The sequence below is a fragment of the Streptomyces umbrinus genome (assembly GCF_030817415.1).
GTDB lineage: Bacteria > Actinomycetota > Actinomycetes > Streptomycetales > Streptomycetaceae > Streptomyces > Streptomyces umbrinus_A.
The window spans coordinates 11766876-11822105 of record NZ_JAUSZI010000002.1 but is presented as its reverse complement, the minus strand read 5'-3'; the positions used below and the strand labels follow the sequence as shown (position 1 = coordinate 11822105).

At 68.6% G+C, this 55230-nt stretch carries 52 protein-coding genes and 12 pseudogenes (2 of these 64 running past the window's edge); 36 read left to right on the top strand and 28 right to left on the bottom strand.

Features of this window, described 5'->3' with window-relative positions; genetic code table 11:
* A protein-coding gene (locus QF035_RS52705; protein WP_307530098.1) for a hypothetical protein crosses the window boundary here: on the bottom strand, positions 1 to 53 show its 5' end (the start). Its footprint begins 466 nt before the window's first position; 53 of the gene's 519 nt are visible here — the first part of the coding sequence; its start codon is at positions 51 to 53; its stop codon lies off the left edge, out of view.
* A 518-nt stretch (positions 54 to 571) separates the two neighbouring features.
* Between QF035_RS52705 and QF035_RS52700 the strand changes: the two genes are divergently transcribed.
* Positions 572 to 2416 carry a thiamine pyrophosphate-requiring protein gene (locus QF035_RS52700; protein WP_307530096.1) on the top strand — a complete coding sequence of 615 codons (1845 nt, stop codon included), beginning with the start codon at positions 572 to 574 and terminating at the stop codon, positions 2414 to 2416.
* A gap of 23 nt (positions 2417 to 2439) precedes the next feature.
* A pseudogene (locus QF035_RS52695) lies at positions 2440 to 3548 on the top strand (enolase C-terminal domain-like protein).
* Positions 3549 to 3799: 251 nt separating this feature from the next.
* Here the strand turns inward: QF035_RS52695 and QF035_RS52690 are convergent.
* Complete coding sequence (locus QF035_RS52690; RefSeq protein ID WP_307530094.1) at positions 3800 to 3925, bottom strand: hypothetical protein; 126 nt, start codon at positions 3923 to 3925, stop codon at positions 3800 to 3802.
* Between the two features lie 13 nt (positions 3926 to 3938).
* Here QF035_RS52690 and QF035_RS52685 point away from each other — a divergent pair, with 13 nt between their 5' ends.
* Positions 3939 to 4250 carry a glycoside hydrolase family 15 protein gene (locus QF035_RS52685; RefSeq protein ID WP_307530092.1) on the top strand — a complete coding sequence of 104 codons (312 nt, stop codon included), beginning with the start codon at positions 3939 to 3941 and terminating at the stop codon, positions 4248 to 4250.
* A gap of 83 nt (positions 4251 to 4333) precedes the next feature.
* On the opposite strand, the pseudogene QF035_RS52680 reads toward QF035_RS52685, so the two are convergent.
* The 4 genes and pseudogenes from QF035_RS52680 to QF035_RS52665 form a co-directional block, all read right to left on the bottom strand.
* A pseudogene (locus tag QF035_RS52680) lies at positions 4334 to 5281 on the bottom strand ((Fe-S)-binding protein); the annotation flags it as partial.
* Between the two features lie 59 nt (positions 5282 to 5340).
* Positions 5341 to 5745, bottom strand: a pseudogene (locus QF035_RS52675) (FAD-binding oxidoreductase); the annotation flags it as partial.
* 69 nt (positions 5746 to 5814) lie between these two features.
* A complete protein-coding gene (locus tag QF035_RS52670; RefSeq protein WP_307530089.1) occupies positions 5815 to 6375 on the bottom strand; it encodes a hemerythrin domain-containing protein in 561 nt (186 codons plus the stop codon).
* Positions 6376 to 6565: 190 nt separating this feature from the next.
* Positions 6566 to 7506, bottom strand: a pseudogene (locus tag QF035_RS52665) (SDR family oxidoreductase).
* 301 nt (positions 7507 to 7807) lie between these two features.
* Here QF035_RS52665 and QF035_RS52660 point away from each other — a divergent pair.
* A complete protein-coding gene (locus QF035_RS52660) occupies positions 7808 to 8254 on the top strand; it encodes an SsgA family sporulation/cell division regulator (RefSeq protein WP_307530087.1) in 447 nt (148 codons plus the stop codon).
* A gap of 253 nt (positions 8255 to 8507) precedes the next feature.
* On the opposite strand, the gene QF035_RS52655 is transcribed toward QF035_RS52660, so the two are convergent.
* Positions 8508 to 8873 carry a DUF6479 family protein gene (locus tag QF035_RS52655; RefSeq protein WP_307530085.1) on the bottom strand — a complete coding sequence of 122 codons (366 nt, stop codon included), beginning with the start codon at positions 8871 to 8873 and terminating at the stop codon, positions 8508 to 8510.
* A gap of 267 nt (positions 8874 to 9140) precedes the next feature.
* Here QF035_RS52655 and ctaD point away from each other — a divergent pair, with 267 nt between their 5' ends.
* Positions 9141 to 10814 (top strand): aa3-type cytochrome oxidase subunit I, encoded by a 1674-nt coding sequence (gene ctaD / locus QF035_RS52650; RefSeq protein WP_307530083.1) that lies wholly within the window; start codon positions 9141 to 9143, stop codon positions 10812 to 10814.
* Positions 10811 to 11200 carry an aa3-type cytochrome oxidase subunit IV gene (gene ctaF / locus QF035_RS52645; protein WP_307530081.1) on the top strand — a complete coding sequence of 130 codons (390 nt, stop codon included), beginning with the start codon at positions 10811 to 10813 and terminating at the stop codon, positions 11198 to 11200. Before ctaD ends, ctaF begins: the two co-directional genes overlap by 4 nt.
* Here ctaF and qcrB read toward each other — a convergent pair.
* Positions 11130 to 12677 carry a cytochrome bc1 complex cytochrome b subunit gene (gene qcrB, locus QF035_RS52640; RefSeq protein ID WP_444968444.1) on the bottom strand — a complete coding sequence of 516 codons (1548 nt, stop codon included), beginning with the start codon at positions 12675 to 12677 and terminating at the stop codon, positions 11130 to 11132. The two genes, ctaF and qcrB, sit on opposite strands and share 71 nt — an antisense overlap.
* 350 nt (positions 12678 to 13027) lie before the next feature.
* Between qcrB and QF035_RS52635 the strand changes: the two genes are divergently transcribed.
* A complete protein-coding gene (locus QF035_RS52635; protein WP_307530079.1) occupies positions 13028 to 13345 on the top strand; it encodes an ANTAR domain-containing response regulator in 318 nt (105 codons plus the stop codon).
* 169 nt (positions 13346 to 13514) lie between these two features.
* Positions 13515 to 13645, top strand: a pseudogene (locus QF035_RS52630) (Ppx/GppA family phosphatase); the annotation flags it as partial.
* A gap of 544 nt (positions 13646 to 14189) precedes the next feature.
* Here the strand turns inward: QF035_RS52630 and QF035_RS52625 are convergent.
* Positions 14190 to 14297 (bottom strand): DUF5133 domain-containing protein, encoded by a 108-nt coding sequence (locus tag QF035_RS52625; RefSeq protein WP_307531994.1) that lies wholly within the window; start codon positions 14295 to 14297, stop codon positions 14190 to 14192.
* A 674-nt stretch (positions 14298 to 14971) separates the two neighbouring features.
* Between QF035_RS52625 and QF035_RS52620 the strand changes: the two genes are divergently transcribed.
* Positions 14972 to 16078 (top strand): baeRF2 domain-containing protein, encoded by a 1107-nt coding sequence (locus tag QF035_RS52620; RefSeq protein WP_307530077.1) that lies wholly within the window; start codon positions 14972 to 14974, stop codon positions 16076 to 16078.
* Positions 16079 to 16741: 663 nt separating this feature from the next.
* Here QF035_RS52620 and QF035_RS52615 read toward each other — a convergent pair.
* The 3 genes and pseudogenes from QF035_RS52615 to QF035_RS52605 form a co-directional block, all read right to left on the bottom strand.
* A pseudogene (locus tag QF035_RS52615) lies at positions 16742 to 16969 on the bottom strand (thioredoxin family protein); the annotation flags it as partial.
* 790 nt (positions 16970 to 17759) lie between these two features.
* A complete protein-coding gene (locus QF035_RS52610; RefSeq protein WP_307530075.1) occupies positions 17760 to 18872 on the bottom strand; it encodes an alkene reductase in 1113 nt (370 codons plus the stop codon).
* 503 nt (positions 18873 to 19375) lie between these two features.
* Positions 19376 to 20722, bottom strand: coding sequence for an aldehyde dehydrogenase family protein (locus QF035_RS52605; RefSeq protein ID WP_307530073.1), 1347 nt, complete (start codon positions 20720 to 20722; stop codon positions 19376 to 19378).
* A gap of 170 nt (positions 20723 to 20892) precedes the next feature.
* Here QF035_RS52605 and QF035_RS52600 point away from each other — a divergent pair, with 170 nt between their 5' ends.
* Positions 20893 to 21246, top strand: a complete 354-nt coding sequence (locus tag QF035_RS52600) for an ArsR/SmtB family transcription factor (RefSeq protein WP_060895109.1) — start codon at positions 20893 to 20895, stop codon at positions 21244 to 21246.
* A gap of 230 nt (positions 21247 to 21476) precedes the next feature.
* Here QF035_RS52600 and QF035_RS52595 read toward each other — a convergent pair whose 3' ends face one another.
* The gene (locus tag QF035_RS52595) at positions 21477 to 21644 is read right to left on the bottom strand and encodes a hypothetical protein (RefSeq protein ID WP_307530070.1); all 168 of its coding nucleotides are present in this window, start codon (positions 21642 to 21644) and stop codon (positions 21477 to 21479) included.
* 73 nt (positions 21645 to 21717) lie between these two features.
* On the opposite strand from QF035_RS52595, the pseudogene QF035_RS56100 reads away from it, so the two are divergent.
* From QF035_RS56100 to QF035_RS52570, 5 genes and pseudogenes are all read left to right on the top strand, one after another.
* Positions 21718 to 21903 (top strand): annotated as a pseudogene (locus QF035_RS56100) (NAD-dependent malic enzyme); the annotation flags it as partial.
* A 241-nt stretch (positions 21904 to 22144) separates the two neighbouring features.
* Entirely contained in the window at positions 22145 to 23038 is an 894-nt protein-coding gene (locus QF035_RS52585; RefSeq protein ID WP_307530068.1) for an alpha/beta hydrolase, read from the top strand.
* A 61-nt stretch (positions 23039 to 23099) separates the two neighbouring features.
* Positions 23100 to 23888 carry an enoyl-CoA hydratase/isomerase family protein gene (locus QF035_RS52580; RefSeq protein WP_307530066.1) on the top strand — a complete coding sequence of 263 codons (789 nt, stop codon included), beginning with the start codon at positions 23100 to 23102 and terminating at the stop codon, positions 23886 to 23888.
* A 130-nt stretch (positions 23889 to 24018) separates the two neighbouring features.
* Positions 24019 to 24534, top strand: a complete 516-nt coding sequence (locus QF035_RS52575) for a hypothetical protein (RefSeq protein WP_373466891.1) — start codon at positions 24019 to 24021, stop codon at positions 24532 to 24534.
* Positions 24495 to 24698: a hypothetical protein gene (locus tag QF035_RS52570; protein WP_307530063.1), complete on the top strand. Its 204-nt coding sequence runs from the start codon at positions 24495 to 24497 to the stop codon at positions 24696 to 24698. The genes QF035_RS52575 and QF035_RS52570 overlap by 40 nt, the downstream gene beginning before the upstream one ends.
* A 181-nt stretch (positions 24699 to 24879) precedes the next feature.
* Here QF035_RS52570 and QF035_RS52565 read toward each other — a convergent pair whose 3' ends face one another.
* Positions 24880 to 25488 carry a TetR/AcrR family transcriptional regulator gene (locus tag QF035_RS52565; RefSeq protein WP_307530061.1) on the bottom strand — a complete coding sequence of 203 codons (609 nt, stop codon included), beginning with the start codon at positions 25486 to 25488 and terminating at the stop codon, positions 24880 to 24882.
* Between the two features lie 88 nt (positions 25489 to 25576).
* Here QF035_RS52565 and QF035_RS52560 point away from each other — a divergent pair, with 88 nt between their 5' ends.
* A complete protein-coding gene (locus QF035_RS52560) occupies positions 25577 to 26299 on the top strand; it encodes an SDR family NAD(P)-dependent oxidoreductase (protein WP_307530059.1) in 723 nt (240 codons plus the stop codon).
* Between the two features lie 144 nt (positions 26300 to 26443).
* Here QF035_RS52560 and QF035_RS52555 read toward each other — a convergent pair whose 3' ends face one another.
* Both QF035_RS52555 and QF035_RS56095 read right to left on the bottom strand, forming a co-directional pair.
* Positions 26444 to 27715 (bottom strand): IS110 family transposase, encoded by a 1272-nt coding sequence (locus QF035_RS52555; protein WP_307519984.1) that lies wholly within the window; start codon positions 27713 to 27715, stop codon positions 26444 to 26446.
* Between the two features lie 355 nt (positions 27716 to 28070).
* Positions 28071 to 28193: pseudogene (locus tag QF035_RS56095) on the bottom strand (transposase); the annotation flags it as partial.
* 70 nt (positions 28194 to 28263) lie between these two features.
* Here QF035_RS56095 and QF035_RS52550 point away from each other — a divergent pair.
* Together QF035_RS52550 and QF035_RS52545 are read left to right on the top strand one after the other, a co-directional pair.
* A complete protein-coding gene (locus QF035_RS52550; RefSeq protein ID WP_307530057.1) occupies positions 28264 to 30900 on the top strand; it encodes an aminotransferase class I/II-fold pyridoxal phosphate-dependent enzyme in 2637 nt (878 codons plus the stop codon).
* A 119-nt stretch (positions 30901 to 31019) separates the two neighbouring features.
* Positions 31020 to 31469, top strand: coding sequence for a hypothetical protein (locus QF035_RS52545; protein WP_307530055.1), 450 nt, complete (start codon positions 31020 to 31022; stop codon positions 31467 to 31469).
* 188 nt (positions 31470 to 31657) lie between these two features.
* Here QF035_RS52545 and QF035_RS52540 read toward each other — a convergent pair.
* Positions 31658 to 32021 (bottom strand): annotated as a pseudogene (locus QF035_RS52540) (MFS transporter); the annotation flags it as partial.
* Here QF035_RS52540 and QF035_RS52535 point away from each other — a divergent pair.
* Both QF035_RS52535 and QF035_RS56090 read left to right on the top strand, forming a co-directional pair.
* Entirely contained in the window at positions 31961 to 32380 is a 420-nt protein-coding gene (locus tag QF035_RS52535; protein ID WP_307531992.1) for a DUF1801 domain-containing protein, read from the top strand. The pseudogene QF035_RS52540 and the gene QF035_RS52535 sit on opposite strands and share 61 nt — an antisense overlap.
* 290 nt (positions 32381 to 32670) lie before the next feature.
* Positions 32671 to 32796 (top strand): ATP-binding cassette domain-containing protein, encoded by a 126-nt coding sequence (locus QF035_RS56090; protein WP_373466889.1) that lies wholly within the window; start codon positions 32671 to 32673, stop codon positions 32794 to 32796.
* 207 nt (positions 32797 to 33003) lie between these two features.
* Here the strand turns inward: QF035_RS56090 and QF035_RS52530 are convergent, their stop codons facing one another.
* Positions 33004 to 34551, bottom strand: coding sequence for a glycoside hydrolase family 32 protein (locus QF035_RS52530; protein WP_307530053.1), 1548 nt, complete (start codon positions 34549 to 34551; stop codon positions 33004 to 33006).
* Between the two features lie 177 nt (positions 34552 to 34728).
* On the opposite strand from QF035_RS52530, the gene QF035_RS52525 reads away from it, so the two are divergent.
* The 4 genes from QF035_RS52525 to QF035_RS52510 are packed head-to-tail and all read left to right on the top strand — an operon-like array spanning position 34729 to position 39335.
* Positions 34729 to 36138, top strand: a complete 1410-nt coding sequence (locus QF035_RS52525) for an extracellular solute-binding protein (RefSeq protein ID WP_307530051.1) — start codon at positions 34729 to 34731, stop codon at positions 36136 to 36138.
* Entirely contained in the window at positions 36135 to 37085 is a 951-nt protein-coding gene (locus QF035_RS52520; protein ID WP_307530049.1) for a carbohydrate ABC transporter permease, read from the top strand. The genes QF035_RS52525 and QF035_RS52520 overlap by 4 nt, the downstream gene beginning before the upstream one ends.
* 16 nt (positions 37086 to 37101) lie before the next feature.
* On the top strand, positions 37102 to 37956 hold the full coding sequence (locus QF035_RS52515) for a carbohydrate ABC transporter permease (protein ID WP_307530047.1): 855 nt from the start codon (positions 37102 to 37104) through the stop codon (positions 37954 to 37956).
* Positions 37953 to 39335, top strand: coding sequence for a glycoside hydrolase family 32 protein (locus tag QF035_RS52510; protein WP_307530045.1), 1383 nt, complete (start codon positions 37953 to 37955; stop codon positions 39333 to 39335). Before QF035_RS52515 ends, QF035_RS52510 begins: the two co-directional genes overlap by 4 nt.
* On the opposite strand, the gene QF035_RS52505 is transcribed toward QF035_RS52510, so the two are convergent.
* On the bottom strand, positions 39298 to 40362 hold the full coding sequence (locus tag QF035_RS52505; RefSeq protein WP_307531990.1) for a LacI family DNA-binding transcriptional regulator: 1065 nt from the start codon (positions 40360 to 40362) through the stop codon (positions 39298 to 39300). The genes QF035_RS52510 and QF035_RS52505 overlap by 38 nt on opposite strands.
* A 108-nt stretch (positions 40363 to 40470) precedes the next feature.
* Here QF035_RS52505 and QF035_RS52500 point away from each other — a divergent pair, with 108 nt between their 5' ends.
* From QF035_RS52500 to QF035_RS56085, 3 genes and pseudogenes are all read left to right on the top strand, one after another.
* Positions 40471 to 41301, top strand: coding sequence for an aldo/keto reductase (locus QF035_RS52500; RefSeq protein ID WP_307530043.1), 831 nt, complete (start codon positions 40471 to 40473; stop codon positions 41299 to 41301).
* A gap of 367 nt (positions 41302 to 41668) precedes the next feature.
* Entirely contained in the window at positions 41669 to 42151 is a 483-nt protein-coding gene (locus QF035_RS52495) for a transposase (protein ID WP_307530042.1), read from the top strand.
* Positions 42152 to 42186: 35 nt separating this feature from the next.
* A pseudogene (locus QF035_RS56085) lies at positions 42187 to 42932 on the top strand (IS701 family transposase).
* Here QF035_RS56085 and QF035_RS52480 read toward each other — a convergent pair.
* Together QF035_RS52480 and QF035_RS52475 are read right to left on the bottom strand one after the other, a co-directional pair.
* Complete coding sequence (locus QF035_RS52480) at positions 42866 to 43756, bottom strand: IS3 family transposase (protein WP_307531055.1); 891 nt, start codon at positions 43754 to 43756, stop codon at positions 42866 to 42868. The pseudogene QF035_RS56085 and the gene QF035_RS52480 overlap by 67 nt on opposite strands.
* Before the next feature lie 23 nt (positions 43757 to 43779).
* Positions 43780 to 44067 carry a transposase gene (locus QF035_RS52475; RefSeq protein ID WP_307530036.1) on the bottom strand — a complete coding sequence of 96 codons (288 nt, stop codon included), beginning with the start codon at positions 44065 to 44067 and terminating at the stop codon, positions 43780 to 43782.
* 110 nt (positions 44068 to 44177) lie between these two features.
* On the opposite strand from QF035_RS52475, the pseudogene QF035_RS52470 reads away from it, so the two are divergent.
* Positions 44178 to 44918 (top strand): annotated as a pseudogene (locus QF035_RS52470) (IS701 family transposase); the annotation flags it as partial.
* 464 nt (positions 44919 to 45382) lie between these two features.
* Here QF035_RS52470 and QF035_RS52465 read toward each other — a convergent pair.
* Together QF035_RS52465 and QF035_RS56335 are read right to left on the bottom strand one after the other, a co-directional pair.
* Complete coding sequence (locus QF035_RS52465; protein ID WP_307075448.1) at positions 45383 to 45793, bottom strand: hypothetical protein; 411 nt, start codon at positions 45791 to 45793, stop codon at positions 45383 to 45385.
* A gap of 636 nt (positions 45794 to 46429) precedes the next feature.
* Positions 46430 to 47482, bottom strand: a pseudogene (locus QF035_RS56335) (IS630 family transposase); the annotation flags it as partial.
* 85 nt (positions 47483 to 47567) lie between these two features.
* Between QF035_RS56335 and QF035_RS52450 the strand changes: the two are divergent.
* Positions 47568 to 48050: an Imm26 family immunity protein gene (locus QF035_RS52450; protein ID WP_307530030.1), complete on the top strand. Its 483-nt coding sequence runs from the start codon at positions 47568 to 47570 to the stop codon at positions 48048 to 48050.
* Between the two features lie 180 nt (positions 48051 to 48230).
* Here the strand turns inward: QF035_RS52450 and QF035_RS52445 are convergent, their stop codons facing one another.
* The gene (locus tag QF035_RS52445) at positions 48231 to 48434 is read right to left on the bottom strand and encodes a cold-shock protein (RefSeq protein ID WP_189838565.1); all 204 of its coding nucleotides are present in this window, start codon (positions 48432 to 48434) and stop codon (positions 48231 to 48233) included.
* Positions 48435 to 48739: 305 nt separating this feature from the next.
* On the opposite strand from QF035_RS52445, the gene QF035_RS52440 reads away from it, so the two are divergent.
* The 5 genes from QF035_RS52440 (at position 48740) to QF035_RS52420 (ending at position 51687) form a co-directional block, all read left to right on the top strand.
* Positions 48740 to 49102, top strand: coding sequence for a hypothetical protein (locus QF035_RS52440; RefSeq protein ID WP_307530027.1), 363 nt, complete (start codon positions 48740 to 48742; stop codon positions 49100 to 49102).
* A gap of 216 nt (positions 49103 to 49318) precedes the next feature.
* Positions 49319 to 49768 carry a hypothetical protein gene (locus QF035_RS52435; protein ID WP_307530025.1) on the top strand — a complete coding sequence of 150 codons (450 nt, stop codon included), beginning with the start codon at positions 49319 to 49321 and terminating at the stop codon, positions 49766 to 49768.
* A gap of 76 nt (positions 49769 to 49844) precedes the next feature.
* Entirely contained in the window at positions 49845 to 50828 is a 984-nt protein-coding gene (locus QF035_RS52430; RefSeq protein ID WP_307530023.1) for a hypothetical protein, read from the top strand.
* A gap of 205 nt (positions 50829 to 51033) precedes the next feature.
* Positions 51034 to 51204: a hypothetical protein gene (locus QF035_RS52425; protein ID WP_307530022.1), complete on the top strand. Its 171-nt coding sequence runs from the start codon at positions 51034 to 51036 to the stop codon at positions 51202 to 51204.
* Positions 51205 to 51279: 75 nt separating this feature from the next.
* Positions 51280 to 51687 (top strand): hypothetical protein, encoded by a 408-nt coding sequence (locus QF035_RS52420; protein WP_307530020.1) that lies wholly within the window; start codon positions 51280 to 51282, stop codon positions 51685 to 51687.
* Between the two features lie 105 nt (positions 51688 to 51792).
* Here the strand turns inward: QF035_RS52420 and QF035_RS52415 are convergent, their stop codons facing one another.
* Both QF035_RS52415 and QF035_RS52410 read right to left on the bottom strand, forming a co-directional pair.
* Positions 51793 to 52203, bottom strand: a complete 411-nt coding sequence (locus tag QF035_RS52415; protein WP_307530018.1) for a (4Fe-4S)-binding protein — start codon at positions 52201 to 52203, stop codon at positions 51793 to 51795.
* A gap of 30 nt (positions 52204 to 52233) precedes the next feature.
* Positions 52234 to 52542: a GNAT family N-acetyltransferase gene (locus QF035_RS52410; protein WP_307530016.1), complete on the bottom strand. Its 309-nt coding sequence runs from the start codon at positions 52540 to 52542 to the stop codon at positions 52234 to 52236.
* 436 nt (positions 52543 to 52978) lie between these two features.
* On the opposite strand from QF035_RS52410, the gene QF035_RS52405 reads away from it, so the two are divergent.
* Positions 52979 to 53446 (top strand): MarR family winged helix-turn-helix transcriptional regulator, encoded by a 468-nt coding sequence (locus tag QF035_RS52405; protein ID WP_307530014.1) that lies wholly within the window; start codon positions 52979 to 52981, stop codon positions 53444 to 53446.
* A 263-nt stretch (positions 53447 to 53709) separates the two neighbouring features.
* Here the strand turns inward: QF035_RS52405 and QF035_RS52400 are convergent, their stop codons facing one another.
* Entirely contained in the window at positions 53710 to 54108 is a 399-nt protein-coding gene (locus tag QF035_RS52400) for a nuclear transport factor 2 family protein (protein WP_307530013.1), read from the bottom strand.
* Between the two features lie 136 nt (positions 54109 to 54244).
* Positions 54245 to 55018 carry an SDR family NAD(P)-dependent oxidoreductase gene (locus QF035_RS52395; RefSeq protein ID WP_307530011.1) on the bottom strand — a complete coding sequence of 258 codons (774 nt, stop codon included), beginning with the start codon at positions 55016 to 55018 and terminating at the stop codon, positions 54245 to 54247.
* 125 nt (positions 55019 to 55143) lie between these two features.
* Between QF035_RS52395 and QF035_RS52390 the strand changes: the two genes are divergently transcribed.
* Positions 55144 to 55230 carry the beginning of an AraC family transcriptional regulator gene (locus QF035_RS52390; protein ID WP_307530010.1) on the top strand. Its footprint extends 858 nt past the window's final position, so only the first 87 of its 945 coding nucleotides appear in the window; the start codon lies at positions 55144 to 55146; its stop codon lies beyond the right edge, outside the window.

Below are 55230 nucleotides of genomic sequence, written 5' to 3'. Positions count from 1 at the left end.
TAGCGTCGAAAGTTGATGAAGGCGCTTTCCTCGTGAGCGAGCCCGTTCTCCATGGCGTCAGCCTAGAAGGCAGGCAAGGTGACCCTGCCGACTCACCGGACAGACCCTAGGCATGCCGCCGCTGCGAGCAGGCGTACAACGATCTGCTCGTCTGCCTGGGCTGACGGCCACGTCGTCGGCTCAGCCTCGCGCACAGCGCACAGCGCACAGCGCACAGCGCACAGCGCGCAGCGGCACCGGCGAGGTTCTTCGAAGGGGCCCGGTCCCACCCCGCTGTCCCCTGGCCAGGCGCGGACGCCTCAGAGGACCCTGAGCCGTGCGCGGCGGAGCAGGCTGGTCCTGGTGCGCACTGGTGCCCGGCCACCGACGCGCGGAGTTCGGGTGACCCGGAGTACGGCGACCCGGCCGTCGACGGATGGTTGTGTTCCAGAGAGCGTCCGCGGTGCGACGTTTCTCTCGTACGTGCACGGCTACCCGTGGAATATCCGGCCGCCCGGCGCCCCATGCGATCGGTCTGGGCAAGGGGTGTCGAGGGCATTTACACAGTACGCAGGACCGGAACGGAGTTTTCATGGCCAGCACGAAGGTGTCCGACTACATCCTCCAGCGGCTGCGCGACTGGGACGTGGATCACGTCTTCGCCTACGCCGGGGACGGCATCAACGGCCTGCTGGCGGCGTGGGGGCGAGCCGACAACAAGCCGAAGTTCGTCCAGGCGCGGCACGAGGAGATGTCTGCCTTCCAGGCGGTGGGGTACGCCAAGTTCTCCGGGAAAGTGGGGGTGTGCGCGGCCACGTCCGGGCCGGGAGCAATCCACCTGCTGAACGGGCTCTACGACGCCAAGCTGGACCACGTGCCCGTCGTGGCGCTGGTCGGGCAGACCAATCGCAGCGCGATGGGCGGTTCGTACCAGCAGGAAGTGGATCTGCAGAGTCTGTACAAGGACGTCGCCTCGGAGTTCTGCGAGACGGCGATGGTGCCGGAGCAGTTGCCGAACCTCATCGACCGGGCGATGCGCACCGCGTACGCCAAGCAGACCGTCACCGCGATCATCCTGCCCGCCGACGTGCAGGAGCTGGACTACAGTCCGCCGACCCACGCCTTCAAGATGGTGCCCTCCAGCCTTGGCCTGGGACGTTACGCGCCGGTGCCGGCCGACGAGGACATCGAGCGTGCCGCCGAGGTGCTGAACACCGGCGAGAAGGTCGCCGTGCTGATCGGGCAGGGTGCGCGCGGGGCGCGCGCCGAGGTGGAGCAGCTGGCGGACGTGCTCGGGGCCGGGGTGGCCAAGGCACTGCTGGGCAAGGACGTTCTGCCGGACGACCTGCCCTATGTGACCGGCTCCATCGGGCTGCTGGGGACCCGCCCGTCCTATGAACTGATGCAGGAGTGCGACACCCTGCTGATGATCGGTTCCAGCTTCCCGTACACGCAGTTCATGCCGGGACTGGACCAGGCGCGAGCGGTGCAGATCGACATCGACCCGCACATGATCGGGCTGCGGTATCCCTTCGAGGTGAACCTGGTGGGCGACGCGCGGGAAACGCTGCAGCGTCTGCTGCCGCGCCTGCACCACAAGGAAAAGCGCGCCTGGCGGGAGAAGGTCGAGAAGAACGTCTCCCGTTGGTGGGAGGTCATGCAGCGGCGGGCCGCCGTGGACGCCGATCCGATCAATCCCGAGTACGTCGTGCACGCCCTGGACGGCAAGCTGCCCGAGGATGTCATCCTCGCCGCCGACTCGGGCTCCGCCGCCAACTGGTATGCCCGTCATCTGCGGCTGCGGGGCCGGATGCGCGGCTCGCTGTCCGGGACGCTGGCGACGATGGGGCCCGGTGTGCCATACGCGATCGGCGCGAAGTTCGCCCATCCCGACCGTCCGGCCATCGCGCTGGTCGGTGACGGCGCCATGCAGATGAACGGCATGATGGAGATGGTCACCGCCGCGAAATACTGGCGTGAGTGGTCCGATCCGCGGCTGATCGTCGCCGTACTGAACAACGGCGATCTCAACCAGGTCACCTGGGAGATGCGGGCCATGTCCGGTGCCCCGCAGTTCGAGGAGTCGCAGCACATCCCGGATCTGCCCTACGCCGAGATCGCCCAGCGCATCGGCCTGGAGGGCGTGCGGGTGGAGAAGCCGGAGGATGTCGAGGCCGCCTGGGACCGGGCCCTCGCCGCGGACCAGCCCTTCGTCATCGACTTCCGCACCGATCCGGCCGTCCCGCCGATCCCGCCGCACGCGTCCCTGGACCAGATCGAGGCCGCGGCCTCCGCCATCCTGCACGGCGACAGCGACCGCGCTTCCATGGTCAGGCAAGGACTGAAGGCCAAGGTGCAGGAAATGCTGCCGGGCAGGCGGCATCGCGAGGACCGCCCCGGGGCCGGGCCCCACGACAGCGCCGAAGAGAACAAGTGACCCAACCGGCACCACAGGCTCAGGTGCTTCACAACGGCCCTGCCGTGGAGCACCTGTCCGTCTCTGTGTACCGCGCCCCCACCGATCTTCCGGGCGGGGATGCCACGCTCACCTGGAACTCCACGACCCTCGTCCTGGTCGAGCTCGCCGCGGCGGGCGAGAGGGGCATCGGCTGGACGTACGGGTCGGCCGCCACAGTCCCGGTCGTCGAGCACGAGCTCGCGGACCTCGTCGTCGGGCAGGACGCCTTCGGAGTCCCTGCGGCCAACGACCGCATGAGCCGTCCGTGCTCAACACCGGCAGGCCCGGCATCGAGGCCGGCGCCGTCTCCGCCGTCGACACCGCCCTGTGGGACCTCAAGGCGCGCCTGCTCGGACTGCCCCTGGTGCGACTGCTGGGCTCGGCGCGCGACAAGGTCGCGGTGTACGGCAGCGGCGGCCTCACCACGTACGACGACACCCAGCTCGAACAGCAACTGCGCGGCTGGACCAAGCAGGGCATCGACCGCGTGAAAATCAAGATCGCCGAATCCTGCGGCCGGCAGGAGGCCTGCGATCTGCACCGCATCCGACTGGCCCGCCGCACCGTGGGCGACGCGGCGGAGCTGTATGTCGACGCGAACGGTGGCTACACCCGCAAACAGGCCGTGCGCATAGCCGCGGTCATGGCTGATCTCGGCGTCATCTGGCTCGAGGAACCCGTCTCTTCCGACGACCTCGCCGGGCTGCGCGAGGTGCGCGATGCCGTCACCGCGGACGTCGTGGCCGGTGAGTACGGCTACGACCTGCCGTACTTCGCCCGGATGGCGGCCTCCGGAGCCGTCGACTGCCTTCAGGCCGACGTGACCCGCTGCGGTGGCGTCACCGTGTGGTTGCGCGCGGCGGCCGTCGCCGAGGGGCTCGGGCTGCACATCTCGGGTCACTGCGCCCCACATCTGCACGCCCACGTCGCCGCGGCCGTGCCCAACACCCGTCATCTGGAGTGGTTCCACGACCACGTCCGCATCGAGACCATGCTGTTCCACGGCCCGCTCGATCCACAGGGCGGGACCGTCACGCCGGGGGCGTCCGGGGAACCGGGCCACGGTCTCACCCTGAACCGGGCGGCCGCGGACTGCCACCGCACGGCATGAGCAGCCACCCCGTGAACGACACCGACAGCCCCTTCGTGCTGCGGGACTACGCCCTGATCGCCGAGGGGGAGCGCGGCGCGCTCATCGACCCGCGCGGACAGATCGCCTGGCTGTGGGAGCTGGAGAGCCGCTGGTGGACACACTCCCGGCTCTCCTGCGTCGTGGGCCTGCGCGACCTGGCGCTTGAAGTGCGCACCTCAGCGTCCGAGGACCGGTCCCGGCTGGCGGAGCGCATCCTGGACGCCACCCGGTCACGCTGTCTGCATCCCGACGGCCACTGGCAGCGCGCCGCCGACGATGCCGGCCCGGAGGCGGCCCTTCTGCTGCCGCTGGCCCGCGGAGCCGTGCCGCCCGCCGGCCCCAAGCTTCGCGCTCACCGGCGCGGAAGTGATGCACCGGCTGGCAGAGGACGGCTACGTCTACCGGTTTCGACACGGCGACGAACAGCTGGGCGACGCGGAAGGCGCCTTTTTGCTGTGCGGTTTCACGATGGCGCTGGCCGCTCACGCGCAGGGTCTGGAAACCGAGGCCGTGCGGTGGTTCGAACGCACCCGCTCGGCATGCGGGCCCACGGGACTGTTCGCCGAGGAGTACGACGTCTCGCAGCGCCAACTGCGCGGGAACCTCCCGCAGGGATTCGTCCATGCCCTGCTGCTGGAGTGCTCGGCACGCTTCCGCAGCGACACTTCCGCCGGGCAGTAAACAGCAGCGGCTCTGCCGCGACCCTGTCGTGGTTCCGGCGTGCGCGTCGCCGATGCCTGCCGTTCACCGGTTGTCGAAGCGGCTCAAGGGAAGGGCCAGCGACGGAAGTGCCGCGCTCTGACGAGTGCGGCCAGCGTCGCGGTGGCCGCAGCGACCGCGCCCAGGGGCAGCAGTGCGCGCAGTCCGGGGGGCGAGGGGCGGTCCGGCCGGGTGTCCCGTCCGCGGAGGGCCGCCGCCAGGACTTCCGCCAGGTGCAAGGGGGTGCGTCCGATGTCGGCCTGGTCGACCTGCGTGCGGCAGCTGAAGCCGTCCGCGAGGACCAGTGTCGCGTCGTCCGCCTCCCGCACGGCGGGCAGCAGTCCGGCCTCGGCGCAGGCCATGGACACCTCGTAGTGGTCCTTCTCGAAGCCGAAGTTTCCGGCCAGTCCGCAGCAGCCGGCGTCCAGTACGTCGGCGTCGACCCCGGCGCGTTCGAGGATCTTCCCCTCGGCGTCGAAGCCCATGACGGCGTACTGGTGGCAGTGCCGCTGGACCACCGCACGGGCGTCGACACGCGGCGGCTGCCAGTCGTCGGCGCGTTCGACGAGGAGTTCGGCCAGGGTGCGGGTCTGCTCACGCAGGCGCGCCACGTCCGGGTCCTTGGGCAGCAGTTCGGCCGCGTCGGCGCGGAAGACGGCCGTGCAGCTCGGTTCGAGGCCGACCACGGGCGTGCCCCGGCGCAGGTCTTCGCGCAGGACGTCGATCGTGTGGCCGAGGACCCGCCTGGCGATGCCCAGTTGCCCGGTGGAGATCCAGGTCAGTCCGCAGCACACCGCCGCGTCGGGCACTTTGACCGTGAAGCCGGCCGCTTCCAGGACCTCCACGGCGGCCTTGCCGATCGCGGGGTGAAAGTGGTCGGTGAAGGTGTCGGGCCACACGACGACCTCGCCCCGGTGCCCTTCGCCGCGCGGTCCGCCCCGCTCGCGCCACCAGTCGGTGAACCGCTGCTCGGCGAAGAGGGGCACGCCCCGCTCGGGCGCGACACCGCCGAGCGTCTCGGGTGGGTGGCCGGCTTCGGCCCGTACTGCAGGCCGTACTCGGCCAGCTGCCGGTTCAGGTCGTCCAGGACGATGCCCGGCTCGACCACGCACCGCCGGTGGTGAGGGTCCACGGACAGCAGCCGGTCGCAGTACTTGCTCCAGTCCAGGACCACCGCTGTGTTGCAGCATTCGCCGGCCAGGCTGGTGCCTCCGCCCCGGGACAGCAGCGGTGCCCCGTGCTCGCGGCACACCGTCACTGCTTCAACGGTTGCCTCCGCCGTCCGCGGGACGACGACCCCGATCGGCACCTGCCGGTAGTTGGAGCCGTCCGTCGAGTACGCCGCACGCGTACCCGGGTCGAACCGGACCTCCCCGTCGACCCGGGCACGCAGCTCCCGTTGAAGGGCGTCGATGTCGACGTCGTTAGAAGTCGACGGGCGGCGGACGACGGGCAGGGGCAGATCGACCGGGTCCATGAACAACCTTCCGCTGTGGAGTCACTGATGCGCGTCGGCGTCCGGGCCCGGCTCGGGCGCCTTGCTGCGTCAGTCCTTGCCGCGTCCCGTCAGGGCGTCTCTGAGGCGGTCCACCATGCCCGCGCCGGGGGCCAGCAGCTTGTTGGCGGGCGGGGTGTCCGGAGCAGACGGGTGCGGGCGGGTCGGAGCGGTCTTCTTGGCCTGGCGGATCTCGTCGCCCAGCTTCATCAGCTCGTCCTCGGAGGCCACGGACCGCAGCTTCGGGAAGAGGTTGTCCTCCTCGTCGCGGATGTGCGAGCGGATCTCGGTCATCAGCTTGGCGATGAGCCGGTCGAATTCCGGCTCGTCGGCGTCGACGTCCTCAAGGTCCTTCATGGTCCGCTCGGCCTCGGCGTGGTCCTCGATCTCCTTGTCGGCGATCGTGTCGCCGTCCGGCAGGACCTGGCGTACGGCCGGATAGAGGTACATCTCCTCGGCGACCGAGTGCCGCACCAGCTCGATCACTGCCTGTTCGGCGTACACCTGGCGTTGCTTGTCCCCCGGGGGCAGCGCGTCGATCCGCCCGAAGAGTTCCTCGACCTCGTGGTGATCGGTGGTCAGTTCCGCGATGACATCTCCACCGTGGCCCATGGTTCTTTCCTCTCTCCTGCAGCGACCGGGATGCTCCGACCGTGTATCCCTGGCCTCACCCACGCAAACCGGGCAGAGCATTCGGTACACACGCGAAGCTGCGCGGGCCGCATGCGCATCCCGGGAGGTGAGCGGTACGCCTGCCCCCTCGCCCGCTGTCCCCGCCTGCCGGCTGAGGGTCAGCCGACGGTCAGGACCTGAGACATCGGCGCAGTACGGCGTAACCTGCCCCGGCGAATCCTGCGGCGGCTACGGCCTGTCCGACGTAGTGACGGCTGGCCCACAGCTGCGGGCTGGAGGCGTGAGCCCGGTCGTCGAAGACGCCATGAGTGCCGTAGTCCCCCTTCTCGTCCGCCGGCTCGAAGAGATTGCCGTGCCCGGTGGTCGGCGGAAAGGCGTCGGTCTGCTGCGCCTCGAATCCACCGCGTGCGAGGTAGCGGTCCAGCAGTCCCGGTACGACGGAGTTCGCCAGCAACGTCGCCACTGTCGAGGCACCGACCCAGTACTCGCGCCGCTGCGGATGGTCGGCGGCGCGCAGCACAGCGCGGGCAGCGGCCTCCAGCTGGTAGATCGGGGGCACCGACTGAGCGTGCCGGGGCAGATGCGTGCGCAGCCAGGTGAACTGGGGGGTGTTGACGGCCGGCATCTGGACCATCGTGACCCGGACCCCGGACTTCTCGTGCAGCAGCTCGCAGCGCACCGATTCGATGAAGCCCTGGATCGCGTGCTTGGCGCCGCTGTACGCGCTCTGCAGCGGGACACCCCGGTAGGCGAGGGCAGATCCGACCTGCACGATCGTGCCCCGTCCCGGGGCAGCATCCGGGCGAGGGCGGCACGGCTGCCATTCACATAGCCCAGATAGGTCGACCTCGTCGCCTGGAGGAACTCCTCCGGCGACACGTCCATGAAGGTGCCGAAGGCGGCGGTGAAGGCGTTGTTCACCCAAACGTCGATGGGGCCCAGCTCCTCCTCGACGCGGCGGGCCGCCTCCTCGACCTGGTCGGGTTCGGCCATGTCGGCCACGATGGGCAACGCGTGACCACCCGCGTCCTGCACGTCGGCCGCAGCCGCGTCGAGCCCCGTCCTCCCACGAGCGAGCAGTGCCACCCGGGCTCCGCGGGCGCCGAACATCCTGGCCGTCGCCCGTCCGATTCCGGCGCTGTCGTTTCGTCCCGCTCATAGGTCCTCCCGACTCATGACGAGTTCCTCTCAGGTATCGCGTTCTCCGTACCGGGAAACGAAATCCCAGATGTCCGTCTCGAGCACTCCGGCAGCGATCAGGAAGAGAGGGGCGGGCCTGCGCCTTGGGCTCCAGGAGCCGTTGCAACACCACAATCGGGGGTACCTGTCCTACCCCGTGCTTGAGACGGCAGGTACGAGGAGGGCGGGCGGCCGTCGGCCTGTCGCATTCACGCTTCGGAAGTGATCACTCGTGTCAAAGCCAGTCACGCTGACGGAATTTCACCCCCACCGCACCACCACACTGCACCACCGTACGCACCTGGTCCGCGACGGCCGCCCTGCCGTACCCCTCGACCTGGAGTTGCACTACACGTCCCTGGACCCGTTCGCCGTCCGCATCGGCCTGAAAACCGACGGCGCCTCGATCCACTGGTCCCTGTCACGAGAGGCACTCCTGCTCGGGCTGCGCCGCCATGAGGGGATCGGCGACGTGGCCATATGGCCCGTCCATCAGACGGACGGATGTGGATGGCTGCGTATCCGGCTCGGGCCGCTCAGGAGCTGCGCCGTCTTCCAGATGGAACGGGACGTGATCTCCAACTGGCTGGACGTCACCCTGCAGCTCGTTCCCCGGGACACGGAGAGCGATCACCTGGACTGGGAAGGCTTCCTCGCGCCTCTGCTCGACCAGGACTGAGCTTGTGACGATCTCGGTGTCGAACTCGCGCCGCACCCGCCGATCCTGGTGGTCCAGTGGGTGCACCGGTCGTCAAGCTGCCTGGCCTCCTCGACTTGTGCGAGGCACCGAGTAGCCGGGAGAGCCGTACGAAGACTCCAGCCCGGCCGTCGGAAGGCGTCGGTCGGCTCTCGTGGGGAACTCGTCCGGTCATCGGCACACAGGACTCCCGCGCCGACCAGGGCGGACACGTGGTACACCCAGTGGGTCGTCGTCAGGTCTTGCCTGGGCCGCCGCCGCCGAACGAGCCGCTGGAGCCGCGATTCCAGCGTCGGCGTTTCTGATTCTCGCTGCGTCTGCTGCCGGAGGACCGAAGATCGTGCGGCGTGAGCCTTTCGCTCTCGTCCGCCGCGCGGGGGACCTCGTTCGGTTCCCTCATCTCCCGGGTCTCGTGGACCGGTCCGGATTCGGGGAGCGTGGGCTGTTCGTGTCGTCTCGGCGGCCCTGGTTCGCGGCTCCGCACCTTGATACCGAGCCGTACGGCCCACACCAGGGCACCGGCGATGAGGAGACCGCCGATGAGGAGGGCGATCACTCCGGCCGGATTCGTCGCGGCTGCCTGATAGGCGATGACGTTCATCTTGGCCGGGTACCCAGGTCCGGGCAGCGGATACCGCCTGCCCGGGAGGCGTCACACGTTCGGATGTGCGCGGCCGGGGCGAACTCCTCCGAGGACGGACAGCGGGCGTGGCGCAAGCGGTTTTCCGTTGGCTCGCCGATAGCGTCGCCGACGCCGGTGTCCGGCCCGGTTTCCCACCGTGCTGCCAGGGCACTCGCATGCCGCTTCCCCGTGCGTCATGGCTCTCGGGGTGCCTCCTGGGCCGGAGGTACCCCGCTGAGGAGGACGATGACCGAGCTCTCTGAACGCGCCGACAAAGCCGAGTCTCCGTCGGCCTCGAGAAAGTCGCTGGGTCATACGCTGCTGCGCTGGGCCACGACGACGGATCACAAGGAGATCGGCCGTCTCTACATGGTCACGGCCTTCGGCTTCTTCCTGTTCGCCGGCCTGCTGGCGCTGGCGATGCGGGCCGAACTCGCCCGCCCCGGACTGCAGTTCGTGAACGAGCACACCTACAACCAGCTCTTCACGATCCATGGCACGATCATGATGCTGCTCTTCGCCACCCCGATGTTCGCGGGCTTCGCCAACGCGGTGATGCCCCTGCAGATCGGTGCCCCGGATGTCGCCTTCCCACGCCTGAACGCCTTGTCCTACTGGATGTACCTGTTCGGCGGGCTGATGGTCGTGGCCGGCTTCCTGGTGCCGGGCGGCGCCGCGGCGTTCGGCTGGTTCGCATACGCGCCGCTGAACAGTTCCTACCACTCCCCCGGCGCCGGCGGTGACCTGTGGGTGATGGGGCTGGTCGTCACGGGAGTGTCGACGACGCTCGGTGCGGTCAACTTCATCACGACGATCCTGTGTCTGCGCGCGCCCGGCATGACGATGTTCCGGATGCCGATCTTCACGTGGAACATCCTGTTCACCTCGATCCTGGTACTGCCGGCGTTCCCGGTCCTGACCGCCGCGCTGCTCGCCCTGGAAGCGGACCGCAAGTTCGGCGGGCACATCTTCGACCCGGCGAACGGGGGCGCCCTGCTCTGGCAGCACCTCTTCTGGTTCTTCGGTCACCCGGAGGTCTACATCGTCGCGCTGCCGTTCTTCGGGATCATCTCGGAGATCCTGCCGGTGTTCTCGCGCAAGCCGCTGTTCGGGTACCTGCCGCTCATCGGGGCGACGATCGCGATCACCATGCTGTCGGCGGTCGTGTGGGCGCACCACATGTTCGCCACCGGTGCGGTGCTGCTGCCGTTCTTCTCCCTGATGTCGTTCCTGATCGCGGTACCCACCGGGATCAAGTTCTTCGCGTGGATCGGCACCATGCTCAAGGGGTCGATCTCGTTCGAAACGCCGATGCTGTGGGCGCTCGGCTTCCTGGTGTCGTTCCTGCTCGGCGGCCTGAGCGGGGTGCTCATCGCCTCCCCGCCCCTCGACTTCCACCTCACCGACTCGTACTTCATCGTGGCCCACCTGCACTACGTGCTGTTCGGCACCGTGGTCTTCGCGATGTTCGCCGGTTTCTACTTCTGGTGGCCCAAGTTCACGGGCAAGATGCTCGACGAGCGGCTCGGCAAGCTGCACTTCTGGCTGCTGTTCCCCGCCTTCCACCTGACCTTCCTGGTGCAGCACTGGCTCGGCGAGGCGGGGATGCCGCGCAGGTACGCCGACTACCTGGCTGCCGACGGCTTCACACTGCTCAACACCCTGTCGTCCGTGGGCGCCTTCCTGCTCGGCATCTCCACGCTGCCGTTCCTCTTCAACGTCTGGCACACCGCCCGCTACGGCACGCGCGTGGACGAGGACGATCCCTGGGGCTACGGACGCGGGCTGGAATGGGCGACGTCCTGTCCGCCGCCCCGCCACAACTTCGTGGCCCTTCCCCAGGTGCGCTCCGAGTCACCCGCCTTCGACCTGCACCATCCCGACATCGTCAAACAGGCGAAGAAGGAAGGACTGCGATGAAGGTCGAGGCATTCCTCTTCGGTGGCGTGGCCGCGTTCTTCGCCGGTGCCGCCGCGCTGTACGGCTGGTGGTCACACGACCCGGCCGGAACGGCTGCCCTGGTGGTCGCCTTCCTGATGGGCGCCCTGGTGAGCTTCTTCTGCGCCATGCAGTACCGGCGCAAGGGCCGACGCCCCCAGGACCGTACCGACGCGGAAGTCGCCGACTCCAGCGGGCCGTTGGAGTTCTTCCCGCCGCAGAGCCCCTGGCCGGTCGTCACCGCTCTCGGCTTCGCGATCACGTCCACGGGTGTGGTCTACGGGCTGTGGCTGTTCCTCATCGGTTTCGGGGTGCTCGCTCGGGGGGTTCTGGGGATGGTGTTCCAGTACGCCCGTCGGCAGGGCTGACCGGGATCCGGGGAGCCCCGGGCCTGAACCGGTCGACAGGCCGGTGGCTGCTCTCGTACCCGCCTGCCACGGTCTGCCGCACCTCTCCTGTCTCCTCCCCGTCCTCAAGACGCCCACGTTCGGTATCCAGGAGGGCGTGGCAGAGCCGACGGGTGACAAGGAAGGCGAGGACGGGCCCCGCCACGAGGGCGACGCGCAGCACCCAGGTGAGGGTGTTGAGGGAGACCCGGAAGGTCTGCGCCACGATGTCGTTGCCACCGGCCAGCAGCAGGACGCCGAAGAAGGTGACTCCGGCAGCACCCAGACCGGTACGCACAGGGCGCTCCCGCGGCCGGTCGCACAAGTGCTGCTCGTGACGCCACTCCCCGGTCAGCCGCTGCTCGACAAAGGGATACAGATACAGGACGAGGAACAGCAGCGCGGGCAGGACGACCGCCGGGAGCAGCACGTTCCACATCAAGGTGTGACCGGCGAGGGTCGTCTCCCACGGTGGTACGAGCCGCAGCGCCCCCTCCAGGAAACCGACGTACCAGTCCGGCTGGGAACCGGTGGACACCTGGTCCGGCCGGTAGGGCCCGTACACCCACACCGGGTTGATCTGGGCGAGACCGCCGAGCAGCGCCAGAACGCCGAAGACCATGAAGAACAGCCCCCCGGAAGAGGCCACGAACTGCGGGAAAAACGGCTTGCCGACGGCGTTTTGCCGCGACCTCCCGGGACCGCGCCACTGAGTGTGCTTCAGATAGAAGACCAGGACCAGATGCACGGTGACCAGGGCGATCAGCGCCCCGGGCAACAACAGGATGTGCATGCTGTAGAGCCGCGTGACGATGTCCTCGCCGGGGAACTGGGCACCGAACACGAACATGCTCACGTAGGTGCCCACGACCGGGATCGACAGCATGATGCCCTGCGCGATACGCAGCCCCGTGCCGGACAGCAGGTCGTCGGGGAGCGAGTAGCCCGCGAAGCCCTCGGCGAGAGCGAGCACGAACAGCGTGACGCCGATGACCCAGTTCACTTCCCGGGGCCTGCGGAAGGCCCCGGTGAAGAAGATCCGCAGCAGGTGCACGCCGATCGCGGCGACGAAGACGAGCGCCGCCCAGTGGTGTGTCTGTCGCACCAGGAGTCCGCCGCGTACGTCGAAGCTGATGTGCAGGGTGGAATCGAACGCTGCCGACATCCGCACACCTCGCAGCGGCTCGTACTGCCCCTGATACACCACCTCACTCATCTCCGGCTTGAAGAACAGCGTCAGCCAGACCCCGGTGACCAGTAGGACAACGAGGCTGTAGAGCGCGATCTCGCCCAGGAGGAAGGACCAGTGGTCGGGAAACGCCTTACGCAGCATCCGACCGCCGCCGTCGAGCACGGGCAGCCGCCCGTCCGCGGCGTCCGCGAGGCGTTCCCCGTGCCGGCGGGGTCGGCCGCCCCCCGTCGGTGGGGGCGGTGCGGACTGCCGGCGCGCCGCCCTCACTTGTCCTCCGGGCCAGGCCCGCCGTGACGTTTGTAGTCCACCAAACCCTCCTCATGCCGGGCGTGGCCCGGTCCCCGTGAGCCGCCCTGCCCTCTGTCCCGAGCTATCCCCGACTGAACAGCCGGCAAGTACCCACAGACGGCCGAACACTCCTCCGTGGCCGCACAGCACCCGATCGGAGGCGGCAGGCAGCCGTCTGTGTGGCCGTACGTGTAGTGGATGCGTGCGCCGGGCAGGCGATTGTCATGCGACAGAGTTCGACTTCTCAGCGAAGCTGCGGGGGCGAAAGGCCGCGTGTACATCTGCGGAGCACGCAGGCTGCGTCCCAGAGTCATTCCGAGTCCGATGCCGTGCAGGCGCTCCGGCAGGAGATCGATCAGCTGCGCCAAGCCCTGGACACCCGGCCGGTCATCGACATGGCAAGGGGAATCCTGATGTCGGGGTTCGGCTGCTCCGCGGAGGCGGCATGGGAGATCCTGGTAAAGGTCTCCCAGCACAGCAACACCAAACTGCGCGAGGTAGCCGACTACCTGGTCGAAGCGGCACGACCTGGCGGCGAAATGCCGCAGCATCTCCAACAACACCTGTCGGCAGCCCTTCAAACCACGCAGAACCACCCGACCGCTCCCGCCCAGCCAGGTGCTGAGGGTTTCCGGCACTCGCAGTAGCAGGCGGCAGTCGCGGGTGGACCTTCGGGCCGCGCCATCGAGCCTGCAAACATGACGCGCAAACCATGCACTCCCTCCCACCTTCGGCGTCTGCTTCCGGGAACGAACCGGGGTTGGTGGGGGCTGTCCTCGGGCGATTCGCCTCTGGCGGGTCGGGTACTCGCGGCTCATGCGAGTCAGCGTGGTGGATGCGGGGTCGAACACGGTCCGTCTGGCCACCGCGGACACCGACGCAGGTGTACCGCTACCGGTGCACACCGGTCAAGTGGAAGCTACGGCTGTCCGAGCACGTCCAGCCCGACGGAGCCATCGGCGATGAGGCATTGGAAGTGCAGGGAGCTTCCGTGGCGCCCAGGTGCAGGTCCCGCAGATCATGCAGGAGCAGCAGACCCAGCTCGGGCCGACTGCCCACCGCCTGGGCGGCTTTCTCCCGGAACATCGACGACACGCCCGCCGTCGGTACCCCCGCCCGATCGCCCAGGTGGAGGTCGTGCTCTAGGGAAGTTTCGGCCCGGTGCAGAAGGTGTTCTCGGAACCAGTGGGGGTGGCTGATGGCGATGTGGTGGACCTCGTGCTCAGCGCGGTGGCCCTCGCCACCGCCATCAGCCGGTCGACCCGGTGCTTCCCAGCGTGGTGGAGGGCGTGCAGGAGAACGGGGATGCCGTTCACTCGGCGTCCTCTCTGCCGCCGTGCTGTGCGGCGCGACTCCGTGACGAGGACGCGCCTGCCGCCCGTGGTGGCCGAGACGACGCCGGGCTCGGCCCTGCACAGGGCACGCCAGCCCGGCGGCCCGCGGGAGTCGCGCTTGTCCGGTCGGCAGGTTCGCCCGTTGCGGCGGCACGTGTCAGGTGGCGGCTCTGAAGGAGTCGCTTTCGGGCCGGGTGCTCAGAAGCTGATGGCGGGCGGCTTTGAGCGCGGCACCGATGTCACGGGTGCCAGTGGCGACGCACAGGGTCTAGGAGACATCGTTCAGGCGCTGACGTACCTGTCCTGTGCTCATCGAGTCTGTTCTCCTCCCGTCGCGCTGCGTCAGACAGTCGCGAGAGCATCTGGGAGCGGCAGGCACCGAAGACAGCCGACTGTCGGCCGCTCTCGCGAGTGGGCCTGTCATCCCAAGCACCTGCCGGACTGTGTGCCCCACGTCGCAAAGGCTCAAACCGGCCCGTGACCAAGCCCCGTCACCAAGCGGTCGCGCGCTGGTGTGGTGAGCGCGTCTCGCTCCTCATGGGACCCGATGCGCGGCTTCGCCCGCCAGCGTGGAACTCCTGGCCTTTCGCTTGCCCCAGACTCCTGGCAGCGCATACAACCGCGCCCCGGCGCCCTACCACTCTCCCGGGGTCGCTCGCCAGATCCCTGGCCCGAACTGGGCTGACCGCCGTCGGCACGCCACCCGACTCATCCGAAGGGCTGCGAGCTGATCAACGCCGAGCGACGATACGACGTCTCGCCCCCCGTGCCCAGCGTTCTCGACAGTGGACAGTCATGCGACGGGCACGCGCGCCACAGCCCAAGCGGCGCAGCACACTGCACCCAGAGCCCAGTGGTACCACGATCTTCGTGTTCTTTCGGTGCGGTTCGGGTACCCGCCCGCTCAGCAATTTCCCGAGCGGCATCCGGGAGGAACCAATGGATCTCGCCTTTCTCCACCCGCTGTACGAACATCCTGGGCCGTGGGCCTCCGTGTACGCCGACACTTCTCGGCATACGGAGGGCACCCCGCACGAGAGGTCACTGATGGCCCGGGCGGCGGCCACGGAACTCGCCGGGCAAGGCGCCGACGAGGCCACCTGCCAGGCAGTCCGAGGAGCGCTGGAGGAGCTGCGGCACTCCCCCGAGCCACACGGCCGGGCCCTGTTCGCCACCGCCGGCGAGGTGGTGCTCGACCCTGCCCTGGCCGCATCCCCCGGGAGCCTGTCCGCTCAGTGGTCGGCCCTGCCGCGCACCGCCCCACTACTCGACCTGGTCGGCGAGGACCCGCTCTGTGTGGTCGCCTACATCGACCGCCGGGGCGCCGACTTCGAACTGCGGGGCGCACGGGGCAGCAAGGACGCGGGCTCGGTGACCGGGCGGCAGTGGCCCGTGCACCGGACCAGCACCTCCGACTGGTCCGAGCGGCACTTCCAGCTCAAGGTCGAGAACACCTGGGAGCACAACGCGGCCGAGATCGCGGAGGCACTCGCGGTGTGCCAGGAGGAAACCCGCGCCGACCTGCTGATACTCGTCGGAGACGACCGAGAGCGGCGGGCCGTGCGCGAACGGCTGCCGCAGAGGCTGCACGATCTCGTGGTCGAGGCCCCTCACGGGCCCGGCAGCAAGCTGCTGGACAAGGACGTGGAGCGGGCCCGCGCGGAGCATGTCCACCGCAGGGCGGCCGATGAACTTGAGCGGTTCGTGGCAGCCCGGTCGCCGGACGCGGAAGGCCATGTCGGCGCCGTGGAGGACGTTCCCGCGCTGGTCGAGGCGGCCCGGGAGCACCGGATCAGCGAACTCCTGATCCGCCCGGCCGGCCCCGACGCACACCGCGAGGTGTGGATAGGCGAGGCCCCAGACCAGTTGGCGGTACGTCGCACGGACACCAAGGTGCTCGGCCAGCCGAACCCCTGGCCCGCCCGTGCGGACGACGCGCTCCTGCGCTCCGCGGTGGCCACGGGCGCACCCGCCCTGTCGGTAACAGTGGCCGGCCCCCAGGACACTCCGGTGGGCGGGCTCGGAGCGCTGCTCCGCTGGGCCTAGACCGACCGCGGAGACACACGCCCCGGCACACAAGTCCGTGTGCCGGGGCGCCGGCGCGACCGCTTCCGATTTCGGCCTGCCCTCCCTGCGCATCGCCCGGCACCGTGTATTTCCGGAGCCGCTTCGCCCTTCCCTGCCTCGTGCCACCTTCACCTTCTCCAGCGCCCGGCGGTCACTGCGGGATGTCAGGCAGCGGGGGAACGAGTAGTCGTGGACGACGGCGAGCACCGTGCCCTCATACGCCGGGGAACTCCAACTGCCGCACCTCGGCTGGGGAGACAGATGGCCGAGACGCCGTGCCGGCCGGGGCGGCCGGGGCGGCCCGCCGAGCTGCGGCTCAACGACGGCCAGGCCAGTACCTCTCGGCTGCAGGAGAACCGCGGACCCGGTCACACCGGGTCCGCGGCCCTCCCCCATGGCCGCTCAGCCACGCCCTGAGTGCCCCTGCCGTCTCCGTTCAAACAGGTGCTCGTAGCTGAACTGAGCGTCTGCGGGCGGCTCCGGAGAGCAGTGACGCTGCGTCGCATACCTGGGCTGCCCGACGACACGGCGGTCGACGGTGTTATGTGACCTGTGGGGTGTCTCAGCCCCAAGGTGTCTCAGGCGGCGCAGCTCTCACAGACGAGACGTGACGGCGTCGCGGCCACGTGCCGCAGCGGCCGCTCAGAGGTGGCCGTCCAGGAACTTGCGTACCTCGGCGGTGGTCATGGGCCCCGTGCCGTGCGCCACCGCCTCTCCCCCCTTCAGCAGGACGCAGGACGGGGCTCCGGTGATCCCGTATCGCTCGGTTGCGGCCGGACAGCGCGTGATGTCGGTGCGGACGGCCGTCAGGCGGCCCGTGTAGTCGTCGGCGATGCCCCCCACGACGAGGTCCATCACCCGGCAGGGCTCGCGCCATGGAAGCTCCTGACCTCACGTTCCGTCATTCCATCCCCATCATCCCTCGCGCGGCGTGCCAGGCCGGGACGGCCCTGCGCTGCTGCCGGGGTGGGCGGGTGAGCCAAAGTCATGGATGGGGTTTCGTTCTGTCCGTTGTCCACTGCGGGCATGGCTCAGGGCCCTCCGGCGTGAAGGGCCCTGGACCAGTGGTGGCGTCGGTCGGGGAGCCGTTAACGAGCGGCGAATCAGGTGCCGAGTAACTCGTGAACCGCCTCCGAGGTCGCCGTCGCAAAATTTCAGATGGACGGCGAAGCCCAGCCTGGTGGCGCCGCTTTTGTTCCGTAACCAGCCCGCCTCGTCGCCGGACAGGGTGAAGTAGTCCACCACCCCGTCCAGACCCAGATCCCGCCCCACCGACAGCCCCTTTCGTCACCCCCATTCCCAGCGTTCGGGCTGGACGGCATGGGCGCCGGTGTACAGCGGGGACGGATATCGGCGAAGGACTCCCTTACGGAAGGCGGACCTGGTTGATGGGCCGCCGCCGGAAAACTGTCATAGGCGTCAGCTGTGGCCGAAGGCCGCCGCGGTGGCCACGCACGAGAGCGATGTGCTCGACGAGGTCACCGAACGCAGGCTGCGGACCAGGAACCTGCGGACCGTCAACGCCCTGACGGACCCGACGGTCCTCGAGCCGGTGATCGCCGGTGTGACCGCGGGCTCAAAGCGGCGGACACGGTGTCGCCGGTCGGGTGCCTGTCCATGGGTGAGTGGGGCTGCCGCATGGACAGGCGTGACCGTGGGCTCAAGCCGCTTCGAGGAACGGGTAGTCGGTGTAGCCCTCGGCGCCCGGCCCGTAGAACAGTTCCGGCCGCGGCTCGTTCTCCGGGTGGCCACCCTGCCAGCGCTCGACCAGGTCGGGGTTGGCGATGAGGGCCCGGCCCACGGCCACGGCGTCGGCGTGGTCGGCCTCGATCTGCTGCAGCGCCTGCTCGCGGGTGGTCTGCCCCCCGAAGGGGCCGCTGTTGACAATCAGCTTGCCGTCGAAGCGCCGCCGCAGCTCCTGCACAAGGTCGCCGCCCGGCTCGGCGTGCAGTACGGAGAGGTAGGCCAGGCCCAGCGGGCGCAGTTGGTCCATCAGGGTGCCGTAGGTGGCCAGGACGTCGTCCCGGTCGGTCTCGAAGACGTCCCCGAGGTCGACCTCCGGCGAGATCCGCAGCCCGACCCGCTCGGCACCGACGGCCTGGGCGACCGCCGTGACGACCTCGACGACGAAGCGGGCGCGGTTGTGCGGCGAGCCGCCGTATCCATCGGTGCGCTGGTTGGCCGCCGGGGAAAGGAACTCCTGGAGCAGGTAGCCGTTGGCCCCGTGGATTTCCACGCCGTCCGCTCCCGCCTCGATGGCCCGGCGGGCCGCGGCGACGAAGTCCTCCAGGGCTGCACGGATCTCTGCGGTGGTCATCGCTTCCGGTACGGGGTAGGGCTGCTCGCCCTTCTCGGTGAACGTCTTATTGTCGATGGCGATCGCGCTGGGGGCGAGGATGCGGCGGTCGCCGTTGATGTCGGGGTGGGTGCCGCGGCCGGCGTGCATGATCTGCAGGACGATGTGGCCGCCCTCGGCGTGCACCGCCTCGAACACCCGCTGCCAGCCGGCCGCCTGCTCGTCGGTGGCGATGCCCGGCTCACCGACATACCCCTGCGACGCGTGGTCGGGGTAGGTGCCCTCGGTGATGATCATTCCGACGCTCGCCCGCTGCCGGTAGTACTCGACCATGAGGTCCCCGGGGATGCCGGAGGAACCGGCCCGGACCCGGGTCAGCGGTGCCATGACGATGCGGTTGGCGAGCTCGATCTTCCCGAGAGAGACGGGGGAGAAGAGTGATGGAACGGGCGTAACTTCTGAAATATTCACAGCCATGGGCTTCTTTCTGCAATACGGAGGGAAAGGGGATGAACGTCTGCGACGCAGGGGGTCCACGCTGTCCCGGCGGAGGCGCGGATGGGGTCCTCGGGCAGGCGTGGGCCGCTGACGGTGACGCGGTTCCAGGACCGTGATCGGGGTGGGGGCGGCGAACGCGGTGAGAGCCGCATGCCGTCGGCGTCAGCGTCGGTGTCGACGCCTGTCAAGCGCAACTGCCCGCCGGAGTACGGGCGTTCGCTCCTTGCGCACGATCAGCAGCCGGCCAGCTGACGAAGTCATGGGTGCCGCCGCCGGAGTCGGTACGGATCGATGTCTGCAGGCCGCGCCGCGACCGACTCCCTCGACGCGCCCCCGCGAAGAGGACCGATACACGGCTTCACCTGGAACGCGATTGCGGCGGGGGTGGGAACAGCGATCTCAGCGATCCTCATTCTCACCGGCCTGAGGCACGTCCGCCGGCCGATCGCCCATCGGCCAGCCTGCTTCACGAAAGCGCGGGCCTAGTTGAGCGGTACGTCCGCGACGCCCTTGAGGTGGCTGAACGTCTCGAGGGAGTACCGGCCGTGGTATCGGCCCATGCCGCTTTCGCCGACGCCTCCGAAAGGCAGTCCCGGCATGAGCAGTTGCATCACCGGCTGGCCCCAGGCGACGCCGCCGGAGGACGTCTCGTTCACCAGGCGCGACTTGGTGGCCTCGGACTCGGTGAAGGCGTAGAGCGCGAGGGGCTTGTCGCGTTCGTTGATGAAGGCGATGGCGGCATCGAGGTCTTCGACTTCGACGACGGCGAGGATCGGACCGAAGATCTCCTCCTGCATGACCGGCGATGCGGGGTCGACATCGGTGAGCACCGTCGGTGCGATGAACAGGTCGTCACGGTCGCGCTGGCCTCCCACCGCCGCCCGGCCGGAGTCCAGCAGAGCGGTGAGCCGGTCGAAGTGCCGCTCGTTGATGATCCGGCCGAAGCCGGCCGAGGTCTGCGGGCTGGTGCCGAACTGAGCTTCGACCGCCGCACGCAGGGCGGGGACCAGTGCGGCGGCGGTGGCAGGATCGGCCAGGACATAGTCGGGGGCTATGCACTGCTGCCCCGCGTTGCCGAACTTGGCGCCGACCAGCCGCTTGGCGGTCTCGTCCACGTCGGTGTCGGGCGCCACGAAGACCGGTGACTTGCCTCCGAGTTCGAGCGTGACGGGGGTGAGGTTCTTGGCTGCCGCGGCCATGACGATCCGGCCGACCGTGCCGTTGCCGGTGTAGAAGATCTGGTCGAAACGCTGCGCCAGGAGGGCCGTGGTCTCCTCGGCGCCCCCTTCGACGACGGTGAGCACGTCGGCGTCGAAGTACTCACGCAGCAGGCGTGAAGCGACCGCCGAGGTGTGCACCGACATCTCGCTCGGCTTGGCCACCACGGTGTTCCCGGCGGCCAGCGCGCCAATGATGGGGTCGATGAGAAGGTGCAGCGGGAAATTCCACGGAGCGATCACCAGGACGACCCCGAGCGGGTCGTACGTGGTGTAGGCCGTTGTCGTGGGACCGAAGTGGGCAGGAACCTCCACCGGGCGAGGCTGAAGCCAGCTCTCGAGATTCGCCAGCGCCTCGTCGATGTCGGCGACGGTGAAGTCGATCTCCTGAGTCTTGGCCTCGGCGGCGTTCTTCCTCAGGTCAGCCCAGAGGGCTTCGATCAGCTCCTGCTCGTTCTCGACCAGCAGTGCCCGCAGCCGCTGCAGTTGGCTGACGCGCCAGTCCAGTCCGCGGGTGACGCCGGTGTTGAACGTCGCACGAAGACGGCCGACCACCTCCGCGGCAGTTTCGGTCCGGCGCGTCCTCGGCTCGGTCGCCTGTGTTGTGGTCATGGGGTGTGCTCCGTTCTTGATTGCAGGCCGCGCCGTCAAAGGCGTTCGTGGCATGCCGTAGTACCGGTGATGGGCAACCCGGTGGATGACGGATGAAGGGTCAATCCGTGCCTTCACTGTAACCCATGTACGCGCTGACGCGAACATAGGGCAGGGGTTATTCTTTCCTCATGGCCAGCCGCACCTCATCCCCCCTCGTCCACCCCGACACGGACGACCTCGACCTCTTCAAGATCATGAGCGCGCTGACCGACGAGACACGGCTCACCATCGTCGTCACCCTCTCCGTCTCCCCCGGTCTGGCCTGCAGCGGCTTCACGCAGGACGTCACCGCGTCCGTACTCACCCGCCACTTCCGCGTCCTGCGCGAGGCCGGTCTCATCCGGCAGCACGATGTCGGCACCCGCCGTTTCAACACTCTGCGCAAGGAAGACCTGGACCAGCGCTTCCCCGGACTGCTCGACCTCGTCCTCAAGGAGAGCGTCGGCCGCGTGGAGCCTTACGTGAACGCCGAGTGCGCCTGACCCTCCGGGGCGCTCCTCCGCGGCCGCGACGAACCGGACCCACCGCAGCCAGGTGCCCAGCTTGCGGTCGGCTTCGATCACGTCGAACAACACCCCGGGCACAACGTCGACCAGGTCACGGCCGAGCCGGCGAGGCCGGCCTCCCGCCCGACGCCCGCCGAGTGGCCGTAACCCGCGCACCAGCAAAGGCGATAGGCCACCCACCCCGCCGTACCACCTACACAGACTGGTCACTGACCGCCTATACGCACATGCGGATTGGACCGGATCGACTCCATCGGCACGAAGACCTGGATCTCGATGGCCTTCGCTGTGTGCAGCGGCTGCTCCCACAGCAGGTGGCGCAGCACTTTCGAGGAGGGCGAGCTGAGCGGGGCGGCGACAATCGTCAGCCCCACTGCCTACCCTTGGTTCACTCGCGGGTCGCATACCGGCTCCCCCCTCTCGGCGAAGGGCTGTGCGACGTCCTCGATGCCATGGCCGGCTGAGCCCTGGCATTCGCCAACGGAGCACGGGGAAGCGGCCGACCATTTCGCTGGACCGGTGTTCGCGCTCCATCGCGGCGGCAAGATGGCGATTGCCGCGACAGTGCCGCTCCGGGGCGGCGAAGACCTCTCCCTCGCCTACACGCCGGGCGTCGCCGAGGTGTGCACCGCCTCGGTCCAGGCCACCGCGGTCGAAGGCGCCGGTCACTGGGTGCACGTCGAGCGGCCCTCGGCGGTCGCCGCACTGCTCGACGCCTTCCTGGCCACGACGCCCACGGGCCGCACGGCCTGACCATCCAGCGCCGCCGCGGTGGAGAACCGCAAACGCCCGCCCACACAGCCCCGTACCCCCGCATTCCATGACAGCAGCCGACAGCCGAGCGCCGGCCGCGCCTTGCCAGGAGAGACGACCCATGACACAACGAACCGACATCGCCTTCACCGCGGAGGGTGGAGTCACTCTGCGCGGCTGGCTCTTCATCCCCGACGGCCCCGGCCCGCACCCGGCGATCACCATGGCCCACGGTTACGCGGGCGTGAAGGAACACGGGCTGGAGCAGTTCGCCGAGGCCTTCGCCGAGGACGGCTTCGTCGTCCTCCTCCACGACCACCGCACCTTCGGCGCCAGCGAGGGCTTCCCCCGCCAGGACGTGGACCCCTGGCAGCAGATCGCCGACTGGCGTCGCGCCATCTCCTATCTGGAGAGCCGACCCGAAGTCGACCCCGACCGGATAGGCCTGTGGGGCACCAGCTACGCCGGCGGCCACGCCCTCGTCCTGGGCGCCACCGACCGGCGCCCGCGGTGCGTGGTCGCCCAGGTGCCCACGATCAGCGGCTACGAGCAGGGCCTGCGCCGTGTCCCGCCGGACGCCGCCGCCGGCCTTGAAGACGCCTTCGCGCAAGACGAGCGAGCCCAGTTCCAGGGGGAGGCACCCCGTACACAGGCGATCGTCAGCGACGACCCCGCAGTGCCGGCGGCCTACCGGGCCAAGGACGCCATCGACTTCTACCTCCAGCAACTCCCGCCCGGCGCCTGGGAGAACCAGGTCACCCTGCGCTCCACCCGTGCCGCCCGCATGTACGAGCCGGGTGCCTGGATCAGCCGCGTCTCCCCCACGCCGCTGCTGCTCGTGGTCGCCGACCACGACACCGTCACGGTCACGGACCTGGCGCTCGCCGCCTACGAACGCGCGCTGCAGCCCAAGGATCTGGTCCTGCTGCCCGGCGGTCACTTCGACCCTTACCTCTCCCGGTTCGAGGAGTCGAGCGCGGCAGCCCGCGACTGGTTCCGCCGGCACCTGGCCTGAGGACGCCTCACCCGCTCCTGCCCACCCCACCCCCGTCAGACCCGACCGCAAGAAGGCCCCCATGCCCCACCTCACCCTTACCGTCACCGACGGCATCGCCGACGTGGTCCTGAACAACCCGCCTCAGAATCGGATCGACCGGCAGATGGCCGACGAACTCGCCGCCGCGACCGAGGACATCACCCGACGCAACGCCCGCGCCGTCCTCCTGCGCGCCGGCGGACCCGACTTCTGCTTCGGCGGCGACATCGTCGACTGGCCCGACCTGAGCACCGCGGAACTCCGGGCCCTTTTCGAGCACTACATGGATGTCTTCAACGCCTTCGAACGGCTCCCCATCCCCGTGATCGCCGCCGTCCAGGGACGGTGCTCGGGCGGCGGCTTCGAGCTCGCCCTGCGCGCGGACGTCATCATCGCCGCCGAATCTGCACACTTCGGCCACCCGGAACAGACGCTCGGCATCGTCACCCTCCTGGGCGGCATCTACCGCGTCGCCGAACGCGCGGGACGGGCCCGGGCCTTCGAGTGGGCACTCACCTCCGAGCAGATCCCCGCGCGGACCATGGCGGATGTCGGCGTCGTCAACCGCGTCGTGGCCGACGACACCCTGCTCCAGGAGGCAACAGACCTCGCGCGGAAGCTGGCCGACGGGCCCACCCGCGCCCATGCGGCACACAAGGCACTTCTCCAGGTCTGGGCCGCCAATGGGACCACGGCCGCAGACCAAGTGATGTTCGACCTCGCCATGCCGCTCTTCGAGACGCAGGACGCCAAGGCCGGACTCGCCTCCGCCGTCACGGCGTACAAGGCCGGCAGGCCGCGGCCCGCCCTCGAATTCCACGGTCGGTGAGCAGCGGAGGCACTTCCGGCAGCCCCGTCGACCTGTCCCACGGCAGCTTCCAGGGATTGGCACACCTGTCCAGGTAGACGGCGCCGGCGCCACCCACGGGCTGCTGGAGTGCCTGGAAGCCCTGAACACCATGCGGCGCACGGTGCGTCACACGGTCGGCTGGAAGATCACCGATGACGACGAGAAGGCCATCGCAAAGCTGCCCGAGACCGCCTGGGAGACCTCCGTGCGCCAGTACGGCAGTCTCCAAGAGGGCTACTTCGTCGCCGAGTTGACCGGGGTGAACACCCGTGAGGGCTGGCCGGAGGGCATGCGGCTGATCCTGCGTCGAGTCCGCCCGACCCGGCGGCACCTGAAGAAGCTGACCGCGTTCGAGAAGAGGACCGGCTGGCGTTACTGCATCACCGCGACCAACATCGGCCGCATGTGGGGCATCGCCGGCTCAGGCCATGCCCAGTTCCTGGACGTACTGCACCGCTCCCACACCGGCGTCGAGGACGGGGTGCGCACCAACAAGGCGATGGGGCTGGGCAACCTGCCGTCCGCCTCGTGGGAGGTGAACCGCGGCTGGATGCTCGATGCGAGCCTCGCCGCCGATCTCGACGCATGGCTGCGGCTGCTGCCCTGCACGACATCGACGACCTGACCGACGCCGAGCCGGACACCATGCGCTTCCGCCTCTACCACCTGCCCACCCGCCTCGCCGACCACGCCCGCCGCCGATGGCTGCGGATCGAGCGGACCTGGCCCTGGGCGACCGCGTTTACCACCGGCTGGCAGCGACTCACCGCCCTCCCAGCCGTCACCTGACGATCGGCCGCCAGCCCCGACGAAGACCAGGAAGGAGCAGGACCAGCACACTCCGGGAGCCGTGGCCCCGGCGCAGCCGGAGCGATACGCGAGGGCCCCGCCCGCGATCACGCGGAACAAACAGGGCAAACCGATAGCCCGGTCTGGCAATCACAGCTGCTGACGAATCGAGGCTAGCTGACTACGGCTTTGGCCAGCTGCCCAACGCGAGGTTCGCGACTTGCAGCAGCTCAGGGCGGGAACTACCACTCGCGGCCTGGACGGCAATCCCATTGGCGACTGTTCTCAGGTAGAGCGCAAGAAGATGAGGATCTGCGGAAGGCGGAAGGTCACCGGCGTCCACCGCCTGTTGAAACCGGCGCGTCAAGTGGGCTATCCCATCCTCGCGCCATGCGATGAGTGCGTCTCGGACTGGGCGGCTCTCGTCCCCGGTGACCAACGCACCCTGCACGCCAAGGCAGCCCGTGGGCAATCCCGGCATGGTTGCCGCCTCGACCGCCCCGTGGAGCACGGCAGTAGCCACTGCTGCACTTGTGGGCTCTGCCAGAGCTCGGGCGAAGTAGGCGGTCAAGCCCTCGGTGTACCGCTCCAGCGCCTTGTGGAAGAGGTCTTCTTTGCTACCGAAGGCCCTGTACAGGCTGGGGCGGCTGATACCCATCGCTTCGGTGAGGTCGTCAAGGCTGGCGCCCTCGAAACCCTTTGACCAGAACACCAGGACTGCACGATCGAGTGCCTCGTCGATGTCGAACGCGCGAGGCCTGCCAGGAGGGGTCGGTGTCGTCGAGCACATTTCTTCACCCTACCCCTTCGATACCGATCGGTACGGGCGTGCTAAAGTATTTCGTACCAATCAGTACGTTATAGCGAGAGGTGACATCGTGTCACAGACCGTACTCATCACTGGCGGAACCTCAGGCATCGGCTTGAGCCTCGCGCAATCCTTCGTGGAGCTCGGGGCGTCTGTCGTCGTTTGCGGGCGTTCGCAGGCTGCGCTTGACCGATTCGCGCAGGCACACCCGCAGGCGCTGGCCGTGCGGGCCGATGTGACGGACGCAGCCGATCGGGCAGCGTTGTTGCAAGCAGTCGCTGATCGCTTCGGGCGTTTGGACGTGTTGGTCAACAACGCCGGTACGTTCGAGGAACGAGACTATGCCGCCGGCAAGAACCCCAACGCGACTCTCGATGACGAGGTGGCGCTAAACCTCACCGCCCCCATCCACTTGACGGGTGAAGTGCTCGAGCGATGGCCATCGCTCGACGCGATCGTATTCATCACCTCGGGGTTCGCTTTGGTCTCGCCCACTCGCGCGCCTACCCACGGCGCGGTGAAGGCCGGCCTGCACGGCTTTGCGGACGGCTTGCGCCGTCAACTCGCCCCGCAGAGTCACACCCATGTCCTCGAGGTCCTCCCACCGTCTACAGACACGCCCATGAACGCCGAAGCCACGGGGAAGAAACTGACTCCCGCACAGGTGGCAGCGGTCACGATGAAAGCTCTTCGGCGGGGGCGGAACATGGCATTCCCCGGTCAGACGAAAGTCATGCCCGCCATGCTGCGCATCGCGCCCGGCACACTACGACGCGTCGTCGCCGAGCTCTGAACCCCATGGAAATCCTTCCCCCAGCAACACCTCACCGAGTGGGCCGAGTGGGCTCCCGTCTCCCGCGAAGCCGAAGGCAAGTAGCCGTTTCGGCTTAGGGCCAATGCCGTGACTCTGACACGAAAAGTTGAGTGAGTGTGCTGGTCAGGCCGTTGCTGCGATGGGCTCGAAGCGGACGGTGAGGCCGAGGCGGTTGGCTTCCTTGGTCATGCGACGCATGGCGCGTTCAGGGTCGCGGCGGGTGAAGTAGTCGGCGCCGAGGTCCTGGTAGCGGGTCTTGTGGCGGAGGATGTGCCAGATCGCGACGGCGAGTTTGCGCATCACCGCGACCAGGGCCCGCTGTCGTCCGCGGCGGGCGGCGATGCGCCGGTAGTAGGCGCTGAGATAGCAGTCCTTGTTCCGGGTCACCGACATCGCGGCGATGCCCAACAGCCGTTTCAGGTTGCTGTTGCCGTTGCGGGTACGGGCGGATTTGGTGACGCCGGCGGATTCGTTCATGCCCGGGCAGACCCCGATCCAGGAGGCGAGATGGCCGGCGGTGGCGAACTGGGTCATGTCCCCACCGGTCTCAGCGATGATGATCTCAGCCGCCGCGGGGCCGATGCCGGGGATGGTGTCCAGGTTCTCGATGTCCTTGTTGTGCTCCAGGCGGGTCAGCAGCGCGGTGATCCGCTGGTCCAGCTGGTCGGCCGTGGCGGTGAGGTGGTCGATCTCGTCGAGGTAGTGCCGGCACATGAACGCGTGGTGCTCGGTGAACGTGCCGTCCAGTGCCTCAACCAGGGCCGGGATCTTGCTGCGGGCCCGCCGGATGGCCAGGTCGGCCAGCGCCTGGGGGTCACGCTCGCCGCCGATCAGTGCGTTGATGATGGCGCGTCCGCTGGCCCCGGTGATGTCGCTGAGCACCGAGGACAGCTTCATGCCGGTGTCCTCGAGTTCCTTCTCCAGCCGCTGGGCCTCCTGCCCGCGTGCCGTGATGAGCTGCGTGCGGCGGCGGGTCAGGTCCCGCAGTTCGCGGATCTCCCGCTCGGGCACGAAGGAGCCCATCACCATGCCCGAGGCGCCCGCCCGGGCCAGGAACGCGGCGTCGCTGGGGTCGCTCTTGCGCCCCCGAATGCCCTTGAGGTGGGCCGGGTTGACCAGCATCAGGTTCAGATGCGGCTGCAAGGTGTAGTAGAGGTGGCGCCAGTAGTCCGAGGTGGCCTCGAGCACCACCACCTCGACCCGGCGCTCGAGTAGCCAGGCCAGCAGACGCCGGATCTCGGCCGGGGTGGTGGCGAACCGCTCGGTCTCCAGCGTCCAGGTTCCCGGCCGCTTCAAGCACGGCGTGCGTACGCACGCCAGCAGGAACCGCTTGCCCAGATCCAGCCCCGCCGCCCGCAGATAGAGGACCTCGTCCTTCACGTCCTGTCTGGCCATCGCCGTGTCCCTCCCGCACGCGTGCCGATCGAACGGGCGCCCGGAGGGATCCGGGAAGTCGCTGAGTCTGACACACGCGCTGCCGGTCACCGTGGTGGCCGTGGCGCAAACCGAAGTCCGCTAGCGGATCCCCATCGCCATCCTGTTGGGCGAGCTGACCGGCATCACAGAGTCTTCGGCTTACCGGGCGCCCACCCCGATTTTCCCCCCACCGAGGAGGCCAGCGCAGCCGGCCTGGCGAACCTGTTGGTGATCTTGCCGGGGTCAGCTGGGGGCGGTGCAGAGGGCGCGGAAGTGGCTTGGTGCCCGCCGGGGGGCGGGTCGGTTCGGCGATCCAGTCGGCGATGCGGGTGACGTTGCAGGCCAGTGCGGTCAGGACGTGCCCGATGTGCGTTTTCGGCAGGCCTCGGTAGCGGGTTCGGCGCAGGCCGCAGGCGCGGACGCTCTGGGAGGGGGTGGCTTCGATGCCGGCACGGATCGCGTACTGGCGTCATTGTTGATCAACATACTTGAACAAGCAAGCAAAACAGGCATGTTGAAGGAGCACCATGTATGACGTTGTAGTGGTGGGCGGGCGCCTGGCGGGCGCCGCCACGGCAGCTCATCTCAGCAAACAAGGGCGAAGTGTCCTCCTCCTGGAGAAGGACACTTTTCCCAAGGACGTGCTTTCGACGCACTTCATGTGGCCCCGCGGCACCAGCTACCTGGCTCGACTCGGCGTCCTGGACCGGGTCGTCCCGGTGGCCCCCTTCTTCGAGGAGGTGGACCTGGTGATCGAAGGCGTCAGCATCCGCTCCGGAGTGGCGGAGGAGGACCTGCGTAACCGATTCCGCAGCTTGCACGGGGACGACAAGGACGTCGTCAACGCCTCATTCTCCGCCCGCCGCGACCTGCTGGACGACCTGCTGCTCGCGTACGCGGCTGAGTGCGGCGTCGAGGTCCGGCAGGGCGCGCGGATGACCGAACTGGTCGAGGAGGACGGCCGGGTGGTGGGCGTGCGGTGGCGGTCGAGCCCCGACGGGCCCGAGACGACCAAGCGGGCCAGGATCGTCGTCGGCGCCGACGGCCGCCGCTCGCACGTGGCACGGCTGGCAGGCGCCGCGCGCAAGGACGTGCGGCGCAACGGATCCTTCGCCTGCTACACATACCTCGACAGCCACCTTCTGAAGGTTCCCACGCTCCGGCGCCGGGGGCGTCTCGGTATGGCGTTAAGCCCGACCAGCGGCGGCCAGACGATGGCGTTGGTCTACGGCCCCAGTGACTGGTACCAGGCCTTCCGGCAGGACAGCGCGGCCCATTTCGCCCAGGCGCTGGACTACGTCAGCCCAGACATGGCGGCCCTGGTCGACGGCGCGACACGCGTCTCCGGATTCTTCATGACCAACGACCAGACCCCCTTCATCCGCGAGGTGTCCGGCGACGGCTGGGCTCTGGTCGGGGACGCGGCATCGTTCAAGGACCCAGCCACCGCCAGCGGCATGACGCACGCCCTCAGGGACGCCGAACTGCTCGCCCAGACCATTGGCCCCGCCCTCGCCGCCGGAGACGACCTCACGAGGTCGCTGTCGGACTACCGCGAGCGCCGTCACCTCGACAGCTGGAAGTACTACGACTTCGTCTGTTCCCAGGCCGAGATGCGGGCAACAGAGGCCTCTGAGGTAAACCTGTTCCGCGCGGCGAGCTCCGACCTGCGCCACGCCAGCACACTCCTCGGAGTGTTCAGCGACACGGTCGACCCCGACGCCGTCTTCTCCGTCGACAGCATGCAGCGCATCCTGTCCTCGAACTCCAGCGTCGCCCCTCCGGCGGACGAACCGACCGTGGCGTCCGACAGCAACCCGTTCGCCGCACAGGACACAGCGGAGGACGAGCACCTGGCACTCACTCACACGGTGCGCAGCTTCGCCTCCCCGACCGGCAGCCGACTACTGGAGCGGGTGGAGCCGTTCCACCGCTGGTACAGCGCCCGCGTCGAATCGGAGACGTGGCTGTACTCCAGGACCCTTGCCGCTGCGCCGCTGTCCACGACCCGGCTCCTCGATGCCGGTGGGCGGGTCCTGGAGGGGATCAACTTCGCCTCCCAGGATTACCTGGGGCTGAGCAACCACCCCGAGGTGGTCGAGGCGGCGACCGCCGCCATCGCCGAGTTCGGTGTGCACAGCGCCGGTTCGGCAGCGGCCATCGGCAACACCGTCCATTCCCGGCGCCTTGAACAGAGCATCGCCGAACTCGTGGAAACGGACCATGTCGTCCTCTTCCCGACCGGCTGGGCCGCCGCGTACGGACCGATCAACGCCCTGGTCCGCCACTACGACCACGTGGTCATGGACCACTATGCCCACGCCAGCCTCTCCCAGGGGGCCCACGCCGCCTCGCGCAACGTCCACCGGGTGCCGCACCTGGACAACGAAGCCGTCCACGCCGTACTGCGCGAACTGCGCGACCGGGATCCCCACCACGCCATTCTGGTCGTCACCGAAGGCCTCTTCTCCATGAACGCCGACAGCCCCGACCTCGCCCGGCTCCAGGACATCTGCCACGAGTACGAGGCGACCCTCCTCGTCGACGTCGCCCACGACCTCGGATCCACCGGCCCCGGAGGGCAGGGCCAGATCGGGATCCAACAGCTCGCCGGCCAAGTCGACCTGGTGATGGGCAGCTTCTCCAAGACCTTCGCCTCCAACGGAGGCTTTGTGGCCACTGCCTCGCCCGCCGTCCGAAGCTACATCGAGACCTACGCCACCTCGCACGTCTTCTCCAACGCCTTGTCGCCCGCCCAGGCCGCGGCAGCCGACGCCGCATTGCGGATCGCGATGTCCCCGGAAGGAGCACGGCTGCGCCGGCAGACACTCGACGCCGCGTCGGCACTGCGTGAAGCTCTGGCCGACCACGGACTGGCCTGCCTGGGCAGCCCGGGTCCGATCGTTCCCGCCGTCATCGGCGACGAACGCGTAGCACGCCTCACACACCGTAATCTGCGCCCGCGCGGAGTGGCGGCCATGGTCGTCGAATACCCCGTGGTGCCAAGCGGCTCCGCCAGACTGCGCCTACAGGTCATGCCGTCCCACACGCCCGAACAAGCCGGGCAGGCCGCCGCCGCGATCGCCGCGGCGGTGTCCGAGGCCCGAACCGCCATCGACAGCCTCGACGCCGCTTCGGGCCTCGCCCGCCCCGACTCGCGCTGAAGCGTCCCAGGATGAGCGGCCTGCCGGCGTTCGACGCCGTCGTTGCGGACCAGGTCGAATTCCTGACCCGCCACCTCCTGAACAACTGACCGGCCCGTTCCGGATTGAAAGGATTCTCCATGTCCAAATTTCCCCTCCACCTGGTTCCTTCCCGCAGAGCGCTGACGACCGGGCGCTTCATCGTCGCGGCCACCCACTTGTTCACCCCGCGGCTGGCCGCGCGGTTTTTCCAGCTCACGGCTAGCGGTACCCCCGCGATCCCTTATTCACGGATGTTCGCGATCCGCAACGCTGCTCTCGGGCTTGGACTGCAACGGATGGACAGTTTCACCCGGCCCCAGCAGCAGCAGTTTCTTGCGGTGAACATCGTCATGGACTCGGTCGATGCCGCCGCTTTCCTGGCTGCGGGCCTGCGGCGCGACGTCAGCCGTACCTCGACCATGCTGTCCGCCGCCGTGGCTCTTTCTGCGGTGGTAGCCGGTACCACGGCCCTCATCGAGCACAAGCAAGCGGCCGCCCAAGAAACGGAGCCAACAGCGACGGCGCCATCGAACAGCGACTGGAAGTGACCGCACCGGCGTGGCACCGCAGCTGATCCACCGCACCGCCTCCATTGGCTGGAGGCCGCCGAGGACGGGTTGGCGGTCTCTGTCGAGTTCAGCATCGGGCGGATGAGGTTCTGGCGAAGACGTGGACGACGGTGCCCGGTGCCGTCGACGGTGAGGGCGGCCGGCTTCCCCCGACGGGGCAGGCCGGGTCACCGGCTGCTCGCACTGGTGGCGATCGCGGGGAGGACGGCGAGAGCGAGGATGCCGCCGGTGAGGGCGAGGACGGGGTAGCCGGAGGCGGAGACGACGAGGCCGGAGCTGAAGCCCCCGGTGGCGCCGGCGATGGCGATGGAGACGTCGGCCATGCCCTGGTTCTTGGCGCGGGTGGCCAGCGGCACGGCATCGGTGATCATCGCGGTGCCGGAGACGAGGCCCAGGTTCCAGCCCAGCCGCGGCAGGCGCCGCGGCGGCGGTGATTTGATTCCGGCGGCGAGGAGGGTGAGGCAAGGAGGCTGCGGCTATCGGCGTACGGCCGTACCGGTCGACGAGCCAGCCGGTCAGCGGGGAGGGCAATACAGACATCAAGTCACGTACCGCCCTCTCAGAAGGAGACAATCGAGTATCTGCGGGCCGCTGTCCTCGGCTCGGACCCTGGCATCACCGAAAACGTGAAGTGGAAGGCACCCAGCTTTCTCCGTGGGGGCGAGGACCGGGTGACCTTTCAGCTCCGGGCCAAGAAGGGCGTCCAACTCATCTTCCATCGAGGTGCCAAGGTGAAGGACGACCGGGCGGACTTCAGGTTCAGCGATGAGAGTGGTCTGCTCGGTTGGATCAGCAGTGACAGGGCCACGGTCATCTTCCAGGACCTGGACGACGTCAAGGCCAACGAGGAGGCCTTCGTGACCCTGGTCAGGAGCTGGGTCAATACGTAGCCCGACCGATGACCGATTGTTCGGCTTCGGCAGCACGGCGTTCACGATCGTTGCGGCCGCGCCGGCGTCAGAGGGTGGCGGTCAGCTCAGCGCCGCCCTTGGTCTTCGTCAGGGGCATCGATGCCCAACAGAGCATCGACATCGGCGGCTTGTTGTGGACCCGGAGCGGCGGGATCCACCCCGTGCCCCTCGTCCGCCGTTCGTCGAAGGCTCGCTACGGTGGCCAACCTCCAGAGGCTGCTCGGAGCACAGCGTGCCGCCACTGACGATGAACGCTCGGCCCTCGAAGAGTGGGCGCAGTTGGCCGTACAGGAACTCGCACAGTCCTCGGCCCTTCCGGTTGCGGCAAGTCGACGCTGCTGAACGTGACGGCCGGGACGATCCGTCCCGGCCGTTGGCGGAACCGGAGAAGATGAGCGAACGCGCGCTCCACGAACCACCGTTGAGCGCCTTCCGGAATCCAGCGCAGGGCCACGCAGCAGGAGTGCCCGGAAGGCGTCCCGGCGGTGTGGCTCGCTGCCCAGCGCGTCGATGAGTACGCCGTCTTCGACCCTCACGAGCCAAGCGTGCGCACTCCCGGCCTCCGGCCCCACCTTCTTTTTGAACGCGGTGAGTTCAGGACTTCACATGGTGAACTCCCGTATCACTGTGTTCCGGAACACCGCCGTGCCCCCGATCGAGAACAGCGCGAGCCCCGTGTCGATCAGATACGGGAACGCCTGCGACGAGTGCACGTACCGGCCGTCGTCGACGAACATCTCGACGGACGTGCGGTCGACCAGGATCCGCAGCCTCACCGTGCGGGCCGACGGGTCGAAGGGGCTGTGACTCTCCTGCCACTTGCCGGAGTTGTCGGGGTTGACGGTGGTGCGGCGGTTGACGAACGCGAAGTCGTCGTAGATCCCGGCGTCGATGTGCCGCCCCCCGTCGGGAGAACGGCGCAGCTGGAGGCCGGCGCCGGTCAGTGTGTCCCAGGTGATCTCGGCGGTCACCTCGTAGGACGTGCCGGTGTAGTCGAGGACGCGGGTGCCGTCGACCTCCAGGTCGCCCAGGTCCACGGTGCGCGAGACGTGGTCGTCCAGGGCGGAGACCGGCCGCGAGGCGAGGTAGTACGTCCCGTTCGCGGCCCGCTTCAGGGTGATCTCGCGGACGATCGAGTCGGTGCCGTTGAAACCGTCGCAGTCGATGGTGGGGGTGGTGTTGGCGTAGTCCCAGTTGTTGAGCCAGCCGATCGCGTGCCGGACGGACGGATCCACCGAACCGTCGTCCCGGCGCCTCTCGAACGTGACCGCCCCGTACCAGTCCCACCCGTGGTCGAGCCACTGCGGATCGCTCGTGTCGGCGGTGAACGTGGTGCCGTCGAAGGAACCGGTCCAGTACGCGTACGTGTTGGGCAGCCCGGCCGCCTTGCCGTTGGCGCTCGCGCCCAGCACCCACTTCGCCGTGCCGTCGTCCGCGGTGATGCGGAACAGGTCGGGACACTCCAGGACGCCGATGCCGTCCTTGATGAAACCGCCGACGTACGTCCACGACTTCAGGTCCGCCGAGTGGTAGAAGCCGATCTTGTTGTTCTCGGCGAGGGTCATCACCCAGCGACCGCGTTCCTCGTCGCGGACGACCTTGGGATCGCGGAAGTCGTGCACACCGGGGTTGGCCAGCACCGGGTCGGTGCCGTGGTTGCGGAAGGTGCGGCCGCCGTCGGTGGAGTAGTACAGGTACTGCGCCTGAGTGACGTCGTCGGGCGCCATGGTGGCGATGACGATCACCGCGCCCGCGCCGAAGCCGGCGGTGTTGTCGGTGTCGACCACCGCCGAGCCCGACCAGACGTCGCCGACCGGGGTGGTGTCCTTCGGCACGGCGATCCCGCGGTCGGTGAACACGACCAGATCGGTGCTGGTAGCCAGCCGCCAGGCGGTGCCCGCGGTCGTGCCGCCCGTCAGGTAGTGCGCGTTGTAGAGGTAGTAGTAGTGGTACTCGCCGTCGATCCACACCGGTCGCTGCGGATCGTTCTTCCACTGGTCAGGGACCGTGAAGTGGTACGCGGCGCGGTAACTGGCGCAACCGGCTGCGGACTTGGGTTTCGCGGCGGCCGGGGATGCGGCCGGCAGCAGCACGACTGCCGCGCCCGCGGCCGATCCGGTGAAGAGCGCTCTCCTGGACATCCCACGCATCACACATCGTTTCCTCTCGTCACTGAGCTCGTTGAGCTCGGAACGGCGGCTCATGGGGTCAGGACTGTGCGACCTAACTCGTTAAAGGTCAAGGGGTGCACGACACTTGACAGCACCGTTGCGCACTTTCCATCATCTGGGGCATCAACCCTCAACTAACACGAGTTAGGCCCGTTGATGACCGACTCGCACGTCTCCCGCCGCAGGCTGCTGCGGTACGGCGCCTACGGCGCGGGTGCCGCAGCCCTGACCGGCACCGCAGCGAGCTGGGACCGGCTCACCGGAGCCGACATCCCCGGCCGCGACGACGGTTCCCTCGTCGTCGCCACCCTCGGCCCCGCCTACGGACCCGAGGCCATCCGCACCCTCACCGAGGGCTTCGGCGAGGTGCACCCCGACATCAAGCTCCGGATCAACGCGGTGCAGGCCGTCGACTGGTCGGACTTCTTCGCGAAGATCCTCACCCAGATCGCGGCGGGCACCGCCCCCGACCTCGTCTATGTCGCCACCGAGGGCGTCCAGCTCTTCGCCCAGCGCCTCGGCGTCGCGCTGGACCAGTGGGTGAAGCGGGACGCGGCCGAACTGCGCGAGTACTTCGCCGACGTCCACCCCTCACTGGTGGAGTCGATGATGTACGAGGGAAGCCTCTACCAGCTGCCGGTCGAATTCAACGCGGCCGACATGTACCTCAACAACCAGGTCCTGAAGCGGGCGGGCGCGAGCTTCCCCGCGGCCGACTGGACCCGCGACGACTTCACCTCGCTGCTGAGGGATATGAAGAAGTCCAGCGGCAGCCGGTTCACCCCGTACTTCTGGACCAACCGCCTGTGGGGCGGTGTGGTGCCCTGGCTCTTCGCCAACGGCACGAACCTGCTCACCGAGACCAAGGCGCCCGGCGGCGCCTGGCTGTGGGACTCCTTCTACCCGGCCGCCGAACGGCAGGGTCGCGGGGGCGGCTTCCGCTGGACGACCCCGCAGGCCACACACGACCGCGTGGAGGAGGTGTACGACTACCTCGCCTCCCTCATCCATGAGGACCTGTGCACCCGCCCCGAGGGCGGCAACGGCCAGAACCTCGTCGGCGTGTTCTCCACCGGCCGGGTCGGCGTCACGCCAGCCGGCGGCTTCTGGGCGGGCGGTCTGCATCTCGCGGGCATGCAGGCAGCCGACTACGACGTGCAGTACTTCCCACGCTGGCGCACCCAGCGCATGCAGTTCGGCGCCGCCGGCTACGCCCTGCTGCGCACGTCGAAGCGGCAGGAGGAGGCCTGGGAGTTCATCAAGTACGCCGCCCGAAGGGACACGCTGATGCGGCTGTTCAAGACCAACCAGACCACGCCGGCCCGCCGTTCGATGCTGACCGCCGACCGCTACCGGGAGACCGGCCCGAACCACTGGCAGACCTTCTACGACACCCTCGACAAGTTCCCCGACACCGGGCCGATCCCCGCCCCGCCGCAGGTCGCCGAGGTCGAGCAGGTGCTGCTCAAGCACACCGGAACCGCGCTCGCCGCCCGGCGCTCGGTGGGTCCCGCCCTGCGCCGGATGCAGGGCGATCTGGAGAAGGCCATGGAGCGTGACGTATGACGACCACCCGGACCTCCGCCCGGACCAGGACGGTGACTCCCCCGCCCGTGCCACCCGCGCCACCGTCCGCCCGCGACCGCGGCACCCGCCTGCTGGCCACGCTGTTCCTGGCCCCGACGATCGTCGGCATCGTCGTCTTCACGGTCGTCCCGATCGCCGGCTCGGTGGTGCTGAGCCTCTTCCACTGGAACGTGATCGACGACCCCAGCTTCGCGGGCGCCGCCAACTACCGCGAGACGCTGAGCGATTCGACCGTCCTGGTGTCCTTCCGCAACACGCTCGTGTTCATGGTGCTCGCGGTCGCGCTCCAACTGCTGATCGCACTGGTGCTGGCGCTCGCGGTGAACGGACGGATGCCGGTGTGGCTGCGCTCGGTGTTCCGTTCGGCGTTCTTCTTCCCGCTGGTGCTGTCCGCCGCGTCGATCTCGGTGGTGATGAAGTACCTGTTCAACCAGGACTTCGGTGTCGTCAACTGGCTGCTCGGGCTGATCGGCATCGCTCCGGTGCCGTGGCTCACCTCCGAGAACTCGGCGATGGCGGCGGTCATACTCGTCTACGTCTGGCAGCAGTTCGGCTTCTCCTTCCTGCTGTTCGTCGGGGGCCTGAACAACATCCCCAAGGAGATCCACGAGGCCGCCTCCCTCGATGGCGCGACCGGTCTGCGCAAGCACCTCAACGTCACTCTGCCGCTGCTGTCACCCACCCTGCTGGTCGCGTCGGTGGTCGGCATCATCAACGCCCTGCAGGTCTTCGAGCAGCCGTACGTCCTCACCAACGGCGGGCCCGGCGACTCCACCCGCACCGTCGTGATGGTCATCTACGAGAGCGCGTTCGAGCAGCTCCGCTTCGGCGAGGCGTCCGCGGTGGGCGTGCTGCTGTTCGTTCTGATCATGGCGGTCACCGCCCTCCAGTTCCGGCTCAGCCGGCGTTTCGTCCACTACCAGTGAGCCGGGTGAATCCCCCATGACCCAAGCGATTTCGACCGTGAGCCGGGCCCGCCACTCGCTCGCTCCGTGGGCGCGGATCACCGCACTGGCGGTGTGCGCCCTGCTGACGCTCGGTCCGGTCATCTGGACCGTCTCCACCTCGCTGCGCACGCCGGCCGAGTCCTTCGACCTGCCGCCGAGGATCATTCCGACCAATCCGACCGTGGAGTCCTACCGCGGGGTCTTCGACCAGATCGATGTGTGGCTGCTCGCCCTGAACTCCACCCTCGTGACCGCCTTGATCGCAGTCGGCCAGATGATCACCGCGGGTCTCGCCGGCTACGCGTTCGCCCGTCTCGAATTCCGCTTCAAGAAGCCGCTGTTCGCACTGGTCCTCGCAACCATGATGGTCCCCTTGCAGGTCACGATCGTTCCGGTGTTCCTGGTGCTCAAGTCGATGAGTCTGACCGACACACTGCTCGGTCTGATCATCCCGGCGTTTCCGACCGCGTTCGGCACCTTCCTGATGCGCCAGTACTTTCTCGGCATGCCGAAGGACCTGGGCGAGGCGGCGATGCTGGACGGCTGCGGGCCCTGGCGGATCTTCCGCTCGGTCTACGCCCCGCTGGCCGCGCCCGGCCTCGCGATCGTCGGAGTGCTGGCTTTCAACTACCACTGGAACGAGTTCTTCCGGCCGCTGATCCTGGAGACCTCTGGCCAGAACTACACCCTGCCGCTGGGCCTCGTCTCCCTCCAGGGCAATCTCGGCACCGGCTCCATCTCGGTCGTCCTCGCCGGTGTCGTCCTTTCCATGATCCCCGCCGTCGCCGTGTTCGTCGTCGGCCAGCGCCCTCTGCGCGAGGGCATCACCTCCGCAGGAGTCAACCGTTGAAGCACGACCGCGACGCCCCGCGTTTTCGGGTCCGTCCGCCCGCCCAGTGGCTCAACGACCCGAACGGGCCGTTCCGTTGGCGCGACCGCTACCATCTCTTCTACCAGCACAACCCCGACGCCCCGCGCCACGCGAACGTCCACTGGGGCCATGCCTCCAGTCGCGACCTCGCCCACTGGGAACACCACCCCATCGCGCTCACCCCGACACCCGGCGGCCCCGACGAGGCGGGCTGCTGGTCCGGGTGCGTGGTCGACGACGACGGCGTACCGACCGCCGTATACACCGGTGTCAATCGCCATCACGGCGGCCTCGGCACCATCTGCCTGGCCCGGGCGGTCGTCCCGGACGACGAGACCCTCACCGACTGGAAGCCCCTGCCCACACCGGTCGTGACCGGCCCGCCGGCCGGCCTGGACGTCGTGATGTTCCGCGACCCGTTCGTCTTCCGCAGCGGCGGGCGGCGCTGGGCACTGATCGGGGCGGGCCACTCCGACGGCACGCCGTCGGTCCTGCTCTACGACTGCGACGACCTGGCCCACTGGCGGTTCGCCGGTGTGCTGCTCGACGGCAACGACCCTGTGGCGACGGACGTGTTCGGCGACAAGGCAACCGGCTGGGAGTGCCCGCAGCTGTTCGCGACGGCGAGCGGGCAGTGGGTGCTCGTGGTGTCACAGTGGGACGGCGACCCGATGGGCACTGGCTTCCTGACAGGCCGTCTCGAGCCGGACAGCGACGGTGGGCTGCGGTTCGGGGCCCGCACCGGCGGCCGGCTCGACCACGGGCAGGACTTCTACGCACCCGCAGTCCTCCAGGAGGCAAACCGGGCCCTGATGTGGGGCTGGTCCTGGGAGGCCCGTGAGCAGGACGAGGTGGACGCTGCGGGCTGGGCCGGCGTCCTCACCGCACCGAGGGTCGTGGGCGTCCATCCGGACGGCGCGCTGAACGTCGTACCGGCTCCGGAGCTGCGACTGCTGCGCGCGGCCGAGCCGTTCGCCACCGCACCGGAACGCACCCCGCTGCCGCAGTCGTACGACCTGACGGTCACCGCCGGCACACCGACCACCGTCAGCCTGCTGCGCTCCGCCTCCGGCGCGGAGCTGACGATCCGCCTCGACCCGGACGAAGGCACCGTGACCCTGGATCGCAGCCACTGGCCGCGGACCCGGAGCGAGGGGTCGGTCCCCCTCGTCGTGCGGGCGCCCGCGCGGGAGGTGCGTATCCTCGTCGACGGCTCCCTGTTCGAGCTGTTCGCCGACGATCGCGCCACCGTCACCGAGCGGATCTACCGACGTCCCGACGACGTGCCCGAACTCGTCGTGTCCGGGGCCGGGGCCACCGTCATCGGATGGGAGCAGGTCCCACCGACGAGCGGCTGATCACCGGGCCGGCGAGGCGCCGTACCGTCGCGGGCGGCGTCTTGCCTGTCTCGATGGCGTCGAGGAGGAGCCGGGTGGCCGCCTCGCCCATCGCCCGGTGCGGGAGGGCGACGGTGGTCAGGGGCGGGGACAGGAAGGCGGCCATGTGCTCCTGGTCGTCGTACCCGACCACGGACAGATCTTCGGGGACGGTGATACCGAGCCGGGCAGCGGCGTGCAGTGCGCCCGCGGCGACGCGGTCGTTGTAGCAGAAGAACCCGGTGGGGCGGCGGTCGGCGGGCACGCCGTCGAGCAGCCGCAGCGCTCCCTCGTAGCCGCCGGAGATCTCGCCGCCGGTCCGCACGACCCACTCATTGGGGACGGTGATCCCCTCAACGCGCAGCGCGTCACGCAAGCCGCGCAGCCGCTCGACCGAGGCGATGTCGTCGAGGCCCCCGACGTGGGCGATCCTGCGGTGCCCCTCGTCGAGGAGCAGACGGGCGGCCATACGGCCTCCGGCGCGTTCGGCGGGGATGACAGCAGGCAGCGAGCCGTCCTCGGGAACGCAGTTGGCGAGGACGGAATGGGTGCGGTGCAGGCCCTCGGGGACGCGGACGCGGCGCAGGGAGAAGGCGGCGTAGATGATGCCGTCCACACGTCGGTCGAGAAGCTCGGCGACCGCGGCGTCCTCCTTGGCACGGTCGCCTCCGGAGTCGACGGTCAGGACGAGGTGCTCGTGGTCCCAGGCGGTGTCCATCGCGCCGCGCAGCAGCCGGCCGGCGAAGGGCGAGGAGGCGATCTCGTCGGTGACCAGGCCGATCACGGCCGTACGACGGCGGCGCAGTCCGCGTGCGACGGGATCGGGGCGGTATCCGAGCTGGGCGGCGGCCTGGCGGATGCGTTCCTGGGTGGCCGGCGAGAGGTTGCCCTCGGCCCGGCCGTTGAACACGAAGGAGACCGCGGTGTGCGACACGCCCGCGAGCCGCGCGACGTCCCGGGACGTGGGGCGTCCATGGCCTGCCGGCTGCTTCTCCTCACTGCTGCCCATGCCGTCCGCTGCCTTCATCCCCCGCCGGTTCCCCGCCCGTGCACTTGATCACTGCTCACCCTATCCGTGACGCTGGGGGGACGACACAGTCGAAGGGAAGGTCCGGTAGTGATCAGCATCCCGGTACACACGCTCAACGACGGCACCAGGTTCCCGGCGATCGGCCTGGGCACCTGGCCCATGAGCGACGCGGAGGCGGAAGGAGCGGTGGCGGAGGGCCTGCGTCTGGGCTACCGCCTGGTCGACACGGCGACGAACTACCGCAACGAGGTCGGTGTCGGGCTCGGCGTCGCCCGCAGCGGCGTCCCCCGCGAGGAGATCGTGGTGACGACCAAGCTCCCGGGCCGGCACCACGGGTATGAGGAGACCCTGGCCTCCTTCGAGGAGTCCCGCGCCCGGCTCGGCCTGGACTACGTCGACCTGTATCTCATCCACTGGCCGCTGCCCCGCGTCGGCAAGTACGTCGACTCCTGGCGGGCCATGATCAAGCTGCGCGAGGAGGGTCCCGTGCGGTCGATCGGCGTCTCCAACTTCACGCCGGAGCACATCGAGAGGCTGGAGAAGGAGACCGGCATCCTGCCCTCCGTCAACCAGATCGAACTGCACCCTCACTTCCCGCAGGACGAACTGCGGGCCTTCCACACCGCCAAGGGCATCCTGACCGAGAGCTGGAGCCCGCTGGGCCGCGGTTCCGGCCTCCTGGACGACCCCATCGTCGTCAGCACCGCCGAGGCACACGGAGTGACGCCGGGCCAGGTGGTCCTGCGCTGGCACACGCAGCTCGGGGCAGTGCCGATCCCGAAGTCGTCGGATCCGGGGCGACAGCGCGCGAATCTCGACGTCTTCGGCTTCGAGCTGAGCCCGGCGGACATGCACGCGATCGCCGACCGTGCCCATGAGCGTATGGGCGGAGATCCGGATGTGCACGAGGAATTCTAAGTGAGCGCTTGGCGCTGTTTCACGCCGATACATTGCGTATGGGCAGACCCAGTGGAGTGAGGCGGGAGAGGCCAGTGAGCAGCTGGGTTGCGCTGGGCCGGAAGCGAGCCGTTTCGTCCTGGCACCTCCTGTCTCATCCCAACTCGGCCCGGCTCCTTGGTCTTTGCCCCTGGCCGGGCCGGTCACCGCGCGGTACATCGGAAACCTGACCCCGCGCGACGGCTACCCCAGCGACCTGCCCGACGAGCGCTCGGAGCTGATCGAACCCGTACTCACTGCCGGGCGGACCCGGCGCCGCCGTGACGCCAGGACACCGACCGCCCGCCCCTGCACGACCTGCGACAGATCATGAACGCGATCCCTCCACGTGGACCGCACCGGCGTCCCCTGCCGCTACCTGCCGCACGACTGCGCCCCGTGGGCCACGGTCTACAACTACTGCGCCAAGTGGCAGCAGGACGGGGTGTTCGAGCAGCTCACAAGGCTGCTGCGGCGCCTGGTCCGCGAGGCCGAAGGCCGTGGAGCCGAGCCGTCTGCCTGCGAGCTGGCCTCCCAGACCGTGAAAACCTCCGCCACCGCGCATCCCACCGACCAGGGCACCGACACCGGCAAACGGAACATCGGGCGCAAGCGCCACCTGGGCTGCGACACACTCGGCCCGCTGCTGACCGTGCTGGTCACCGCCGCCAGCATCGCCTACACCGCGGCCGGCGTGACCCTGCTGTCCCCGATCGCCGCCGCATACCCCAGCGTGCGCAAGGCCTGGCCCAAACGAACGTGCTCGGACTGCGCAGCCACGGCACCTAGCGGTGGTTTGTTGACGGCGGGTTCGTGCGGGAGTAGGCCGTGAGGTGAAGGCGTCAACTACGGTCTGGGGAGCCTGAGATGACGAAGCGGCTGCCGTGTCCGCCCGCACCGGGCCCGCTGGAGGCGTACGCCGCCGGCTTCGACGATCTCTTCGGGACGTTGGCCCAGCGGCGGGGGTTTCGCGAATACCTGGCCGGCCTGTTGCTGCCCCGGGACCGCAACAAAACGCTCACCTGCCTGGCCGGCACGGAGCCCGTGGCGGGTGCCCACCATGCGGCCGTGCAGCGCCTGCAGTTCTTCCTGTCCGAATCGACCTGGGACGGCGCGCAAATCAACGCCCGCCACCTTGAGCTGTTGCTGGCCGACCCGGCGACCGCGCCGCATGACGGCGGGGTGCTGGTCATCGACGATTCCGTGACCGCAAGGACGGCAGCGCGACCGCGCACGTGGGCAAGCAGTACCTCGGCTCGGTCGGGAAGATCGACCGCGGCGTGGTCACGGTGACCACCTGCTGGGCCGACGAACGCCTCTACTACCCGCTGCATGCCGTGCCCTACACCCCCGCCCACCACTTCCCCGGCGGGAAGAACGACCCGCCCTTTCGCACCAAGCTGCAGATCGGGGCCGCCCTGGCCCGCGCGGCAAAGACGGCCGGCGTGGTGTTCCGGGCGGTCGTCGCCGACTGCGCCTACGGCGACCACAACACCTTCCGCGCCGAACTGTCTGAAGTTCCCCCCGCGAACTGGACAGCGGGTGTTTACGCTGCCGGGGCGAGGTTCTGCCTGAGCAGGGATCTCGTTTCGAGCGGGGTGACGTACCCGTAGTCGGGGTGCCGACGGAGTCGGCTGCGGTTGTACTCGACCTCGATGTAGCGGAAAACGTCGGCCCGGGCCGCCTCGCGGGTCTCCCACACGGTCGTCCCGATCTCCGCTTTCAGGATGGCGAACCAGCTTTCCGCGGCGGCGTTATCGTAACAAGAGCCGACGCGTCCCATCGACTGCCTCATGCGCAACTTGCCTATTTCGGTGCGGAATTCGTCACTCGTGTATTCACTGCCGCGATCCGTGTGCATGATGCAGCGGTACTCCAGGCCGCCACGCCCGGCCGCCATCCGCAGGGCAGCGACCGGCAGCTCGGCGCGGTGGTGGTCGGCCATCGCCCAGCCGACCACCTCCCGCGTCGCGAGATCGATGCAGGTCGCCAGATACAACTTGCCTTCCAGCGTGACAAGTTCGGTCATGTCTCCGACCAAGCGCATCCCGGGCCGGGGTGCGGTGAAGTCCCGGCCGATCAGGTCGAGCGCGAACACCGCCCGCTTCGCCTGCCGGGTCAGGCCCCGACGCCGGCGGCGGGTGATCCCGGCGATCCGGTGTTTGCGCATCAGCCGCTCGACCTTCTTGGAGTTCACCGCCCGCCCGGCCCGCCGCAGGGCGGCGTGGACACGCGGGGCCCCGTAGGCACCGCGAGATCCGGCATGCAGCACCCGGATCTCGCCCACCAGCACCTCCTCGGCCCGCTCCCGCACCGCCCGGGCCGGCCCTGCCGCCCTGTGCGCGTAGTAGGTGGAACGGGACACCCCCAGCACACGGCACAGAAACGCAACGCTGTGACCTGCGAGATTCCCCTCCGATGCCTTCTCCGCATCGATGAGGTGACACCGTGCCGCGGTGCCTACCTCATCTTGTCCTGAGCGAAGAAGGCGGTCGCTTTTCCCAGAACCTCGATCGTGGCCTCCTGCTCGCGGACCTTCCGCCGCAGCCGGACCAGCCCCTCACGCTCCGCAGTGGTCAAAGCCCCGGCGGGCCCCTCACCGCGGTCGATCTTCGCCTGCTTCACCCACCCGCGCAGCCCTTCCGGACTCACGCCCAGATCACTCGCCACCTCGGTGACCGTCTTCTCCGAGGACAACGCCAAGGCGACCGCGTCCCGCTTGAACTCGGCCGTGTACCGCTTACTCATGTTGCTCTTCTGGCTCACTACCTGTGACTGCTTCCTCCGGGACCATCCGTCCCAGTATCAAGCTGTCCGACCGGCAGGGGGAACCTCAGTCCGACGCCCGCATGCCGTTCGTGATGGCCCTCAAACGCGGCCACGGCACCTGGCAGTACAAGGACGCCTTCCGGCCCGTCGACGCCGCCCGCGAACTCGCCTGGCACGGCCCGGAACAGAGCGGCGACTGGCAGCCGGTGACCCGCACCTTCCGCAACGGACGCACCGCGACCTGGTGGGCCGCCGACGCCCAGCTGGACTGGCGGGGCCCCAACGGTGTGATCCGGCTCGTGGTGGCCACCACCCACCCGGCCAGCCTGCCCGAGACGTCCACCTGGTACCTGGCCACCAACCTGCCCCACCCCAACGCAGCCTGCGCCGCCACCAGCCCGCACCCGCCGGCCGACCTCGCCGAGATCGTCCGCCTCTACGGCCTGCGGCCGTGGATCGAGCAGAGCTACAAGCAGGTCAAGGACGAACTCGGCTGGGCCGACTTCCAAGTCCGTTCCGACCGTGCCATCCGACGACATCAGACCCTCGTCAACTGCGCCTTCTCCTTCTGCTGGGACCAATGGTTCGCCCCACCCGGCCCCGTGGATGCCACCGCGCCGGACCTGTGCCCCAGCGAGGAGCCAGAGAGGGGGGCCGGCCCTGTCCCACCAGCACCAACAGCCCTGCTGGCCCAGGGCCTTACGGGCGATCCGTTCCTGGCTCGCCCCCGCCGTCACTCTCAACCAATGGTGGCGAGCCTGGACGGACAAAGACCCGCCCTCCGAGCTCCAGGCCCTGATCGACGCGGTCACCACCGGACACGGCATTGACCTCTACCGCCGGATTTAACGAACTACCGTTACTGAGGTTTTCGGGTTGGTGTCGGGGGATGATCCCTGCGCTACGCCGGTTGTATGCGATACGCGAGAAGACCTCGGTGATCGCGAAGGATTTGCGGGTGAGCGAGCGGTCGGTGGAACCGTCGGCGAAAGCGACTTCCGACATGAGCGCGGCGGCGATCTGGTGCCGTGAACGCAGCCGCCTGCGCAGCGTGACGGCGGTCTCCAGCTGCGCGCTGCGGACCGCGGCTGGTCCTTGGCAGTGGCGTCTGTGGGGGGCCTCCCGCACCCCTTTCGGCGGCGGTTGAACCGGGCTCAGGCACGTATCTCCTGTGGACGATCAACAGACCTGTCGCTGGATACTGGGAGTGACGCCGCGCGCCAGACCTTCGGTTTACGCCGGGATGCAGTCCATCGCCCGGCTCATTCGATGGCGTAGGTGATGAGGACCGCGCTCAGCGGATGGCCTGGGCCTGGACCGTCCACGTGGTGTGAAACGTCATCCCTTGACAGCGGATGTCGGAGTCTTCCTTCAACTTCACAGCGGCAGCCAGCACGAATGGCAGGTTGGCCTGACTGAGGTCAAGCGTGGGCAGGGGGCCCACGCCGGCTGTGGACAGTTCGATCTGATCGTGGCAGTACGTCATGTCGTCGGCGTTCGCCACGGTGTCGACAACGACTTCGCCGACGGCAATGGAGGTCAGTTGGGCCCTTACATTGCTGTTCGGGTTGGTGAAGGTGAGGGTGACGTCTGCGGTTTCACCGGGCAGCAGTGTGGCGGTTTGCTCGCCGGTGACCGTGATGGGGACGAAGTACTCGGCGGAGCCTGCCACTGGGCCCGATGTGCTCTGCTGGATGAAAGGCATGATGTGCCTCCTGCTCGGACGGACTGGATGTGCGTAGGAACGGTCTGTCCTCGGCGGCCCGTGCTCACCGACGCTCGTCAGCGATCAGTGGGCGCTGCCGTGGATTTTCTTGCCGGGACCTGGAGTCGGCGGCTCACAGCCGCCCGGGAGCCCGATCAGCCGATGTGGCCACATCGGCCTATGGGCCTGGGAAGGGGCCAGCGCTCTGTCGTCGAGAACGCGGACGGCCCTCCCGCTCAGGCCGATCGAAACAGTGGTGAGGGAAGAACACGTCGGCCGGAAACCGCTGCCTCTGCGGGCACTCAGGAAAACGGTCAGGACGGCAGCCGAACCCCGGCCTGGAACGCCGTCCCTGGGGCCGACGGTGGGCCAGCTGCCACTCTCCTGTGGAGGGACGGGCGGCCCACCTGTTCGGATACGTAAAGTAACCCATTTGCACCACGTCGTTGACAAGCATGTTGACGTCACGTCACCCGAACAGTGGAGCGCTCGGAGTCGGCAGCGCGCGGGAAGTGCGCCCTTCGGGTCGTCCCGCATGCGATGGCCTGGCCCCGGGGCGCGCCCGCGACATGGGTGCGGCCGGCCGACGGGAGTCGCTCCCTGAGCCAGCCGGCCCCTGTGTCTTGTATGCGGCCGTCATGCCCTCACGGGCAGCCGGTTCACGGGTACTGAAGCTTTTCGTATTAGCGTCAGATTTGGGGTGATGGTCAGTCCGGTTCTCTGTCAGGCAGCCGTCGATGAGGTCGGGGCGGCGCTGGATCTGGCTCAGTGCCCGGCGCAGGGTGCGGGTGAGGTGGTCGGGGTCGGGGTCGGTGAAGGCGACGTTGGCCAGGGCTCCGCGCCGAAGTAACGACCAGATCCCTTCCACCGGGTTGAGATCGGGTGCGTAACTGGGGAGCTGGCAGATGGTGAGCCAGTCGTGGTCAGCGGCGTATTGGCGCATCCCAGCTGCCCGGTGAGTGTTCAGATTGTCCCAGACCAGAACGATGGGGGCGCCGAGCTGCAGGTGAGCGCGGACGGCGAGGTCGCGGTAGTCGGTCCAGGCGAAGCTCTTGCGGGCGCCCTTCCAGGGCAGGTGGAAGCGCGGACGGTAGATAAGCCGGGACCTCTCGCCGGGCTTGTAGCAGGCCAGCGCGGCGATCGAGATCCGACGCCGGGACCGGCCACGGACCCGCACCACGGGAGTGCGTCCGCGCCGGCTCCAGGTTCGGGCATGCGGCGGCGTCATCGCGAACCCGGCCTCGTCCTCGAAGAGGATGCAGGCCCCGAGCGCCGCCGCGGTGCTTCCACCTGCGGCCACACGTCTTTCTTCCACAACCCCACGGCGAGTTCGTCGCGCTCGAGCGCCCGGCGGGCCGGGCTCTGCCAGGACCAGCCGTGCCGGTGCAGCAGCCGCCACACCCCCGAGATCGAGCAGGTGACATGGAACTTGCGGGCGATCGCCGTCTTGACGCGTTCCAGCGTCCACCGCTGGTCTTCCCAGCCGCGCGCGGCCGGCCCCCTGCCGAGTTCCTCCTCCAGCACGGCGAACTGCGCCTCGGATATTTTGGGCGATTTCGCCGGGCCTGAGGACGCCAGCGCCGTCGCTCCACCCTCGCGCCAGGCACGACGCCACCGCTCCACCGACCGCTCGCTCACCCGCAAATCCTTCGCGATCACCGAGGTCTTCTCACCCCGCACGAACCGCTCGCCGTCGTTGCCATGATCTCGGTCGCGCCCTCTGGCCGTTTCCGGGGAATTGGGGCGCGCATTCGTCAAAGGAGCGCGCTTCGTCATGCCGTTGAAGAAGATGAAGGGGCAGCGTCGCTCGCACCACGTGGGCGACGTGTTTGCGCTCCGGCTGGAGGCCTCCGCGTACCGGTTCGGCAGAATCGTCAAGATCGGTGAGAGTGGTCCACGAGGCAGGTTCCCCGGCGGCATCCTCGCCTACCTCTCCGACGTTCCCGCCGAAGCTCCGGAGCCGGATCCGGGAGTGCTGACTCCGGACCGGCTACTCATGCCTCCCTTCTTCACCATCAACTGGGCATGGAACAAGGGGTATTTCCGGACCGTGGCCCACGAAGACCTGGAACCCACGCACCTGCTGAAGCGGCACTGCTTCTACGACGCCAGCACCGACGGCTACGTGGACGAGAACGACGACGTGCTTCCCGGTCGGGTCGAGCCCTGCGGCTGGTTTGCTCTCACCAACTTCCAGCACTTCCAGCACGAGGCCATAGCGGGACGCCCTGCGTACGGTGCAATTCCCAGGAAATGACCGCGCAGAGTTCACTCTCCACCTGCTGGCGTGCAACTGGCACGGCCAACTCGTCGCACCGATAGGCAGCAATCGGTTCAAGCACTTGGGACTGGGACGTCGTTCCCACTGCGGCACACGATGCGTCGGGCCCCGGAACATGAGACATGTTCCGGGGCCCGACGATGTCTGACCGTGGCGTCAGGCGGGCGTGATGTTCTCCGCCTGCGGGCCCTTCTGCCCCTGCGTGACGTCGAAGTTCACGACCTGGCCTTCTTGGAGCTCGCGGAAGCCGGAGGAGTTGATGTTGGAGTAGTGGGCGAAGACGTCCGGTCCGCCGCCGTCCTGCTCGATGAAGCCGAAGCCCTTTTCAGCGTTGAACCACTTGACGGTTCCCCTGGCCATGCTGGTGCCTTCCAGTCGATGTCGGGAACCGCACCGCGCGGCCCCGGAGGTGATCGCCCTGGACTGCACAGCAAGAAGCCCGCGCCGGAGCGCGGGCAGGAACTGCGAACCACGACATCTGAGGACGACGCTACACGGCGAAGCGGGCTGCCACCAGAGAGCAACAACCGTGATCCGGGCCACGTCACGCGTGCCGCCCCGTAGCGATCCGCGCGCAGCGCCGGCCCAGGTCCGGGGTGTGGGTGCCGTGCCCCCCTCACTTGGCATAGTTGACCCCGCCGAAGTGGCAGGGAAGCAAGAGGGGCATGGACAACGGACCGGAGTGCCACCGGGTCGAGTTCGCGAGCGGTTCCGCCGCCTCGGTGGAGAACCGGCGCTCCTTCCGCGACCAGGTCATCGCCGAACTCGCACCGGCGAGGGAAGGCTCCGAACCGCTCGAGACGAACACCGCCTACCAGGCCATAGTGAACGCCTTCAACCAGCACCCCGACCAGGAGTTCCGAGCCCGCGAGCTGCACGAACTCCTCGGCATGCCCACCCACGAAGCGTCGGTCAACGTCACCCGCGCCCGCCTCGCCCGCCTCGCCCGCCTCGCCCGCCTCGCCCGCCTCGCCCGCCAAGGCTTCCTCACCCAACCCGGACGAGGCCCCAACCAGAAACGGACTTAACGTCCAGTCAGGTCTCGGCGTTGGCGAAGGCCAGGGGACCTGCCGCCAGCTGCCGCACCGCACAGTCCCGACGGCGGCTCGGTCCTGACATCTGTCAGGACCGAGCAGTGCCGGGCCCGGCTTAGTCTCAGGGCCGATCAACACGGGGGAGGCTCGCGCAGGCGGCCGACTGCTGCTGAAGCGCCACCCCGTTCCGTACGCCAACGGAGGAGCATCGTGACAACTGCACGTCGTGTGGTGGGATCCATCGCGGTCACCGCAGCACTGATCGCCGGTAGCACCGTCCTGGCCACCGCGCCGGCTGCCGCGAAGGGGGAAGCCGCAGCCGCGCCCGCCCAGGTCCAGCTGGCCAGCTGGGACAGCAACGTCTACCTCTACTACAGCGGCTCCAGCAACAGCTCCTGGAGCAAGTACGGCACCGGGGTCAATGACTTCGCGGGGCACACTTTCGCGGCCGACGGCGAGGGCCACGGCCAGAACGTGAAGAACAACGTGTATCGCGCCTGGAACAACGATCAGAACTTCAGGGCCCGCATCTTCTACAACGAGAACCAGAACGCCAGCGGCGACGCTCCCTACGACGACGTCTGGCCCGGAGAGGCCCGCGCGCTGAACTCCGGAGTACAGAACAACAACGCCTCGCTCGGCTGGTACTACGCCGGCTGATGCGTGTCCGGCCCGCCCGCGCACTGGTGGGCGGGCTCGCACTGCCGCACCCGCACCCCGGAAGGGATACGACAACATGCCGGCGCGACGAATTCACAGGACCAGGCGTCTCGGGGCGGCCGTCATCCTGCTCGCCGTCACGGCGGCGTGCGCGCAGGGACAGGCGGCGGAGTCGACGCCGACGCCCACTCCGCCTGGAACACCGACGGCTTCCGGGCCGCTTCCCGTCATCGCAGTGCCGAAAATGCTCGACGTCAGCTCCCTGGTACTGCCCGTCGAGCCCTACCTGTTCACCGACCGCCAGGTCGGGCGCCTGTTCCGGGCCAAGGCGGTACTGACCGAGTCGTGCATGCGGCGCTTCGGCCATTCCTGGCCCGCCCCCACCGGTCCCATCCCGAAGACGGGCACGCTGAACCCGGCCAACACGGCGCACCGGTACGGCATCATGGACGTGGCCAAGGCAGCACGCTACGGCTACCACCCGGTTCCCGGCTCGGTGCCGCCGCAGGTCAAGGACAAGCCCACGGGGCCGCAGCCGGGGCGGGAGGCAATGCTCGTTCTGCGCGGGTTGAATCCGGACGGCACACCGGCGGGCGCTGACTCGCACGGTCGTCGGCTCCCTGCGGGCGGTTGCCAGGGCGAGGCCACCAAGGCACTGTCGGGGGACCCACAGAAGCTGGGGAACCGGGAGCTCGTCGGCGCGATCAACATCGGCAGCTACCGTGACTCACAACGCGATCCTCGTGTGGTGGCGGTCTTCCGTGCCTGGTCACGGTGCATGGAGCGGCACAACAGCGACTACACCTACGCCGACCCGACCCGAGCGCCCGGCAAGGACCCCAAGTTCAACGGTCCGACGGCCGGCCGGGCCGAGCTCACGCTCGCAAGCACGGACGTGGCCTGCAAACAGGAGACGAACGTCATCGGCGTCTGGTCGTCGGTCGACGCGGCGTACCAGCGGCGAGCGATGGCTGCGAAGCAACGCGAACTCACCGCCGTCAAGAAGGACATGCGTACTCAACTGGCCAACGCCGACCAGGCACTGGCCGGGCGACGCTGACGAGCACTCAGGCGGGGAGCGGATCCCGAAGACCGGATCGAGCAGGCCGTCGGGGGTGCCCCCTTTGGCTTTGGTCAAGGGGTGGTGCGGACCGATAAGGTCTACGGATCCCGCGCGAACCGCGCCTACCTGTGCAGATGTGGCATAGGCTGCACGATCCAGGAGAAGGCCTACCAGGTCCGCAATCGCAAGGACCTCGGCTCCCGTGGGCGGCCGGCCGCCGAAGTTCGACAAGGTCGACCACCGCGAGCGACACGCGGTGGAGTGCGGGATCAACCTGCTGAAGAGGCACCGCGCGGTGGCGGCGAGATTCGAGAGGCTGGCTGTCCGCTACCAAGCGACCGTGCTGGTCGCTGCCATCAACGATTGGCCGTGACAAGCCAGAGCGGGTTCGGAAGGTTCCAGGGAAGACCCTTCGAGGACATGACTACTGACCTGCCACCCTGGTGAGATGCTGCTCAAACTGACCGGCTCCAGCTGTTCGGGCAAGACCACGCTCGCCTACTCCGTGGGCGAGCGGCTGGGGCGGATCGCCGTGCACGACTTCGACGAACTCGGCGTACCGGAAGACGCCGATCGCCAGTGGCGAAGCCGCATGACCGAGACGTGGGTGCGTCGCGCACTGGAATACCAGGACCGTGGAGTCGACCTCCTGCTGACCGGGCAGTCCCCGCTGGGAGAGGTCCTGGCCAGCCCCTCCGCCCCGTTGCTGGATGGCATCGCGGTCTGTCTGGTCGACGTGTCCGATGAGGCCCAGCGCGGCAGGCTCACCAAGCGCGACTCGGACCGATGGGACGCTCCGGCGGTCGATGCCTTCCTCGGCTGGGCCGCCTGGCACCGTACCGCCGCCCCCCCGTGACGCAGCGGCGGGGCGAGCGGGCCGCCTCTACTTGTTGGCCCGCCCGGGAGATCGACGATGCTCAGCACGTCAGAGGTGCCGTACTCGGAGAACCGCACGGCCGCGTCACTGACCGCAGGGCCCCGCACGGTCGCAGTACGGCTGGAGGCGGCTCTGCCCGCAGCCGCACAGCACGACCCTGGTCTCGGCGCGTGCGCCCTGCGGCGTGTCCACACTCAGCTCCCCGCGCACGGCCAGCTGACCGGTGGCACTGCGGGTGATCGTGGTGGGCCGGTCGGGGGTTTCCGCCACGCCCTCTACGAGTTCGTACCGGAGCGCGCCCGAGGGACAGCGCCGCACCACTTCCGCCAGCCGCTCGGCCGTGGATCCATCCGGTTGGATCCACGGCCGCTTCGTCGTGTCGAACACCTCGGGCAGGCCATGGACGCATTCGGCGGCATGGAGGCAGCGCCTGGCCTCGAAAGTCACCGTGATCGACTCCGCCCGGTATGTCTTCCGCTCTGATTCGCCGCTCATGCCCGCCTTCACCACCGTCGTGTCGGCTTCTCAGTCACTGACCTGGCTGCGGGACTGGTACAGCAGGTCCTGGTACTCGGGGTGTCGGCTGATCCAGCCCGCGAAGAAGGGGCAGGTGGCCAGCACCCGCAGGTTCGCGGCACGTGCCTCGTCAAGGGCCGTGCGGGCCAGCGCGGACCCGACTCCCGCGCCCTCGTACTCCGCCTCGACCTCGGTGTGCACGAAGGCAACGAGCTCCGTCGTACGGATGTATTCCGCGACGCCCGCCACCTTGGTCTCTCCATCGACACGGGCCTCGTAGCGCTTCGCCTCGGGCACGTCGCTCACTTCGACCGTCATGTGTCCTCCTTGTGGGGCCTGATCCCGCTCAACTCGGCAGAATCCCGCCGGCCGGGGCATCAGCCTAACCTCATCAGGTTGATGCATCAACTTAACAGTCGACGAGGGAGCGAGCGCGCGGTGCAGGAGAATCCGTCGACACGGCGATCCGCCGGGACCAGCTCCGGCATTACCCGACCTCACGGCCGACAAATCCCTGGAACTCGACCTGCGGGAGACGCGGTCCGCACCACGCGCTCGTGGCTTCGAACCGGACAGCTTCGGTACGCTCTCCGCCCGTCCGACGGGCATCGACCCCGGCACCTTCCTGCTCGCGCACCAAGGCCGGGTCTGCGCCGAAGCGCCTCGGTCACGACGGACGTGGCCTCGCCGAGGGTCACATCGCCCCCCCCACCGCGAGTGGATGAGCTGTCAACAATTTCGTTAGACTGCCCTCATGGACGCACCGCCGCGCTGGCTCGATCCGGAAGAGAAGGCCGCCTGGGACAGCTTCATCCGCATGCAGGAGAAACTCGTCGGACGACTGTCCCGCCGCATACAGGCCGACTCCGGAATGTCCGCCGCAGACTACCTCGTGCTCGTAAGCCTCACCGAAAGAGGCGACGGGCGGATGCGCTTCCTGGACCTGGCCAAACGCGTGGAGTGGGAAAAGAGCCGGATGTCCCATCAGGTCACGCGGATGGCGAAACGCGGGCTCGTGTCCAAGGAGGAATGCCCCGACGACGGACGCGGAGCATTCATCGTCGCCACCCCCGGCGGTTACAAGGCGATCGAAGAGGCCGCACCCCAGCACGTCGAGCACGTCCGCCGCCTGTTCATCGATGCCCTGACCCCGAACCAGCTCAGCACACTCGCCCAGCTGAGCAAGCGTGTCCTGGACCACATGGAGAAGCAGCCGGACTGACCGGGCGAGGGGATGCAGCTCCCTGGATCACGGGACGGCAGCCCTGTAGCAGCCCGGCGGGGACGTCATGGCGTGCGGGCCGCCGGCCGAGTGCGCGACGGACTCGCTCACCGCTGAGCCACTCGTCCGGGGTCAGAAGGGTCGGCCGGCAGGCCAAGCATTCCGCGGGCCTCCTCGAGCGCCGGATGGTGTCCCTTGCCAAGGGCCCTCAGAGGCCACGCCCGACGTCCCGATCGATGGAACAGCTCCTCGCCTGGAGTCACCTACGTCGGTACAGGAGCTGGGACCGGACCCAGGTAGAACCGTGACCGGGCGATCCGTCCGTCTCGGATCCAAACAATGGCAGGCCCGCCCAGCACCACCGTCGCGCCGTCCGGCCCGGTACCCACCATCTCCCACTCTGTCCAGAATTCCGGGCCTGCGGTGGCACGGCGCAGGAGCTGTGCCCGGATGTCAGGAAGCCGGCCGTAGATTGCGGTCCAGTTGGCGAGTACATGCTCGTTGCCAGTGAATCCTTCCGCTGGGCGATGCGGCACCTCGGCCACGTAATCCGGGGTGAAGCAGTCCGCCACCTGCTGAGGATCATGCGAGTTGATCGCGTCCCTGAGACGCTCGACCGGGTCCTGTCGGCTCATCGTGCTCATCTCCATGTCGTCCGTCATCGGCTCTGTCCCTGCGGTGTCTTCCAGTCACCGGGCTCCCGGTACTACCGGATCGCATGGCCGCGGTCAGGCGGCGCGGGTCCCCGGCTCGGTCGCGGCGACGCCCCTGCAAAACTGCAGCCGTGGTCGCGCCACATCAGCGGAAGAGATTGGTCTGGCCGTTCGACGCGGTCAGACCACCATCGACGGCGATGTGCGCGCCGTTGACGTACGAGGCGCCGTCACCGGCGAGGAACGCCACGACAGCGGCCACCTCGGCGGGATCGCCGGGCCGGCCCATGGGCACGCGGTCGTCGAACCGGTCGCGCAGCGGCGTGCCTTCGGCGAGCGCTGCCCGGATCTCCTCGCTGCTGGTCGTCACACCGGGATGGACCGCGTTGACCCGGATCTCCCGGCCGTGGTCGAGGGCCATCGCATTGGTCAGATTGGCCACCGCGCCCTTGGTCGCGTTGTAGGCGGCCTGTGTCCAGTCACCGCGCACGCCGCCCACGGAACCGATGTTGACGATGCACCCGCGGGCCGCGCGCAGGTGGGGCAAGGCGGCCCGGGAGGCAAAGAACGGGCCGTCGACGTTCACGCTCATCATGGCGCGATAGGCATCCTCGCTGGTGCTCTCCACAGTGCCCGGCTGCGCCAGCCCTGCGTTGTTGACGAGTACGTCCAGATGCCCGAACCGCTCGGCCACCCCGTTCATGAGCGCCGTGACGGCGGTCAGGTCGGAGACATCGCCGACCCACAGGTGCATGTCACCCCCGTCCGGACCGCTCTCGACAGCCTGGCGCAAGGTCGATTCGGTACGCCCCACCAGTACGGTGGTGTATCCGTCGGCGGCGAAGCGGTGCGCGATATGGACGCCCAGGCCGCCCCCGGCGCCGGTGATCACGGCCACGCGGCTGTTCTGGTCGTTCACCAAGTCCTCCTGATGCATGGGTGCTTCGAACACTAGGAAGATCACGGAAGTCGCGGCATGTATCAGGGCGACAACCGACCGGAACATCGGCGACAAACACATCCTGAGAGCAGACCCGTAGGACTATGGACGACAACAAGACGGCATCTTTCTCGCTCGACTCACGCCGTGCGGCCACGACCGGTCGGGACGACTTCGAGCGGAGCTGGCGT

Coding starts and splice junctions, on each gene's coding strand:
- QF035_RS52700 (WP_307530096.1), top strand. CDS start 572: ATGGCCAGCACGAAGGTGTCCGACTACATCCTCCAGCGGCTGCGCGAC.
- QF035_RS52685 (WP_307530092.1), top strand. CDS start 3,939: ATGCACCGGCTGGCAGAGGACGGCTACGTCTACCGGTTTCGACACGGC.
- QF035_RS52670 (WP_307530089.1), bottom strand. CDS start 6,375: ATGGGCCACGGTGGAGATGTCATCGCGGAACTGACCACCGATCACCAC.
- QF035_RS52655 (WP_307530085.1), bottom strand. CDS start 8,873: ATGAACGTCATCGCCTATCAGGCAGCCGCGACGAATCCGGCCGGAGTG.
- ctaD (WP_307530083.1), top strand. CDS start 9,141: ATGACCGAGCTCTCTGAACGCGCCGACAAAGCCGAGTCTCCGTCGGCC.
- ctaF (WP_307530081.1), top strand. CDS start 10,811: ATGAAGGTCGAGGCATTCCTCTTCGGTGGCGTGGCCGCGTTCTTCGCC.
- QF035_RS52620 (WP_307530077.1), top strand. CDS start 14,972: ATGGATCTCGCCTTTCTCCACCCGCTGTACGAACATCCTGGGCCGTGG.
- QF035_RS52610 (WP_307530075.1), bottom strand. CDS start 18,872: ATGGCTGTGAATATTTCAGAAGTTACGCCCGTTCCATCACTCTTCTCC.
- QF035_RS52605 (WP_307530073.1), bottom strand. CDS start 20,722: ATGACCACAACACAGGCGACCGAGCCGAGGACGCGCCGGACCGAAACT.
- QF035_RS52600 (WP_060895109.1), top strand. CDS start 20,893: ATGGCCAGCCGCACCTCATCCCCCCTCGTCCACCCCGACACGGACGAC.
- QF035_RS52585 (WP_307530068.1), top strand. CDS start 22,145: ATGACACAACGAACCGACATCGCCTTCACCGCGGAGGGTGGAGTCACT.
- QF035_RS52580 (WP_307530066.1), top strand. CDS start 23,100: ATGCCCCACCTCACCCTTACCGTCACCGACGGCATCGCCGACGTGGTC.
- QF035_RS52575 (WP_373466891.1), top strand. CDS start 24,019: ATGCGGCGCACGGTGCGTCACACGGTCGGCTGGAAGATCACCGATGAC.
- QF035_RS52570 (WP_307530063.1), top strand. CDS start 24,495: ATGGCTGCGGCTGCTGCCCTGCACGACATCGACGACCTGACCGACGCC.
- QF035_RS52565 (WP_307530061.1), bottom strand. CDS start 25,488: ATGTGCTCGACGACACCGACCCCTCCTGGCAGGCCTCGCGCGTTCGAC.
- QF035_RS52555 (WP_307519984.1), bottom strand. CDS start 27,715: ATGGCCAGACAGGACGTGAAGGACGAGGTCCTCTATCTGCGGGCGGCG.
- QF035_RS52550 (WP_307530057.1), top strand. CDS start 28,264: ATGTATGACGTTGTAGTGGTGGGCGGGCGCCTGGCGGGCGCCGCCACG.
- QF035_RS52545 (WP_307530055.1), top strand. CDS start 31,020: ATGTCCAAATTTCCCCTCCACCTGGTTCCTTCCCGCAGAGCGCTGACG.
- QF035_RS52530 (WP_307530053.1), bottom strand. CDS start 34,551: ATGCGTGGGATGTCCAGGAGAGCGCTCTTCACCGGATCGGCCGCGGGC.
- QF035_RS52525 (WP_307530051.1), top strand. CDS start 34,729: ATGACCGACTCGCACGTCTCCCGCCGCAGGCTGCTGCGGTACGGCGCC.
- QF035_RS52520 (WP_307530049.1), top strand. CDS start 36,135: ATGACGACCACCCGGACCTCCGCCCGGACCAGGACGGTGACTCCCCCG.
- QF035_RS52515 (WP_307530047.1), top strand. CDS start 37,102: ATGACCCAAGCGATTTCGACCGTGAGCCGGGCCCGCCACTCGCTCGCT.
- QF035_RS52505 (WP_307531990.1), bottom strand. CDS start 40,362: ATGGGCAGCAGTGAGGAGAAGCAGCCGGCAGGCCATGGACGCCCCACG.
- QF035_RS52475 (WP_307530036.1), bottom strand. CDS start 44,067: ATGAGTAAGCGGTACACGGCCGAGTTCAAGCGGGACGCGGTCGCCTTG.
- QF035_RS52465 (WP_307075448.1), bottom strand. CDS start 45,793: ATGCCTTTCATCCAGCAGAGCACATCGGGCCCAGTGGCAGGCTCCGCC.
- QF035_RS52450 (WP_307530030.1), top strand. CDS start 47,568: ATGCCGTTGAAGAAGATGAAGGGGCAGCGTCGCTCGCACCACGTGGGC.
- QF035_RS52445 (WP_189838565.1), bottom strand. CDS start 48,434: ATGGCCAGGGGAACCGTCAAGTGGTTCAACGCTGAAAAGGGCTTCGGC.
- QF035_RS52440 (WP_307530027.1), top strand. CDS start 48,740: ATGGACAACGGACCGGAGTGCCACCGGGTCGAGTTCGCGAGCGGTTCC.
- QF035_RS52430 (WP_307530023.1), top strand. CDS start 49,845: ATGCCGGCGCGACGAATTCACAGGACCAGGCGTCTCGGGGCGGCCGTC.
- QF035_RS52420 (WP_307530020.1), top strand. CDS start 51,280: ATGCTGCTCAAACTGACCGGCTCCAGCTGTTCGGGCAAGACCACGCTC.
- QF035_RS52415 (WP_307530018.1), bottom strand. CDS start 52,203: ATGAGCGGCGAATCAGAGCGGAAGACATACCGGGCGGAGTCGATCACG.
- QF035_RS52410 (WP_307530016.1), bottom strand. CDS start 52,542: ATGACGGTCGAAGTGAGCGACGTGCCCGAGGCGAAGCGCTACGAGGCC.
- QF035_RS52405 (WP_307530014.1), top strand. CDS start 52,979: ATGGACGCACCGCCGCGCTGGCTCGATCCGGAAGAGAAGGCCGCCTGG.
- QF035_RS52400 (WP_307530013.1), bottom strand. CDS start 54,108: ATGACGGACGACATGGAGATGAGCACGATGAGCCGACAGGACCCGGTC.